Below are 57671 nucleotides of genomic sequence, written 5' to 3'. Positions count from 1 at the left end.
GCGAGCACCACAATCACGCGATCCTCGGCGCCTCCGAGCACTGTGTCGCCACTCACCCCTCGGACATGGCGGTCGCGCTCGCCGCGTTCGACGCCGTCGTCTCGTACGAAACGGCGGACGGTACGGGCGAGTTGCCGATCGCCGAGCTCTATCCGCCCGTGGGCGACACCCCGCACATCGAGGCCGCTCTTCCGCCCGGTGCGCTGATCACCGGCGTCACACTGCCGCCGTCCCCGGTCGCCGCCCACTCGCGGTACCGGAAGGTGCGAGAGCGCGCCTCGTACGCGTTCGCGATCGGCTCGATCGCCGCCGCGCTGGACGTCCAGGACGATGCCGTACGTGATGTGCGCCTCGCCTTCGGGGCGGTCGCGTCCCGGCCCTGGCGGGCCCGTGCGGCCGAGCGGGCGTTGCTGGGCGGCCCGGTGGGCGCGGAGGCGTTCGCCGCCGCCGCGGATGCCGAACTGGCGGCCGCCGAGGCGCTTCCCGAGAACGGGTACAAGGTGACCCTGATGCGCAATCTCGTCGTGGCCGTACTGACCGAACTCGCCGAGGAGGCCGCCCGATGACCACGACGACCCCCAACGCCGCCGTGACGGGAGCCGTGGGCTCCGCCCGCGCCCGCGTGGAGGGCCGCGACAAGGTCACCGGAGCGGCCCGGTACGCCGGAGAGATTCCCTTCGCCGACCTCGCCCACGGGTGGCTGGTGCTGTCGACCGTGGCCCGTGGCCGTATCCGATCGGTGGAGGACGCACCCGTCCTGGCCATGCCCGGTGTCCTCACCGTGCTGCACCACGGGAACGCCCCGCGCGTCGAAACCGACTACGTGGGGATGCTGGGCCGGCCGAGCCCGGTCCTCGGGATCTTCCAGCACGATCGTGTGCCCTTCGTGGGGTGGCCGGTGGCGCTGGTCGTGGCCGAGACGTCCGAGCAGGCCAGGGAGGCCGCCGAGGCGCTGGTCGTCCGGTACGACGAGGAACCGCACGATGTCGCGTTCTTCGCCGGACGCCCGGGTACGTACACACCGCAGGACACCCCGATGGTCCAGGCGGAGACGGAGAAGGGTGACCTGGAGGCCCAGCTCGACGCCGCCGACGTCGTTGTGGACGAGGAGTACACCACTCCGGAGGAGCATCACCACCCGATGGAGCCGCACGCGGCGACGGCCCGCTGGGACGGCGGCCGGCTCGACGTCGTCGACTCCAACCAGGGCAGCACCTGGGTGGCGAGCGAACTCGCGCAGCTCTTCTCCCTCGACCCGGCCTCCGTACGGGTGCGGTCCGAACATGTCGGCGGCGGGTTCGGATCGAAGGGGGTGAGCCCCCATCAAGTGGCCGCCGCGATGGCCGCCACCGTGCTCCGGCGACCGGTTCGCGTCGTACTGACTCGTCGTCAGATGCCGTCTCTCGTCGGCTACCGCAGTCCTACGGCGCAGCGGATCCGGCTCGGCGCCGACGCGGACGGACGGCTGCGCGCGTTCGATCACCAGGCGCAGAGTCTCACGTCGACCGTGCACGAATTCATCGAGTCGAGCGCCGTGCTGGGACGCGTGATGTACGACGCCGACGCGCATCACACGCTGCACCGGCTGGTGCGGCTCGACGTGCCGGCCCCGTCCTGGATGCGCGCGCCGGGCGAGGCGCCGGGTTCCTTCGCCCTCGAATCGGCCCTCGACGAACTGGCCGAGAAGTGCGGCGTGGATCCGATCGCACTGCGCGCACGCAATGAACCCGGGACGGGCCCCGTGTCGGGGTTGCCGTTCAGCAGCCGCAACGTGCTCGCCTGCTTCGAGGAGGGTGCCCGCAGGTTCGGCTGGGCGGACCGCGACCCGCGTCCCGGCCTTCGCCGTGAGGGGCGTTGGCTGCTCGGGACCGGGACGGCGGCGGCCACCTATCCTTCCGGAGCCGGACCGTCCACGGCGGCGGTGACCGCGGAGACTGACGGTACCTTCACCGTACGGATCAACGCGGCGGACATCGGGACCGGGGCACGGACCGCGATGACCCTGGTTGCCGCGGACGCGCTGGAGGTGGATCCGGACCGGGTCCGTGTGCGCCTCGCGGACAGCGACCTCGGCCCGGCGATGTTCGCCGGGGGTTCGATGGGCACGCGCTCCTGGGCGTGGGCGGTGACGCTCGCCGCGGGCGACCTGCGCGAGCGGCTGGCCCTCGGCGGCGGAATTCCGCCGGAGGGGATCACTGCCCGGTCGAACACGGCCGAGGCCATCGGCGCCCTCGCGAAGCAGGAACGGCACTCCTTCGGCGCACAGTTCGCCGAAGTCGCGGTCGATGTCACCACCGGTGAGATACGTGTGCGCCGGCTGCTCGGCATCTTCGCCGCGGGCACCATCGTCAACCCCCTCACCGCCCGCAGCCAGTTCATCGGCGGGATGACCTGGGGGCTGTCCATGGCCCTTCACGAGGAGGCGATCAGGGACGAGGCCTCCGGTGGTCTCGTCGGCGCCGACCTCGCCGGATATCACCTCGCCTCGCACGCCGATGTGCCGCTCATCGAGGCGGATTGGGTGGACGACCCCGTTCCGGGCGACCCGGTCGGGATCAAGGGCATCGGCGAGATCGGCATCGTGGGCGTCGCCGCGGCCGTGGCCAACGCGGTGTGGCACGCGACCGGTGTACGCCACCGGAGCCTGCCGATCCGTCCGGACCGCGTCCTGCGCGCGGCGGACGCGGCCCGGATCCCGGCGGCGGACGACGCCAGGGGTCGCACGGCGGACGAAGCCCGGAGCCGGGCGGAGGGCGGAACCCGGAGTGCTTGACATCGCCGAGGAGCTGAACCGTTGGTTCGAGGAGGGCCGGGAATTCGCCGTCGCCACCGTCGTGGCCGTCGACGGCAGCGCGCCGCGCGGTCCCGGTGCGGCCCTGGCCGTGGACGGTCACGGCTCCGCCATCGGATCGGTCTCCGGCGGTTGCGTGGAAGGGGCGGTGTACGACCTGTGCGTCCAGGCGCTCCAGGACGGCCGGACGGTACGCGAACGGTTCGGCTACGGTGACGAGGACGCCTTCGCCGTGGGGCTCACCTGCGGGGGCGTCCTCGATGTCCTGGTCACGCCGGTGCGCGGGGACGCGCCGGTGTTCCGGGCAGGGGTCCAGGCCGCGGCCCGAGGGGAGACGTCGGCCCTCGCCCGGGTGGCCCGGGGACCGGGCCGACTGCTCGGCAGGGCGCTGCTCGTCCACCCCGACGGATCGTACGAGGGCAGTCTCGACGGACATCCGGAACTGGACCGGACCGCGGCGGCGGAGGCCCGCGCGATGCTGGACACTGGCCGCACCGGTTCCGTCGAGATAGCGGAGGACGGATCACGTTGCCCGGACGGTGTGACGGTGTTCGTGGAGTCGAAGGTGCCGCAGCCCCGGATGATCGTCTTCGGCGCCGTGGACTTCGCGACGGCGCTCGTACGCGTGGGCAAGTTCCTCGGCTACCACGTGACCGTGTGCGACGCCCGGCCGGTCTTCACCACCCGCGTCCGCTTCCCGGAGGCCGACGACCTCGTGGTCGACTGGCCGCATCGCTACCTCCGGCGCACCGTGACCGACGAGCGAACCGTCCTGTGTGTGCTCACCCATGATGCCAAGTTCGACGTTCCTCTGCTGGAGACGGCGCTGCGGTTACCGGTCGCGTACGTCGGCGCGATGGGCTCACGGCGCACTCACGAGGACCGCGAGCGACGTCTGCGCGAAGCCGGCCTCACCAACCGGGAGTTGACCCGCCTGCGCTCCCCGATCGGCCTCGATCTCGGCGCCCGCACCCCCGAGGAGACGGCCCTGTCCATCGCGGCGGAGATCGTGGCGGCGCGCCGGGCCGGGACAGGCGTTCCGCTGACCGGCTCGGGAACGCCGATCCACCCTGACGCGGAGGGGAGGAAGGAGCACGACGACCGCTCCCGTGCGGCGGCATGACCCGGCTCGGTTCTTTGCGCCGGTAAACGGCCTCGAACGGTGAGGTGTGCAGGCGCAGGGTGCTGACGGTGAATCCGTTGCCGCCGAGACGACCGGGGCGGGCCGGCCGACAAGGCCTGTTCGCCGCGTCGTGCTCCCGCAGCCCCGGCGCGGCCCACACCGTCGTCCGACGCCTCCGCCAGGGTCGTGCCGCCCGTACCCCCGTCTCTCCCGAGTCATTCCTTGCCCGCCGAGAAGCAACCGCCGCACTCCATGCTGATCGTCTTGCGAAGCTCGCCGGTGATCAGTCCGAACCGGGTAGTTCGGGTCCTGAGAAGTCGGGTCCTGAGAAGTCGGGGCTCGAAAAATCGGGAGCGCTGAAGCCCGGCCCCCTTCGCGGCTCAGGCACCAACTTCGCGCCGTCCCCCGCGCGTGATGTGGCCGTGCTGTCCGCATGACCCGCGCCCCTGGGAGGCAAGGGCTGGAGCGACTCGGACAAAAAGGGCAGAATCCCGTGTTCCAGCAGTGCCTTCTCCCACGCGTCGCGCGCATGGGCCGGCTCGGGGTTCGTGCCATCGGCCGCCGGGCGGTTTCGCGCCGCGACCACCAGAAGCCAGACGAGACCGGCGAGTACCGTCGCCACCGCCACACCTGCCGCCGCCAGACCGGCGATGAGCATGACGTCGGCGAGGTGTGAGTGCATGCCGACTGCCCGGAAGGCGAAGCCGATCAAGCCGAAGACCGCGGCAGCCGTTGCGGAGAGCCCCGGTACCAGTACTGCCGCCGCGTGCAGAGTGCTGCTTCTGGTGGCTGCCGCGTCGTCGGATTCGCGACGTGTGCGACGACGTGTCATGTCCGACGAGGTCGCGACATCGAGCACCTGACGGTAGGCGCGGTATTCGGAGGCGGCCGAAGCGGCGATGGCGGTGCGCGCGCCGAGCGCTCGGGTGCGCAACTGTTCGTTGTGGAGAGCTCCGGGGGCGCGGCGCCTTTGCTCTTGGATCGTGGGGGAGTTCAGTGCCTGATCCAGGATGCGCTCGAATGCGGGCAGGTCCTCTGCCCGTAGGTGATGCGGACGGTCCACGAGTCTTCCTTGGTCGGTGAAGTGCGCTCGGCGGTTGCTCACGATGATTCCCGGATTGCGCAATCCCTGAATCGTGTTGGCGCAGCCGCCGTGATCGGACGGGCGGCATGGTGATACTTGCTATATTACGCAACTGAGCAACCATGAGTGTCGCAATCCGCCGCACGGAGGAGGAACTGCCCCATGACTGTCGTACGCCGAGCGCTGTCACGAATCGGCCCGGTCCTGGCCCTGGCGGTTCTCGCCCTGACGGCCTGTGCGGTGCTCACGCCCGTCCGGGCCCAGGCTGCCGGGAGTGGCCTCGACGACGTGGCCGAAGCCCTGCGGAAGAGCCCCGTGTACGTTGATCCGCGGGCCCGGGACCAGCTCTCGGAGACCGTCGCCGAGGACCTCGCGAAGAGGATCGAGGGCGCGGACAAGCCCATCTTTGTCGCAGTGCTGCCCGCGTCCGCCGAGTTTCCTCCCGAGACCCTGATGCGCGACCTGCGCACCCGAGTCGGCATCGCCGGCCTGTACGCCGTCCGTCTCGGCGACGGTTTCCGTGCGAACGCGGACTCCTCGGTGATGTCCCGCAACGCGGTCGGTAATCTCACCGGCGCCGTCAAACGCTCGCACTCCGGTGATCCCGAAGGACTCCTCGCCTCCTTCGTCGACCAGGCCACCGAGCAGGCCAAGGGGCAGGCACCGGCCACCTGGAGCGGCTCCGGAAACGGCGACGGGGGTGGCGGCGGGGGAGTGCTGCTCGTCCTCGGAGCGGTCGCGGTGGCCGGCGGCGGAGGGTACGCCCTCTACCGGCGCTCCGAGAAGAAGCGCCGGCGCGCCGAACTGGAAGCCCTTCGGGTCGTCGTCGACGAGGACATCACCGCCTTCGGTGAGGAGCTGGAACGACTCGACTTCCATCCGTCGGAGCCCGGCGCCGACGACGCGATGCGGCAGGACTACTCCCACGCGCTGGACATGTACGACAAGGCCAAGGAACTGATGACCGTGGCCGCCGGACCGCAGGACGTCCAACCGGTGACCGCCGCACTCGAAGAGGGCAGGTTCGTGCTCGCCACCCTCGCGGCCCGCCGTGCCGGAACCCCGGTACCCGAACGGCGCGCCCCCTGCTTCTTCGACCCCCGCCACGGTCCGTCGGTCGTCGACGCCCGCTGGGCCCCGCCGGGCGGCACGCGGCGCGATGTACCCGTCTGTGAGGCCGACGCCGCACTCCTCGCGGCCGGTCATGAGCCGATGACCCGTCAGGTGCAGACGGCGCAAGGTCCCCAGCCCTACTGGAACGCCGGACCCGCCTACGCGCCCTGGGCGGGCGGCTACTTCGGCGGCGTCGGCGGCATCTTCGGTGGGCTGCTCGCCGGCACGATGCTGGGCTCGATGCTCAACGCACCGTCTGCCTTCGCCGACACACCGCCCGCCGAAAACGCCCTTGGCGGTGGGGAGTTCACCGGAGCGGACTTCGACCCGGGCGACTTCGGTGGTGGTTTCGCAGGTGGCGGCTTCGAAGGCGGAGGCGACTTCGGCGGCGGAGACTGGTGACTCCCGCAGCCGCGCGGCCACGCGAGCGGGCAGGCGCGGCCTTCGGTGGGGCGGCGGTGCCATCGCCGTGATCGATTGGCTCAGGATGCGCAATCGTTCAGCCGGGGCGCGGCTCGACATGGCTCCACGCAGTCTGCCCGCGACCGGCGACGTGCGCGCGTTTGCGGGTCGACAGGTCTTATGTCGTGCGGCGTGCGGGCCGCCGGGTGTCGATTTCGGCAATGGACCGATGCCGACGACCGCAGCGTTCCGCAACTTTCCATCTGTAGAAATGCGACCAGCCTGCCGATCAGCGCCCGGAGCGTCCGGGTGGCGGCGGCTCAAGGAGCGGCACAGTGTTCTCTGACGTGGGTCCGCTGGAACTGATCACACTCGTTTGTCTTGCCACCCTTCTCTTCGGCCCGGACAAGCTGCCGGAGCTCATCCAGAACGTGACGGGCTTCATCCGTAAGTTCCGGCAGTTCTCCGAGAACGCGAAGCAGGAGATCCGTTCCGAACTCGGTCCAGAATTCCAGGACTTCGAGTTCGAGGATCTCCACCCGAAGACGTTCGTGCGCAAGCACGTCCTGAGCGGTGACGGCGACGGCCTCGGAATCGACGAACTCCGCAGCGCTCTCGACCCCAGGCAGGAACTGACGGATGTCGCCGACGCTATCCGCGGCGCAGCCGATGGTGAGGCCGCGGAGAGTTCGCTGTCGGGCTCTGCCGCGCCGGCAAGAGCGCCGGGCGCCGTGTCCTTCAACAAGGACGGGGGCACGACGGCGCCCGCACGGACACCGTTCGACGCCGATGCGACCTGAGGCCCGCTCGCGCGGATCACGCCGGGCTCGCGTACCCCGGCACCGCCGCACCGCGTTGCCGTCGGTCGCCATGACCCCTTCCCCGAGCTCTCGGCTCCGTTTGAGCAGGGGAGACCCCATCCGACTCCCTCCTCCGCCTCGCGCTTCCGAGCCAGTCCACACCACCCCGAGGTCAGTTCGTACGCGGGGCGATGCCATTGATCGACGCGACCGGGCTTCGTACCATCTTCCGATGGGACATGACGACCTTCCGAGCCTTGAACTCGCCTTTCCCGGACCGGAACGTGACCGTGGAGTGGCAGCGATCCTGAGCGGTCGGAAGACCGCGCTCACGGGCCTCTTGGCGATCTTCGAGCACGCCGGGGAGGCGGTGCCGCAGACCGGTCAGTGGTACTCGGTGCTCGATTCCGAGGGTCGTCCGGCGGTCACGATCGAGCTCGTCGACGTACGCGTCCTTCCCATGAAGGAGATCGACGACGAATTCGCGCGAGCCGAGGGGCGCGGCTACTCCGACGTCGCGCAATGGCGGGCAGCCCACGAAGAGTTCTTCCAGAGCGAGGGCGTGAGCGAGTTCCTGGGCCGTACCCCCGTCATCGACGATGGCACTCTCGTCGTTGCCGAACGTTTCCGAGTGGTCGAGTCCGCCTGAGGGCTGTGCCGTAATCCCTGGCGGGCGCGCGACGACAGCTACGGCACCTCTGCGCGTTGTCGGAACGTCCGCGTACATCCAGTATGCGGACGTCCCTCCGCCTCGCGATGCACCGCATCCGACGCGATCCGTCAGAACCGCGCCGCCCAGGAAATTCACGAATGGCGTGACCGCAATCAGCGGCGCAACAGTATCGAGGCCACTGTCTCCCAAGGAGTTCGCGCCTACGGCCTGCGCCGGTCTCGCCACCGAAGCCGGCCCGAACTCATCTTCAGAAGTTCACCGCTGCGGTGATGAACCTCGCTCGGCTCGAAGCCTGGACCAGCGGAACACCGCGCATCGGCACCCGCAGCTCCCGCTTCGAAACACTGAGGCCCGCCGCCTGACGGTGACCGGCCTCACGAAGGGTCCGACCTTGACCAACAGAGTCGACGGCCCGGCCCCTTGCGCGCGGAGGCCGCTTACTTCGTCACAGCGTTCAACGCGTTCACGATCCCCCGCCCGCAGAATCCGTTGTGGTTCTTCGGCCCCTTGCACACGGCGTCGATCTTGCCGTCGGAGTCGATGTCGTACGGATCCGTGCACGGCGTGGCGTCGGCCTCGGAGTACAGCAGGGTCTTCACCTGGCCGGCGGTGCCGTGCGGGTGCGTCGACTTGATGAGGGCGGCCACCCCCGCGACGTGCGGGGACGCCATCGACGTGCCCGCCTTGTAGGCCCACGTGCCGCCTGGCATCGTGCCGAGGATCAGACCACTGGTGGCCGGCGCGGCCGGGGGCTGGTAGAGGGGGGAGTCGCCTCCGGTGTGATGGCGTCACCCGGGAGCATCGGGGGCGGCAGTGAGCCGAACGCGAGGGCAGGCACAAGGACCCGACCGTGAAACCCCGTCGCGGGGGCGGCGGGGTTGCAGTGATCGCTACGGCTGCGCGCGGTATTCGTTCGCCGCCCCCGACCGGGCATGGACGGGTACGGCCACGTTCGAGCCGGTCAGGCCGACCCGGGTATGACCGGGGCATGCGGCGGCCCCTGGTGTCGGCACGGTCCCGCTCGCCGGCTGAACGCCCCGTCCACACGGCGAGCAGGGCAGTTCTCGCGCGATGGCTACAACGTCACGATGCGTTCGACCGCAGCCTCGACGAGTTGTTCGCGCTCGGCCTCCGAGAACACCCCCGGCAGTGTCCCCGCTGCCGTGCGATCGTCGCCTCATCCGGCTGGAGGCGCTCGTAGACCCGGGCGCCCGCCTGCGGCGCCGGATCAGGAATCCCGGTCTTCAACGGGGAGTTCGACCCCACTCTCTTCAAGGTCACCGACCGCACCTCGTTCGACAACGACGTGACGATCACGTGGTTCGACCGGCGTTGACATGTCCAGGGCTTCGGCCCTCCCGCGTCCCTCCATGAGCCGACCGGGTTCGCGCTGCTGCTGAAGCCCATCGAGGTGGAGGCCCGAATATGAGGACTCCCGGCCGGGGTGGACCGGTGCGATGACGCGGCGGCACGGGCGCGAGGCGCTCGGACAGGCTGTACATGCCGACGGGGCCGGCGGCTCCGTGCAGGACGAGTACCTCGGGGCCCTCGCGCTTTCCTGCACGGTCTGTTCGGAGCCTGGGTGGCCGCTCGGCGGGAGTTCGATGATGGCGGTGTCCATGGTGGGCCCTTCCGTTACGGCGCGCAGGCGGTCAGAGGGCGGTGAACTGTGCGACGAGGTCCGCGGGGGCGTCGTGGGCGAAGCAGGTGACGAGGCTCGCCGCGGAGTCGGCGGCGGGCGGCCTCGGCGCGGGGGAACATGGCTTCCTCGTAGCGGGCGAGGGCCCCTTCTGCGTCGCCGGGGTGGTCCAGGAGGGCGCGGGCGAGCTCGTGGGCGTCCTGCATGGCGTTGTTGGCGCCTTCGCCGGCGAAGGGCGACATCAGGTGCGCGGCGTCGCCCAGCAGGGTCACGCCGGGCACGCGCTCCCAGCGGTGGCCTCCGGGCAGGGCGACGATCGGCCGGGGCGCGAGCGGGCCGTCGGCGTCGGCGAGAGAGCGGCCTGACGGAGAACGGCCGTCGGCAGGCCGTCCTGCTCGGCCAGCGCCTCCGGGGTATTCCCCTCGCGGCTGTCCATCACGGCCCGCTGCCCCGGGCGGAGCAGACCGCATGTCTGATCGGGGAGCAACTGAAGAACGCTCCTCTGCACGTCTCGGAAGTCGCCGGTGACTACGTCCCCTACCTGCCGACAAGGCAAGAGCTTCCGGCGGAGTCCGCAGACTACTTTCTCCGCTTTCTCGACGGTGCGACAGTCGAGGAGCGGAAGCGCGGACCAGCGCTGGCCCGCCAGGCACTGGACTTGTTCACCCGGCCGGTGGACGGTGAACTGGACCGGCACGAACTGGTTGTCACCCACAACTTCCTAGTCGCCTGGCTCGTCCGGGATGTCATGTACGCGCCGAAGTGGCGCTGGCTCGGACTCAACCACGGCAACGCGGCGCTGACGGTCATCCGCTACGCGCCCGGCCGCCCCGCTTCCGTGCTCTAACGACATGCGGCATCTGCCCGCCGAGCTGCGCTGGACCGGCTTCCCTCCCGAGTTGCACATCTGAGTCGATTGGTTGCGTCGTCCGGTCGTCGGTTCGGTGTGCCGTCCGCCGACGCGCGGTGGACGTGGATCGAGCCGTCGCTTTCCGGCAGAGGGCCGCAGTGGGGAGGCCGGCGGCGGGGCCGGAGGGACGTCGGCACCGGCGCCATCAACCTGCCGCTCGACCCGTTGTCCACCGCTGCGGTCAGCGGGCATTCGTACGCACAGGTGCTGTTGGCCCGTTCTGATTTCCCGTCACCCGCAACAGCGGCACCTGGGTGAAGGTCCTTGGCTTTCCTAGAGTTCCTAGGTTATAACTAGGATCCCTAGGAAAGCGGGGAGGGTGCATGGCACGGGCCGGGCTGACGGCGGAGCGGGTGACAATCGCGGGCGCCGACTTGGCGGATGAGGTCGGGCTCGACCAGGTGACCATGTCGCAGGTGGCGCGGCAGCTCGGCGTGAAGGACGCGAGCCTCTACACGCACGTCCGCAGCCTGGAGGACCTGCGCGGACGGATCGCACTGCTGGCGGCGGACGAGAAGACCATTCTTATCGCGGAGGCGACCGCCGGACGGGCGGGCAAGGACGCGCTGGTCGCGTTCGCGAACGCCTGGCGGGAGTACGCCCACCAGCATCCCGGCCGCTACATGGCGACGCAGACCCCGGTTCGGATCGACCCCGAGCTGGCCGCAGAGGCACCCGGCCCACGGCGTGCGATCGAGCTGACCTACGGCATGCTGCGCGGCTACAGACTGGCCGAGCCCGACCTGACCGACGCGGTCCGGTTGCTGCGCAGCACGTTCCACGGGTTCGTCGCCCTGGAGGCCGCGGGCGGGTTCGCGCACGAGCGTTCACCGCAGCACTCCTGGGTCCGCGCCCTCGACGCCCTGCACACCCTCCTGGAGCACTGGCCCCCATCCCGAGAAGGAGACTCCCCATGACCGCCCCGACCATCGGCAGCCTGCGCGTGAACGGCGCGACCCTGCACTACGAAGTGCGCGGCCAGGGCCCGCTCCTGCTGCTGATCCCCGGCGGGACGGGTGGCGCGGCCTCTTTCGACGGCGTCGCCGACGACCTGGCCGCCGAATACACCGTCGCGACCTACGACCCACGCGGCATGTCCCGCAGCACCCTGGACGACCCCGAGGCCGAGCAGAGAGTGGCCGAGCACGCCGACGACGCGTTCCGCTTGCTCGAACTGTTGTCACACGGTGAGCCCGCCCGGGTATTCGGCGCCAGCTCGGGGGCGATCGTCGCCCTGCACCTGCTCACCACTTATCCCCGACGCCTCGAACGCGTCGTGGCGCACGAACCGCCGGCAGTGGAGGTCCTGCCGGACGCCGCCGAACATCGCGCGCTCATCGCGCGCGTGCAGGAAACGTTCCGTACTCAGGGGCTCGTCCCGGCGATGGCCGCGTTCGCCGAGGGCCTGAAGAAGGCCGGTGACACCACCGAGCCGAAGGCCGACATCAAGCTTCCGCCACTAGCAGCCGCGCGGGCGGAGCGGACGATGGCCAACCTGCCGTACTTCGTCGAGCGCATCGTGCCCAGTTTCATGTCCTACGCCCCCGACATCCACCGGCTGCAGGCGCTGTCGGACCAGCTCGTGCTCGCCTGCGGCCAGGACTCACGAGGTGAGCTGCCCTACCGTACTGCCGCATTCCTGGCCGAGCGTCTCGGCGCAGAACTCCAGCACTTCCCTGGCGGGCACATCGGCCTGACCACGCATCCCGTCCAGTTCGGCGAACTTCTTCGGAAGGTCTTCCGGGCCTAGCGTTTCGCGTTCGGATCAGGCCTGGCCCGCCTGCCTCGATGCCGTGCCGTGCCGATTTCGCTACGGCCGAGCGGATACGGATTTCCCGGCCCTGGCCCAGTTGGCGTGCAGCCGGTCCAGGTAGGACTGCGCCTGACTGCCCGGGTGTGCGCCGCGGGCGAATGCCAGCATGTTGCGCGACCCGGTGTTGTAGCCCAGAGCCAGCAGTTCGTCCTTCGTGTACGTCCCCGGCCAGTGGGTCGGCAATTGCGCGGCCAGGTCGTGCAGATGCCAGGCAGCCGCCTCGATTGCCAGGTTCCGGTCGTCGGGCAGTTCCTCCCACCGGCGATTCGCGAATCCATGTCGCCGCTTGGTCTCGTCGAAGGCGGCACGGTGCATGTTCGCGATACCGAAGGAGGCGTCCGGCTTGTAACGCTGCCAGGCACGTTCCAACTCCGGGTCGTGCGGCTTGTACGACTCGTTGTAGAGGATCGCCATCAACAACTTCGGATCGACTCCCGCTCGGGTTGCGTGGGTGCGTACCTGCGGTGCGTAGAACGCCGGATCGTAGGCCCCGGGCAGGGGCGCGTCCGGGCTGCTCCCGACGGGTGCCGGAGTGCCCGGAGTGCTCGGTGAGGCAGCGGCGGTCGCGCCCGGTGGCCCGCCGGCCGGGGTGGTTCGCGGACTGTCCGCGGGCTGGGAGGCATGACCGCAGCGCACCAGGAACCACGCCGCGAGCACCAGCACCAGCACCCCGAGCCATCGTCGACGCGCCCCGGAGTCTGTCACCGTTTGCTGCCTCTCCCGTGCGCCACCTGTGTTCCCCACAGCCTACGGAGTTCAACCGGTTTCGGCGCACGGCAGCGCCACGGCGGCGGTTCGGCGCAGTGCCGCCCACCCGGGGGAGCGCGGTGGTTCTCCGGTGTCGCTCCGCCCTGCGCAAGCCATTCATGCAATACGCAAGCGCGCCGCCCGGCGAGGGCGGGAGCCCGCGCCACGGTCCGCCCGGCGGGCCGCGCGTACGCGACGAACGCGATCGGGCGCGCACCGGATCACACGCCCGCGAGCGGGCGCCGGCCGTTGTCCGGCATACCACAAGCACCTGAAGCGGAGTCGGGTCCTACGGCCCCCGCCGACCGACGCGCCGCCGCGGATCGGGGCGGTCGGTGGCGGGGTCGGTACCGGACAGGTGGGCCCTCGACCTCGGAGATCTCAGGCGCCGATCCCGCGACGCCCGCGTACCGGCTCGGTTGTGACATCGGCACGCGCCGCCAATTGACGGACCATCAGCCGCACCACGGTCACGACGTCCGGGTCGTCCACGAAATAGACCATCCGTCGGCCCTCGCGACGCGAGCGTACGAGTCCCGCGAGCTTCAGCTTCGTCAGGTGCTGGCTGACGGCGGGCAGCGCACCACCCACCCGCTCCGCGAGCCCGGTCACGTCGCACTCGCCCTGGGCCAGTGCCCACATGATGTGCAGCCGCGCCGAGGAGGCCAGCAGCCCGAACGCCGCGGCCGCCTCCGCGAGTACCTCGGCGGACGGGTCCTCGAAGCTGTCGACGCCTGTCGCCACCGCCAGTCACTCCCATCTCCGCAGGATCGCTTGTGAACCTCCCCAGTCTAGGCCGCCCTCGGGAGCCCCGGGCGAAGCCGGCCGCCGACGCCGATGGCCCGGTTCGCCGTCCCGCACCGCCGACGGCCCGTGGTGCGCGCGGCCCGAGGGAACTCCGGTACTCCGGCCGCGCCTTGAGAGTCCTGACGCAGGGATGTCCGTTGCGCAACCGGCACAGCCCGCTCCGCGTCCTCATCTGTACAGTTGCGCAACCAAGCAACACATTGCCGGCCCGGGACCGCCTCTCCTGGGTACGGCCCGACGACAGGAACGACGAACATGGGCATCATCGGCTGGATCATCCTCGGGCTTGTCGCCGGAGTCATCGCCAAGGTCCTGCTCCCCGGGCGCGATCCCGGCGGTCTGATCGGGACCACCCTCATCGGCATCGCGGGCGCCTTCGTCGGCGGCTGGCTCTCGGCGCGCTTTCTCGACCGGCCCGTGGAGAACCACTTCTTCGACCTGACCACGTGGGGTGCGGCGATCGGCGGCTCCCTCGTCCTGCTCGTCGGCTACCGCATCCTCTTCGGCAACTCACGGGACTGACGAGGCCGGGACCGTCGGAACTCCTTCGCCCCTTGCCGCTCTCCGTTCATTGCCGTGGAAAGCCGGAGGGGCTCAAGGGAGCGTGGGGCCGGGTCACGCGTGACGCGCCGAGGTCGGCGCGTCCGGGCCCTGCGAGCACGACGGAAACCCGGTTGCCCGATACGAAAGCCGCTGGCAGGCTCCTCGCCATGCCTACCCTCGCCGCCCATGACGGAACCACACTTGCGTACCACGTGTATGGAAACGGCGCTCCTGTGGTCTGCCTGCCCGGAGGGCCCATGCAGGCGTCCCAGTACCTCGGGGAACTCGGCGGCCTTTCGGCCCACCGGCAGCTGGTCATGCTGGACCTCCGGGGCACCGGCGAGTCCGCGATTCCGGAGGACTCCGCCTCCTGCCGTTGCGACCGACTCGTCGATGACGTGGACGCCCTGCGCGAGCACCTCGGCCTCGAAACGATGGATCTGATCGGACACTCCGCGGGTGCGAATCTGGCGGCGTTGTACGTGGGCCGCCACCCGGAGCGCGTCGGCAAGCTCGCATTGATCACACCGAGTACCCGGGCCGTCGGCGTCGCGATCACCGGAGACATCCGGCGCGAGACCGCGCGGCTCAGGCAGGACCAGCCGTGGTTCGGGCCGGCGTTCGAGGCCCTGGAGGCGATCGTCGCAGGCCAGGCGACGGACGACCGCTGGCGGGCCGTCGCGCCGTTCTTCTACGGGCGATGGGACGAGGCGTCCCGAGCCCATCAGGCCGCAGAGGACGAACAGAAGAACGCGGAAGCCGCGGCCGTCTTCGGCGCCGAAGGGGCTTTCGACCCGGATGCCACACGCGCGGCTCTCGCACGGTTCGCGGCGCCGGTGCTGCTGCTCGCCGGGGAAGTGGACCTGGGCGCCCCGCCGCGTGTGATGGCCGAATTCGCCGGGCTCTTCCCGGACGCGGAGTTCGTCGTTCAGCCCGGAGCCGGCCACTTTCCGTGGCTCGACGATCCCGATTGGTTCGTGGCCACCGCCGCGGCGTTCCTTGGATAGGTGACTGCCGCATCTTCGGTTCCGGGGGCCGGAGTTGTGCGACTTCGGGCCACTTCCGGATCGGAGTGGGTGACCGGATGTGTCCGTGTCGCCGGCCCCGCTCGCAGCGGACAGTCCGTCGATCGGTCCACGGGCACGGGCGGTGGGTCCGAGTGCCCTGCGAGGCCGAGTTGTCAATGGGACGGCGGGTGCGGTGGCGGCACGTCGGGCCAGACCAGCAGGACGGGACAGGAGGCGTGGTCGACGACGAAGCGTGTCGCGGGTCCCAGGCTGCGAGGCCCCGGACGGCGGTCGCCGTCGCGGGCGCAGACGAGCAACTCGGCACCCTCGGCGGCGCGGACGACTTCCCTTTCGATACGGCCGTGGGCCCGGAGCCGTGTCGCGGGCCGGCCGAGACGCTCGGCAGCCGCGTCCAGGAGCGCGGCGGCGGCGCTCGCGGACAGGGCCGCCACCCGGTCGCCGGGGTCGCGCTCGGCGTGGCCTCGGCCGAGCAGACCGACGAATGCGCCGTGGGCCGCTTCGGCGACGTCGTCGCCGGTGACGTGCAGCAGGGTGATCGCGTCTCCGGTCAGGACGTGGGTGCGGGCGGCGTCCACCGTGGCCCGCCAGGTGCCCTCGTCGATCCAGATGAGCACGGTCACGTCGGCCTCCGATGGTCGGCAGCGTCATTCACCGTGCCACAGAGGTGGCCATCCGGACAGCAGGCGCGGTCGGCGGGCACGGCATCCACCTGCTTGTTGTACGAGCCCAGCCGGGCCGTACGTGTACAGCCGCCCGTGCACCTGCCCGCGCACCCGGTGGTCGGCTCAGCGCGGTCTCCGGTACCGGCGCGAGCCGTGATCGTGGAACCGCCGAGCCGCTCAGCCCGGAAGGCACGCGGTGATGCCGAACCCACGGGGCGGGCTTGCCGGGGCCGGAGCTCTCGGCCGAACGGACGGACCGGGGGATCATCGGTCCGGCCCGGAGACCCATCGGTCAGCGCCGTGCACGGGGACCTGTCGAGACGTCCCGGGCTTCGCGGCCGGCCGGGGCCGCTCCGTCACGAGGACGCACCGCGCACCCGGACACTTCGTCGAAGCGTTTCAGGACCAGCCGCGCCACATCGGGGTGTTCGCCGAGCGGGCCGGAGGTGAGACAGGCGCCGGCTCCCCGTGCCCGACGGGCGAAGTGGCCGGGAGCCATCAGATAGCGGGCGACCGCCACCCGCCGGTGGCCCGCAGCGCGCAGGGCTCCCACCGCGTAGGCCGGCGTCGGCGAATTCCCGGACAGGTAAGCGGGGATGACCCGGTATCCGAGCCGCTGCCTGAGCAGGTCGGCCATCAGCACGGTGTCCGCGACGGCGTCCGGATCGGTGGACCCGGCGGCCGTGAGCACGACGGCATCCGAGCCCGATCGTGCCGGGGACCAGCCCGCTTCGGCGAGTCGGTCGCCGAGCGCCGCGGCGAGCAGCGGGTCGGGACCGAGCGCCGCGGCCACCCGGATGTCCAGGTGCGGGGAGGCAGCCCGTACGGCGGGGAGGTCGCCCCGGATGTGATGGCCCGTGCTGAGCAGCAGCGGAACCAGAACCACCGGGCCGCGCAGGTCGGCCAGCACCTGGGCAGGCGTCGGCGGGGCGAGGCCGAGGAAGGCGAGGCGGGCCGTCAGGTCGGGCCGCTGGGCGCGGATCTCGTCGAGCAGGGCGCGGTAGGTGGCGATGCCTGCCGAGTCCTGGGTGCCGTGGGCGACGGCCAGCAGGGTGGGGGCTGTGGGCCCGTCCGTCATATCGCCGCCTCCAGACCGTATCCGCGCTTGGGCACCGTACGCACCAGCGGGGCGTGCCCGCCCAGCGCCGCGCGCAACCGGGCGACGGCCGCCTCCACCGCGTGCTGGTCGGCCTGGCCGGTGAGCCAGACACGGCTCAGCAGTTCGGTCCGGCTGAGTACGCGCCCCGGCCGCTCGGCCGGCGCGCGCAACACCGCCGCGAGCAGCGGAGGGAGCTGAACGGCCGACTCGCCGTCGATCAGCACGGCGTTTCCCTGAAGCACCAATGTGCTTGCGCCGGAGCGGACTTCACGTCTGCCACGGGCGGGCAGAGCCGTCTCGACGGTCCGCACCATGGCGCCGAGCCGGCCCCGCTCGGGGCAGAGCACGCAGATTCCGGCTTCCTCCAGTGGCCGGGCACAGACCGGACCGACGCAGACCGGGAGCACATCCTCCCGAAGCGCGCCCAACACCTCGTCATGGAGACCGAGTTCGTCCGCACTGGCGAGGAATGCGGTGATCGCGGGCGCACGGGTGAAGGTGAGCGCGTGCCGTTCGCGGCGGACCGTCTGCTCGACCGGGCGGCGCAACGCCGACGGATCGTCGGGCGGACCCCAGCGGTAGACCGGAATCGGGATCACCTCGGCTCCTCGCTCGCTCAGCGCGGCGGTGAACGCGTCCAGCGGGACCCCGTGCTCCTGTACGGCGATCCGCCTGCCGGGCAGATCGCGCGCGAGCAGCCAGGTCAGCAGCTCGTCGGTGGCCTCGGTGACGGGGGAGAAGGTCTCGCTCAGGCCTCCGGCGCGCACCGCGCCGGTCGCCTTCGGGCCACGGGTGAGCACCACCGCGTCCCGGCAGACCTCGGCCAGCCACCCGCCGAACCCTCAGCCGTCGGCCGCACTCAGCCAGCCGCGCCAGCCGACCCCGGTGGTCGCCACCACGTAGTCGAGCGGCGCGTTCAGGCACCGCGCGGTGGCCCGGCGCAGCGCCGCGTCGTCCTCCAGAGGGAGGATCCGCAGAGCCGGTGCCTCGACCACCCTGGCACCGCGTCGACGCAGCAGCGCGACGAGCTCTTCCCGGCGGCGCGCGGCGGTGCCGACGGTGCAGCTGCTCGCCCTGCTGGTGCTGGCCGTCGCCGGCGCCGGACACCCGCGGCTGCTGGTGCTGGTCTATGTGCCGCTGATCGTGCTGGCGGCACTCGGCGCGGCGTTGCGGATGGACAACCTCGCCGACGCGCGCAACGAACGCGGCGCGATGACACGGAACGGCCAGGCCGCGTATCTGGCGTTCCTCGGGTACTACGGCCTCTGCCTGGCGGCGACCCGGGCCGTCTATCTGTGGCGGTCCGCACACCGCCTGCCGGGGGTGTGACTGGACGGTGCTCAGGGCCGGTGTCGTCGCGCCCAGCCGTCCGCCGCGCACCGAGGAACGCGGCCGCGCCGCCGCTGTGAGCAGCCGCGACCGGACGGCCCGTTCCCGGACGCCGCCGTCCAAGGGGCCTTGGCGGACCGCCTCGGCCGTGTCCTCTCTTCCCAGGGGCACGGCCGTGACCTGTGCCCTCCGTCCGCTGGAACGGACGCCGGAAAAGCCGCTGCCGCGGCCCTGCCGGGATGAGTATCGGGGCGCATGGTCCTAGGGTGCGAGCCATGGCAGAGAGCGCAGGTCACTGGGGTGCTGCGGGGTGGGACGACCCTCCCGCCTCGGGCCCTCGTACTCCGGACCCACGCCGCTGGCAGGCGCTCGCGGTGTGTCTGATCGCCGGGTTCATGACCCTGCTCGACGTATCCATCGTCAATGTCGCCCTGCCGTCGATCCGGGAGGGGCTCCACACGCCGGAGTCCGACCTGCAATGGGTGCTCTCCGGCTACTCCCTCGCCTTCGGCCTGTTCCTCATCCCCGCAGGACGGCTCGGTGACGCGCGCGGACGCCGCGAGGTGTTCATGATCGGGCTGGCGCTGTTCACCCTGGCGTCGGCGGCCTGCGGAGTCGCGCAGTCCAGCCTGTGGCTGGTGGTCGCCCGGCTCGTCCAGGGCCTCGCCGGGGGCTTGATCTCACCCCAGATCTCGGCATTGATCCAGCAGATGTTCTCCGGTGACGAGCGCGGCCGGGCCTTCGGCATGTTCGGCACGGTGGTCGGTGTCTCCACCGCCGTCGGCCCGCTGTCGGGAGGGCTGCTGATCCAGGCGGCCGGTGCCGGGGAGGGGTGGCGCTGGGTGTTCTACGTCAACCTGCCGCTCGGCGCCACCTGCCTGCTGCTGGCCCGGCGCCTGCTCCCGGACACCCCCGCGGCCGGACGGGTACGCCTGCGCGACCTCGACCCGCTCGGAGTGCTCCTGCTCGGCACGGGTGTGCTCGCTCTGCTGCTGCCCTTCGTCCAGTCGCAGCAGTGGCCCGGAGACCGGAAGTGGCTGCTGCTCGTGGGCGCCGTTGTGCTGCTCGCCGCCTTCGTCGGGTGGGAGTCCTGGTGCGGCAGGCGCGGCACGCAGCCCGTCGTGGACCTGTCGCTGTTCCGGGTCCGCTCCTACTGGCTGGGCTGTCTGCTGATCCTGCTGTACTTCGCCGGATTCACCTCGATCTTCTTCATCACCACGCTCTACCTGCAGAGCGGCCTGCACTACTCCGCCCTGCAGGCGGGACTCGCCATCACCCCCTTCGCCGTGGGCGCGGCGGTCGCGGCAAGCCCCGGCGGCCGGCTCGTCGGCCGGTTCGGGCGGCCTCTCGTCGTCGCGGGGCTCGCGACGGTGGCCTTCGGGCTGGCGGTCACCGCGCTCGCCGCGCACCTCGTGCCCGGCCGGGGCGTGGGGTGGGCGATGGCGGCCCCGCTGCTGCTGGCGGGTCTCGGCAGCGGCCTGGTCATCGCCCCGAACCAGACACTGACCCTGTCCGAAGTTCCGGTGGCGGGTGCGGGCAGCGCCGGCGGAGCCCTCCAGACCGCCCAGCGCGTCGGTTCGGCGATCGGGATCGCCGCGGTCGGTTCGATGTTCTTCGCGCAAGTGGGCGGGGACGGGTGGGCCATCGCGTACGACCACGGACTCGTTATCGCGGTCGCCTTCGTCGTCGTCGCCCTGATCATCGGGCTGGCGGATGTGCACGGAGAGCGCCGCAGCCGGATGCGTGTCCACAGGTCCGCCCGCAGACCGTCCGCGGGGAGAACGCCAACGTAGGGAGAACACCATGAAGCGGAGCGAGACCAGTACGGCCACCGGTTCGGGCGCCGACGGCAACGCGGCCTACGGGCACAAGGCATTCAAGCGGTCCAGGAGCCACTTCGCCGACCGCATCACCGCCGACGGCCGGGACGGCTGGCCCGTCGAGGCCGGGCGCTACCGGCTGGTCGTCAGCCGCGCCTGCCCGTGGGCGAGCCGTGCCCTGGTGTCGCGTCGGCTCCTCGGGCTGGAGGGAGCCGTCTCCCTGGCCATCGCCGATCCGATCCAGGACGACCGCAGCTGGCGCTTCACCCTGGACGAGGGCGGCCGGGATCCGGTGCTCGGCATCACATACCTGAGCGAGGCGTACGACGCCCGGGAGCCGGACTACCCCGGCGGGGTCAGCGTTCCCGCGATCGTCGACGTACCCAGCGGCAGGCTCGTGACCAACGACTACCAGCAGATCACGCTGGACTTCGCGACCGAATGGACCGCGCTGCACCGGCAGGGCGCGCCCGACCTGTATCCCGAACGCCTGCGTGACGAGATCGACGAGGTCATGGAGGGCATCTACCGCGATGTGAACAACGGCGTGTACCGCGCGGGGTTCGCGGCGGAACAGTCCGAGTACGAGGCCGCGTACCAGGACGTGTTCCGCCGCCTGGACCAGGTGTCCGAACGCCTCGCGGACCGGCGCTACCTCCTCGGCGAATCCCTCACCGAGGCGGACATCAGGCTGTTCACCACCCTGGTGCGCTTCGACGCCGTCTACCACGGACACTTCAAGTGCAACCGCTCGAAGCTGGCCGAGGACCGCGTTCTGTGGGCGTACGCCAGGGACCTCTACCAGACGCCCGGTTTCGGTGACACGGCCGACTTCCATCACATCAAGCAGCACTACTACCGGGTCCACACCGGCATCAACCCCACCGGCATCGTGCCCGTCGGCCCCGATCTGTCGGGCTGGCTCACCCCGCACCACCGGGAGGAGCTGGGCGGACGCCCGTTCGGCGACGGCACCCCGCCGGGTCCGGTGTCGCCCGGGGAGCAGGTCCCGCCGTCGGGGCGTCCCTGAACCCGGAGCCCGTGCGGTCGCGGCCGGGCAAGGGGGCAGGGCCCTGTCGAGTCGCCGGCGATCACGAGATATCTTGATGTCAAGCAATGTTGCAGACGTGGAGCGGAGCACAGGGTGACTGACTCGACCATCATCTACACACACACCGACGAGGCTCCGGCCCTGGCGACCTATTCGTTCTTGCCCGTGGTCCAGGCGTACGCCTCGACGGCCGGGGTCAATGTCGAGAGCCGCGACATCTCGCTGGCCGGGCGCATCATCGCCGTCTTCCCCGAGTACCTCCAGGAGAGCCAGCGCATCGACGACGCGCTCGCCGAGCTCGGTGCCCTGGCCAAGACGCCCGAGGCCAACATCATCAAGCTGCCGAACATCTCGGCTTCGATCCCGCAGCTGAAGGCTGCCGTCGCGGAGTTGCAGGCACAGGGTTACGCACTGCCGGACTACCCGGACGATCCGCAGACGGATGAGGACAAGGACGTCCGCGCGCGCTACGACAAGGTCAAGGGCAGCGCCGTGAACCCGGTGCTGCGCGAGGGCAACTCCGACCGCCGCGCCCCCGCCTCGGTCAAGAACTACGCCAAGACGCACCCGCACCGTATGGGCGCCTGGACGGCCGATTCGAAGACCGACGTCGCCACCATGGGCGTCGACGACTTCCGCTCCACCGAGAAGTCCACGGTCATCGCCGAGGCCGGTTCGCTGCGCATCGAGCTCGCGGGGGACGACGGCACCACCACCGTTCTGCGCGAGTCGGTTCCGGTGCTCGCCGGCGAGGTCGTCGACGCGGCGGTGATGCGCGTCGCGGCCCTGCGTGAGTTCTTCACCGCGCAGATCGCCCGTGCCAAGGCCGAGGGTGTGCTGTTCTCGGTGCACCTCAAGGCGACGATGATGAAGGTCTCCGACCCGATCATCTTCGGGCACGTGGTGCGTGCCTTCTTCCCGAAGACCTTCGCCGAGTACGGCGACACGCTCGCCGCGGCCGGCCTGACCCCGAACGACGGGCTCGGCGGCATCCTCAAGGGCGTCCAGGCGCTGCCCGACGGTGCCGCGATCAAGGCGTCCTTCGAGGCCGAGCTCGCCGACGGCCCGGCGCTGGCGATGGTCGACTCCGACAAGGGCATCACGAACCTGCACGTTCCCAGTGACGTCATCGTCGACGCGTCCATGCCGGCCATGATCCGCACCTCCGGCCACATGTGGGGCCCGGACGGCAAGGAGGCCGACACGATTGCCGTCCTGCCGGACAGCAGCTACGCGGGCGTCTACCAGGTCGTGATCGACGACTGCAAGGCCAACGGCGCCTTCGACCCGTCGACCATGGGCTCGGTGCCGAACGTCGGCCTGATGGCGCAGAAGGCCGAGGAGTACGGCAGCCACGACAAGACCTTCGAGATCCCCACCACGGGCACGGTGCGGGTCCTCGACGGCAACGGTGACGTCGTGCTGGAGCAGGTCGTCGGTGCGGGCGACATCTTCCGCATGTGCCAGACCAAGGACCTGCCGATCCGGGACTGGGTCAAGCTCGCCGTCACCCGTGCCCGCGCCACCGGCGCCCCGGCCGTCTTCTGGCTCGACGAGGACCGCGCCCACGACACGCAGCTCGTCGCCAAGGTCAAGACCTACCTCGCCGAGCACGACACCGACGGTCTGCAGATCGAGATCATGTCGCCGCAGAAGGCGACCGCGTTCTCGCTGGAGCGCATCCGCCGGGGCGAGGACACCATCTCGGTGACCGGCAACGTGCTGCGTGACTACCTGACCGACCTGTTCCCGATCCTCGAACTGGGCACGAGCGCGAAGATGCTCTCCGTCGTTCCGCTGATGAACGGCGGCGGACTGTTCGAGACCGGTGCCGGTGGCTCCGCACCCAAGCACGTCCAGCAGCTTGTCAAGGAGAACTACCTCCGCTGGGACAGCCTCGGTGAGTTCTTCGCGCTCGCGGCCAGCTTCGAGCACCTGGCCACGACCACGGGCAACGCGCGTGCCCAGGTCCTCGCGGACACCCTCGACCGCGCGACCGGCACCTTCCTCAACGAGGACAGGTCGCCGAGCCGCAAGCTGGGTGGCATCGACAACCGCGGCAGCCACTTCTACCTGTCCCTCTACTGGGCCCAGGAGCTGGCGCGGCAGACCGACGACGCGCAGCTCGCGCAGGCGTTCGCCGCGCTCGCGAAGACACTGGAGGAGCAGGAGCAGACCATCGTCGACGAGCTGATCGCGGTCCAGGGCTCGCCGGCCGACATCGGCGGCTACTACCAGCCCGACCCGGCCAAGGCCGCGGCCGTCATGCGTCCGTCGGCGACGTTCACGCAGGCCATCGCCGCCATCGGCTGACGCGACAGCCGCGGAAGGGGCGCGTCCAGGCCCGCCCCCTCAGCTCTCCCGCCCCGGTCGGCACCATGCCCGGCCGGGGCGGTTCCTCGATGCCGGGCCGCCGCCGCGAGCGCTCGGCGGTGCCGGAAGTTCTCCGCGCAATCCCGTACGAGCAGCCGTTCCGCCGGTAGGTTCGATTGACCCGGATCAACTGCTTTCGAAGGGGGCGGACTGTGCTGACAGGCAGGAAGGCCGTGGTGACCGGAGGATCTCGGGGCATCGGCCGCGCGATCGTCGAGCGCCTGTGCCGCGACGAGGCGCACGTCGTCTTCAACTACGCCACCAGCGACGTAGCGGCCGCGGAGGTCGTCCGCGCCGTGCGGGACAAGGGCGGCGAAGCATCGGCCGTCCGTATCGATCTCGCCGATCCGGACGGGCCGCAACAGCTGATGGAGGCCGCCGAGGCGAGGCTGGGCGGTCTGGACATCCTGGTGAACAACGCCGCGCTGTGCCTCCCCCCGTCCCTCATCGCGGACACCGGACCGGACGTGTTCGACAAGGTGATGGCGGTCAACACCCGAGCGGTCTTCATGACGATCCGCCACGCGGCCCGGCGGATGCGTGACGGCGGCCGCATCGTGAACATCTCCACGGCCAACACCGTGCGGCAGGGCCCCGGCATCTCCGCGTATGCCGCCAGCAAGGGCGCGGTCGAGCAGCTCACCGCCGTCGCGGCCCACGAACTCGGAGCCCGGGGGATCACGGTCAACACCGTCTCACCCGGTGCGACCGACACCGACATGCTGCGCGGCGCCAACGAGCCGGAGGCGCTCGAAGCAGTCGCCGGAATGACACCTCTCGGCCGACTGGGCGAACCCGAGGACGTCGCCGACGTGGTCGCCTTCCTGGTCGGCCACGACGGCCGGTGGATGACAGGTCAGAACGTACGCGCCACAGGCGGGCTGGCCTGAGCGGCGCAGCAGCGATGCCCGGAGCCGGTCACCGATCCGGGCGTTCGCCGTCTCCTGCGGCAACGGTGCCTTCCGGTGGGGGAGTTGGAGGCGCACCGCAGGGATTCGGCGACTCGATGACATGAACCGCTTTGCGGCCATTGCCGGTTGAGTGGATGAGGGCGCCGCGCCCGAACCCCGGGTCACGGCGTCGCCCGTCGCTCGTACGGAAGTCCGCACCGGCGTCGACGGTGTGCGGGCGGGTCGGGCCGTCGGCCGAGGACGCCCTGACGAGTGAAAGTCATGCGACGGCGGGCGCCGGGCCGCACATAGTGGCCCCGCGGCTGATTTGCTGCACCTGGAATCTGGCGTGACGCGCGCGGGACCGGCCTGTCGGCCGTCCTGGTGGAGTCGGCGCCCCTGCCGGGTGTCCAGTCCACCCGCGAATGAGATCGAAGGAGCGTCCCAGTGACGACGACGGGCACATCAGGGGCAGCGGAGGAAGACGAGGCGTACGCGAACGAGCTTCCGGTACGCGCCAAGGAACCGGGCAACGTCGTCATCAAGTGGCTGACCACCACCGATCACAAGACGATCGGCACGCTCTACCTGGTCACGTCGTTCGCCTTCTTCATCGTCGGTGGTGTGCTGGCTCTGGTCATGCGAGCCGAGCTGGCCCGTCCCGGGATCCAGATCGTTTCGCCCGAGCAGTTCAACCAGGCGTTCACGATTCACGGCACGATCATGCTGCTGATGTTCGCGACACCGCTGTTCGCCGGCTTCACGAACTGGATCATGCCGCTGCAGATCGGTGCGCCCGACGTGGCGTTCCCGCGGCTGAACATGTTGGCGTACTGGCTGTACCTCTTCGGCTCGCTCATCGTGGTGGCCGGGTTCCTCACCCCGCAGGGCGCGGCCGACTTCGGCTGGTTCGCCTATTCCCCACTGACCGACGCGGTCCGCTCACCGGGCATCGGCAGCGATATGTGGATCATGGGTCTGGCCTTCTCCGGCTTCGGCACGATCCTGGGTTCGGTCAACTTCATCACCACGATCATCGGCATGCGCGCTCCCGGCATGACGATGTTCCGCATGCCGATCTTCGTCTGGACCGTCCTGCTGACCGCCGTACTCGTCCTGCTGGCCTTCCCCGTCCTCGCGGCAGCCCTGCTGGTGCTGGAGGCGGACCGCAAGTTCGGTGCGCATGTGTTCGATGCGGCCAATGGCGGCGCATTGCTCTGGCAACACCTCTTCTGGTTCTTCGGCCATCCGGAGGTGTACATCATCGCTCTGCCGTTCTTCGGGATCGTCAGTGAGATCATCCCGGTCTTCAGCCGCAAACCGATCTTCGGCTACATCGGTCTGATCAGTGCGACGATCGCCATCGCGGGTCTCTCGGCGACCGTGTGGGCACACCACATGTTCGTCACCGGCGGTGTGCTGTTGCCGTTCTTCTCGTTCATGACATTCCTCATCGCGGTACCGACCGGTGTGAAGTTCTTCAACTGGATCGGCACGATGTGGAAGGGGTCGTTGTCCTTCGAGACACCGATGCTCTGGGCCGTCGGCTTCCTGGTCACGTTCCTCTTCGGTGGTCTGACCGGTGTGATCCTGGCGTCGCCCCCGTTGGACTTCCACGTCTCGGACTCGTACTTCGTCGTCGCGCACTTCCACTACGTCGTCTTCGGGACCGTGGTCTTCGCGATGTTCGCCGGATTCCATTTCTGGTGGCCGAAGTTCACCGGCAAGATGCTGGACGAGCGGCTCGGCAAGATCACGTTCTGGACGCTGTTCGTGGGCTTCCACGGCACATTCCTGGTGCAGCACTGGCTGGGTGCCGAGGGCATGCCGCGTCGTTACGCGGACTACCTCGCCTCGGACGGCTTCACCGCGCTGAACACGGTCTCGACGATCTCCGCGTTCCTGCTCGGTCTGTCGATGCTGCCGTTCTTCTACAACGTGTGGAAGACCGCCAAGTACGGCAAGAACGTCGGGGTCGACGACCCGTGGGGCTACGGCCGTTCGCTGGAGTGGGCGACCTCCTGCCCGCCGCCGCGGCACAACTTCCTCACCCTGCCGCGGATCCGTTCCGAATCCCCGGCGTTCGACCTGCACCACCCCTCGGTCCGCGCCCTCGACGAAGCGATCAACCGTCCCGGCACCGGCACGACCGCGGCCCCGGGGGACAGCGGGGCATGAGCAGGGCGGTCCCGGGAGAGGAGGAGCGAGTGGACCCGGACAAGGACTGTGCGCGCGGTCTGGCACAGCTGGAGGGCTATCTGCTGTGGAACGCCGAGGTCGAGGAGGCCCGACGGCAGGCGGACCGCTTCGCCGACGAGCTGCCCTGGCTCACCACGGCACAGCGCGAGGAGGTGGAGCGGGTCTATATCGCGGACCGTGTCACCACATCGCGGGCCATGCTCTGGCGGATCTCCGTCCGCGCCGTCCAACTGCGCGGCGAATATGACGCGCGCTACCGCGAGCTCAGGGCCCGCTGTGTCGCGGTCGGCGTCGTGCTCGTCTGCGTGGTGGGCGGCACCTGCACGGCGGTCGCCCTGCTCGCCCGCTGACCCGGGGGTGTCGTCCGTCCGTCGTCCCCAGCAGGCGAAGTCGGCCGCGGCTCGTGAAGATGAGAGATGACGGGCGCGTGCGACGGGGCAGGCGAACGGACGACCGCGCATGCCCGAGAAGGGACGAACACCGTGGCACGACCCAGGATCCTCGTTGTCGGCGCCGGATTCGCCGGGGTGGAGTGCGTGCGCCGTCTGGAGCGCGGGCTCGCCCCGGGCGAGGCGCACATCACGCTCGTCGCCCCGTTCTCGTACCAGCTCTATCTGCCTCTGCTGCCCCAGGTGGCGGCAGGAGTGCTCACCCCGCAGTCGGTCGCGGTGTCGCTGCGACGGAGCCGCAAGCACCGCACCCGGATCATCCCGGGCGGTGCCGTCGGAGTGGACCCCAAGGCGAAGGTCTGCGTCATCCGCAAGATCACCGACGAGGTCGTCTACGAGCCCTACGACTACATCGTGCTCAGCCCCGGCAGTGTCACCCGTACCTTCGACATCCCCGGCCTGCTCGACAACGCCCGGGGCATGAAGACGCTCGCCGAGGCCGCGTACGTACGGGACCACGTGATCGCCCAGCTCGATCTCGCGGATGCCAGTCACGACGAGCACGAGCGGGCTTCACGGCTCCAGTTCGTGGTGGTCGGCGGCGGATACGCGGGCACCGAGACGGCTGCCTGTCTGCAGCGCCTCACCACCAACGCGGTCAGGCACTACCCGAGGCTCGACCCCAGGCTGATCAAGTGGCACCTCATCGACATCGCCCCGAAACTCATGCCCGAGCTGGGCGACAGACTCGGCTGGAGCGCCCTGGAGGTGCTGCGCGCACGCGGCATCGAGGTGTCGCTCGGGGTCTCCGTCGCCGAGGCCGGGCCGGAGCAGGTGACCTTCACCGACGGCCGGGTGGTGCCCTGCCGCACGCTGATCTGGACGGCGGGCGTCACCGCGAGTCCACTGGTCTCCACCTTCGACGCGGAGACGGTACGCGGACGGCTCGCGGTCACGCCCGAGATGAGCCTGCCGGGCTACGACGGCATGTTCGCGCTCGGCGACGTCGCGGCCGTACCGGACCTGAGCAAGGACCCCGGGGCGGTCTGCCCGCCCACCGCGCAGCACGCCATGCGCCAGGGTCGCACGCTCGCCGACAACCTCATCGCCACGCTCCGTCACCAGCCGCTGAAGCCGTATGTGCACAGGGACCTCGGCCTGGTCGTGGACCTCGGAGGCAAGGACGCGGTATCCAAGCCGGTCGGCCTCGAAATGCACGGAGTCCTGGCACAGGCCGTCGCCCGTGGCTACCACTGGACGGCGCTGCGGACCAATGTGGCCAAGGCGCGGGTCATGACCAACTGGATGCTCAACGCCATCGCAGGTGACGACTTCGTGCGCACCGGCTTCCAGGCCCGCAAGCCGGCCAAGCTGCGTGACTTCGAGTACACGGACTCCTATCTCACACCGGCACAGGTCCGCGAGCACACCGCATCGCTGCACACCGGTGTCTGACCCCGTCCACGGCTCGGAGCAGTGATCCGCGCACGGCCCGGAAAGAGTGACGAGAAGGGGCAGGGCCCGCTGTCCGGAGGGCCCTGCCCCTGGTCGCGGACGGTCGAGTCAGCTGTTGCTCTCGTGACCGGCCGTCAGACCGGAGTCCCGTTCCGCCACCGGGGACAGGATGTCGTCCATGCTCTTCAGCAGCTCCGCGTCGAGTGTCACACCCGCCGCCGCGGCGTTCTCCGTCACCTGCTCGGGCCGGGAGGCGCCGATGATGGCGGCGGAGACATTCGGATTCTGCAGCACCCACGCGACCGCGAGCTGGGCCAGGCTCAGACCGGCCTGGTCGGCGAGCGGCCGCAGCTGCTGGACGCGCTCCAGCACCTCGTCGCGCAGCCAGCCGGCGACCATGTTCGCCCCGCCCTTCTCATCCGTCGCCCGAGAGCCGGCCGGGAGCGGTGCGCCGGGCTTGTACTTGCCCGTGAGGGCGCCCTGAGCGATCGGTGACCAGACGATCTGCCCGATGCCCAGTTCCTCCGAAGCGGGTACCACCTCACTCTCGATGACCCGCCACAGTGCCGAGTACTGCGGCTGGTTGGAGATCAGCGGCACCTGCAGCTCACGGGCCAGACCGTGTCCGGCACGGAGCTGGTCGGCCGTCCACTCGGAGACGCCGATGTAGAGGGCCTTGCCGGAGCGGACGACGTCGGCGAACGCCTCCATGGTCTCTTCCAGCGGGGTCGAGTGGTCGTAGCGGTGTGCCTGGTAGAGGTCCACGTAATCCGTCTGCAGGCGGCGCAGCGAGTTGTTGATGGACTCCATGATGTGCTTGCGTCCGAGCCCCCGGTCGTTGTGGCCGGGACCGGTCGGGAAGTACACCTTGGTGAACACCTCAAGTCCCGCGCGGCGCTCGCTCTTGAGCGCTCGGCCCAGCACGGCCTCGGCCCGCGTCTCGGCGTATACGTCCGCGGTGTCGAAGGTGGTGATCCCGGCGTCGAGGGCCGCGCGGATACAGGCGACCGCCGCGTCCTCCTCCACCTGGGAGCCATGGGTGAGCCAATTGCCGTAGGCGATCTCGCTGATGGTCAGACCGCTGCGGCCGAGTCGGCGGAATTCCATGTGCCTGCTCTTCCTGTGCTCGTTGGGGGCGGATCGTGCAGGAGCGGTCCATGCTATTGCGCCGTCCCGCCGCGATCGGACAGGCTCAGGCATCGGGAACGGTGAGGTGGACCGTACGGAGGAAGGCCGCGTTGTCAGGGGTGCGCCGGATCCGGTCCAGCAGCGTTTCGAGCGCGGTCTGCGGATCCCTGGAGTGCAGTGCGCGCCGCAGTCCGCGCACCGTCCGCAACTCGGCCTCCGTTACCAGGAGTTCATCACGTCGAGTGCCGGACGCCGGAATGTTGACGGCCGGGTGGATCCGTCTGTCGGCCAGCGAACGGTCGAGCCGGAGCTCCATGTTGCCGGTGCTCTTCAGCTCTTCGAAGAAGTAGTCGTCGGCGCGGGAGCCGGTCTCCACCAGAGCGGTGGCCAGGATGGTGAGGGAGCCGCCCTCCTCGGCAAGGCGCGCGGCCCCGAAGAGCCGCTTGGGACCGAGCAGCGCGGCAGCGTCGACGCCGCCGCTGAGGGTGCGTCCGCCCGCGCCGGACGCGTTGTTGTGGGCGCGGCACAGCCGGGTGAGGGAGTCGAGCAGGACGACGACGTCCCGGCCCTGTTCGACCAGACGCTTGGCGCGCTCGACCGCGAGTTCGGCGAGCAGGATGTGTTCCTTCGCCGGCCGGTCGAACGTCGAGGCGAGCACCTCGCCCCGTACGGACCGGCGCATGTCCGTGACCTCCTCGGGGCGTTCGTCGAGCAGTACCACCATCAGATGGCACTCGGGGTGGTTGGCGGCGACGGCTGCCGCGATCTGTTGCAGCAGCACCGTCTTGCCGGTTCTGGGTGGCGCGACGACGAGTCCGCGCTGCCCCTTGCCGATCGGGGACACCAGATCGACCAGGCGCGTCGCCGGACCGCCGGACGGCGTTTCCAGGCGCAGCCGCTGCCGGGGGTGGAGCGGGGTCAGATCGCGGAAATGGGGCCGGCCGCGCAGCGCCTGCGGGGAGAGGCCGTTGACCCGTACGATCCCGGACAGGGCGCGGGGTCGCTCGCAGAGGCCCTCGACGACATCGCCCTTGCGCAGGCCGTGGCGGCGGATCAGAGCGGCGGGGACCTGCACGTCGCTGGGGGAGGAGCGGTCGCCCTGGATGCGCAGTGTGCCGTGCCCCTGTTGGGTGAGGTCGAGGAGGCCGAGAGCCTTGGTGGGCAATTCCTTTTGGTCGATGGGGAGTTCGAGGGTGCTGGTCATGCGGGTGGTCCTTTCGCGGACATGGCGAATGAAAGGGGCCCGGACGGCACGGGGGCGGAAGGCGGCACGCCCCGGACGACGGGCGGGAAAGCCCGGACGGAGAGGATCCGTACCGAACTGGAAGAAGTGGTGCGGGAAAGCCGGATCGCCGGTCGGAGAAGGACGGGCGCAGCTCCACGAGAAGATATCGGCACCGGTGTCTCGAACCGAGACGTACACATGTACCAACTGCACCGTACCACGGTGTGCGCGCCAGGTCGGCGGCGACGGCCGCGGTACCCGGTTGCCGTGGCCCGCGCAGGGCGATGTGGTCCTCCGGGCCGCGCGCCCGCTCACCCGTCCTGCCCGGCGCCCTCGGCGCGGAGAAGATTCCTCCGGTGATCATTTTCTGCGGGCCGGGGGCTGCGCAAGGTCCTCACCCTGACCTGCGCCCGCCTTCCGTCGGCTGAGACCGGCACCGCGGCTCCCGCAGGATCGTCGGACGGCCGCATCCGGGCTGTCGCCTGGTGTCCTGGGACGGCGCCGTCCCCGACGACCTCGCGCCGACGTTCGCCGCATCGCGCCGCGCCATGGACGACATGCCCATGGACGACACCGAGTACGGCTCGGTCGGTCTGGGACGTGGCGCGGGTCCGGGCCGCGGCGGCCGCCGTCGCGGCAGGTGGCGAGCTGCTCCACGCCGTTGCCGCCGTCGACGAGTCCGGCTTCACGGTCGTGGGCTTCACCGAACTGGTCGTCCCCGGCGACGGACAGGGCGACGATCAGCACTACGGCACCGGAGTCCTCGCTGAACACCGGGGGCACGGCCTCGCGCGATGGACGAAGGCGCAGTCCGTTTTGCAGGCCCGCGAACACCACCCGGCTCTCCACGGGCCGCCGGCGCACACCGCGGGCAGCGACACGCGCATGCGCGGAGCGTCAACGACGCACTCGGCCAGGCGCCGACGCGCAAGTCGGTCGAGGACCAGCTCGGTCTGTAGGCCGTGTCTGACCAATGCCGTCGTCCTGCGGATCATGCCCGGGACAGGTGAGCCTCGGGGCATGATCCGCCGGACATGACTGGGGCGTCAGGCCGTCGCGAACTTGGCAACGTACTCGTCGAAGGGCTCGATACCGACTTCCGCGCGGAGGTCGTCCATGCGATCGGGCTCTTCGCAGGGCCACGGAACCGGCGAGCCGTCCTTCACACCGGCGATCTGGGTGCCATAGATCTGCTTGCGGCCTTCGTTGACCAGCGTGCGGTCGTGCAGAAAGGCCAGCTCGCGCGGGCCGGCCGAGCCTGCCGAAACCGCCTGCTGCATCAGCTGGAGCGCGCGTCGCTGAACGTCGAGCTGTCGGTCGGCGTGCTGGGCGATCAGCCACACCGCGCGGGCGGCCTCCTCGCCGATCAGTTCTGCCGTCGGCCAGCCGTACTCCTCCATGATCTCACTGAGTCGGTCACCGTGCCGCGCGGTCAGCCGGCGCCACGCCAGCTGCTCGGCGGGGTCCTCGCTGTGCGCCTGGACTGAGGACCGGTGATCGGCCGCAGCCATGGCCGTGAGCTCATCCGCCAGCGCGGTAACGTCGTGTGCCACTCTCAACTCCTGGGTCGAATCAGTGCGTTGTGCTCTTCTCGCGCAACCCTAAGGGCGCATTTCGGATGCAAAGATCATTCCGGAGAACGGTGACAGGCACCTCAGCGGACCGCGATAATGGATTTACCCCCGGAGCCGAAGCCGGATCGCCGTGCCGGTCGCGGTGCCCTGGACGACATGAGCACGTTCGTCGTACCGCGTGGCCACCGCCCGAAAGTCCTTGAGAGCATTGACGGCATCGACGGCCCGCCGGACGGACCCTGGTGCCTACGGTCTCTCGTTCGGATCGGGCCGGATCGACGACCGCGGCTCGCCAACCCCGCGTGATCCGAGCGAGAGGCCCTGATCCGCCGGACCACCGGCCTCCGCCGCCGGGATCGAGCCATGGAACGCGGCCAGGATCTGCTCGGCCGCCAGCGTGGCTGTCAACTCCCCGTCCCGTACCCGCTGTTCCAGATCCGGAGCGAGGGAACGCACCCCTGGGTGGCCGCGCAGGCTCTCCAGCAGCTCGTCCCGCACCATCGTCCAGGTCCAGTCGACCTGCTGGTCACGCCGTTTGACGGCGAGCCGGCCGGTCGATTCGAGCAGCCCGCGATGCTGCTCCAGCCGCTCCCACAGCGTGTCGAGACCGGTCGACTCGCGGGCGCTGCAGGTGAGCACCGGGGGCGTCCAGGCCGCGTCCGCCGGGTGCATCAGCCGTAGCGCGCCCGCCAGTTCACGCGCGGCCGCGCGCGCGTCGCGCTCGTGCGGGCCGTCCGCCTTGTTGACCGCGATCGCGTCCGCCAGCTCCAGAACCCCCTTCTTGATGCCCTGGAGCTGATCGCCGGTACGGGCCAGCGTCAGCAGCAGGAACGTGTCGACCATATGGGCCACCGCCGTCTCCGACTGGCCGACGCCGACCGTCTCGACCAGCACCACGTCGTATCCCGCCGCCTCCATCACCACGATGGACTCCCGGGTCGCCCTGGCCACCCCGCCGAGCGTTCCGGCGGTGGGGGAGGGACGGACGAATGCGGCAGGGTCCACCGCGAGGCGCTCCATCCTGGTCTTGTCGCCCAGGATGGAGCCGCCGGTACGGCTGGAGGAGGGATCGACGGCCAGCACCGCGACGCGGTGGCCGAGCCCGGTGAGCATCGTGCCGAGGGCGTCGATGAACGTGGACTTACCGACTCCCGGGACGCCACTGATGCCGATGCGCCGGGCGTTGCCGGCGTGCGGGAGCAAGGCACGAAGCAACCGCTGGGCCAGCGCCCGGTGATCGGGGCGGGTGGACTCGACGAGCGTGATGGCGCGGGCGATGTACGCCCGCTTCCCGTCGAGGACCTCTTTCGCATAGCTGTCGATGTCGATCTTCACTGGCATCGGATCAGCTGCTCACAACTCGTGGCCGAGCGCGGCACCGAGCCGCGTCACCAGGTCGTGCGCGGCATCCGGAATCACCGTGCCGGGCGGGAACACGGCCGTCGCCCCAGCCTCGTGCAGTGCCTCGACGTCCTGCGGCGGAATCACCCCGCCCACTACGATCATGATGTCGTCGCGGCCCTCGGCGGCCAGTTCCTCGCGGAGCGCCGGTACGAGGGTGAGGTGTCCGGCGGCCAGTGAGGAGACGCCCACGATGTGCACGTCCGCCTCCACCGCCTGCCGTGCCACCTCGGCCGGCGTCTGGAACAGCGGGCCGACGTCGACGTCGAAGCCCAGGTCGGCGAAGGCCGTCGAGATGACCTTCTGGCCGCGGTCGTGGCCGTCCTGCCCCATCTTGGCGACGAGAATACGCGGACGCCGCCCCTCGGCCTCCTCGAACCGGTCCACCAGTGCCCGGGTGCGGTCCACGGAGGGGGACTCGCCTGCCTCGTTGCGATACACACCGGAGATCGTACGGATCTGGCCCGCATGCCTCCCGTACACCTTCTCCAGGGCGTCCGAGATCTCGCCCACGGTCGCCATCGCACGTGCCGCTTCGACGGCGAGTGCCAGCAGATTGCCTTCGAGGCCGGGGCCGGGGGCCCGCTCGGCCGCAGCCGTCAGCGCCCGCAGGGCCGCCCGGCAGGCCTGCTCGTCGCGCTCCTCGCGCAGCCGGCGCAGTTTCTCGATCTGCCGGGTGCGCACCGAGGAGTTGTCGACCTTGAGCACATCGATCTGCTCGTCGGTCTCCACCCGGTACTTGTTGACCCCGATCACCGGCTGGCGGCCGGAGTCGATCCGCGCCTGGGTACGGGCCGCGGCCTCCTCGACCCGGAGCTTCGGGATGCCCGCGTCGATGGCCTGAGCCATGCCGCCCGCCGCCTCGACCTCCCGGATGTGCTGCCAGGCCCGGCGCGCCAGGTCGTACGTCAGCCGCTCCACGTAGGCGCTGCCGCCCCACGGGTCGATCACCCTGCCGGTCCCCGATTCCTGCTGGAGCAGCAGCTGGGTGTTCCGGGCGATCCGGGCGGAGAAATCCGTCGGCAGGGCGAGTGCCTCGTCGAGCGCGTTGGTGTGCAGTGACTGGGTGTGTCCTTGAGTGGCGGCCATCGCCTCCACACAGGTCCGGGTGACGTTGTTGAACACGTCCTGCGCGGTCAGCGACCATCCCGACGTCTGCGAATGCGTGCGCAGGGAGAGCGACTTGGCGTTCTTCGGTTCGAACTCCCCGACCAGCTTGGCCCACAGCAGCCGGGCCGCCCGCAACTTCGCGATCTCCATGAAGAAGTTCATGCCGATCGCCCAGAAGAACGACAGACGCGGCGCGAAGGCGTCCACGTCCAGCCCGGCATCCCGCCCGGCGCGCAGATACTCCACCCCGTCCGCGAGGGTGTACGCCAGCTCCAGGTCGGCGGTCGCACCCGCCTCCTGGATGTGATAGCCGGAGATGGAGATCGAGTTGTAGCGCGGCATCTTCTGCGAGGTGTAGGCGAAGATGTCGGAAATGATCCGCATCGAGGGCTTCGGTGGATAGATGTACGTGTTGCGGACCATGAACTCCTTCAGAATGTCGTTCTGAATGGTCCCGGCCAGCTTCTCGGGCCCGACGCCCTGCTCCTCGGCGGCCACGATGTACAGCGCGAGGACGGGGAGCACCGCGCCGTTCATCGTCATCGACACCGACATCCGGTCCAGCGGGATGCCGTCGAAGAGCTGACGCATGTCGTAGATCGAGTCGATGGCCACGCCCGCCATGCCGACGTCGCCGGTCACCCGCGGGTGGTCGCTGTCGTAGCCGCGGTGGGTCGGCAGGTCGAAGGCGACCGAGAGACCCTTCTGCCCGGCAGCGAGGTTGCGGCGGTAGAAGGCGTTGGACTCCTCGGCCGTGGAGAACCCGGCGTACTGCCGGATCGTCCAGGGCTGGTTGACGTACATCGTCGGATACGGGCCCCGCAGATACGGGGCGATACCCGGATAGGTACCGAGGAAGTCGAGCCCCTCCAGGTCGCGCCCGGTGTACAGCGGCTTGACCATGATGCCTTCCGGGGTCTCCCACAGCAGGTCGTCGTCGGAACGGCCGGAGGACTCCTTCACGGCGGCGCGCCACTGGTCCTCGGACACTTCGGCGGCGTCGCCCGGTCCGAGTTCGATGTCGGAGAAGTCAGGGATACGCATCACGCCACACCCATACGGTCGAGGACGGAAGAGAGCACGGCCACCACATCGGAGCCCGCGAAGACGTACTCGTCGACACCGGCGTACTCCCCGGGCCGGCCGGCGAGGAACACCCGGTGGGCACCGGCCGAGCGCAGTGCCTCGGCGACCGCCCCGGCCTGCTCGGCGTAGAGCGCGTCGCCGGAGCACAGGCACGCCACGGCGGCCCCGCTCGCCCGGAACGCGTCGGCCGCCGTGGCCGCGTCGACGGAGACCGGGTCGTGGACCGGTTCGATCCCGCCCGCCTGGAACAGGTTCGAGGCGAAGGACGCCCGCGCGGTGTGGGCCGCGGCCGGGCCGAGCGCGGCCAGGAACACCCTGGGTCGCTGCCCGGTCGCCGCGAGATGCGCGTCCGACCGGGCGCGCAGCGCCTCGAACGCCTCGTCGCGGCGGACCCTGGGCAGACCGCCCGATGCCGTGGCGGACATCTCGACGGGGGCGGCCTCGCGCTCCAGCGGGCGCTCCGCCGGCTGCGGGAACTCACTGACCCCGGTGACCGGCTCCTTGCGCCGCGCCAGATCCTTGGCCCGCGCCGCCCAGGTCGCCGCGAGACGCTCGCCGATCATCCCTGAACCCAGGGCGGCCGCCTGGCCGCCCGACCGCTCGATCTCCTGGAAGAACGCCCAGGCGGCGTCGGCGAGTTCGGCGGTGAGCCGTTCCACGTACCAGGAACCGCCCGCCGGGTCGATCACCCGGGCCAGATGCGACTCCTCCAGCAGGATGGCCGATGTGTTGCGGGCGATGCGCCGGGCGAACGCGTCCGGCAGACCCAGGGCGTGATCGAAGGGCAGCACCGTGACGGAGTCGGCCCCGCCGACACCCGCTCCCAGACATGCCAGTGTCGTCCGCAGCATGTTCACCCAGGGGTCGCGCCGCGTCATCATCACCGAGGACGTCACCGCGTGCTGGCGCTGCGCCCCCGCGGCGGCGGCCCCGCACACCTCGGCCACCCGGGCCCACAACCGCCGCGCGGCCCGCAGCTTGGCGACGCTCAGGAACTGATCGGTGGTCGCCGCGTACCGGAACTCCAGCTGGGCACAGGCCTCTTCGACCGTGAGACCGGCCTGTGTGAGCGCCCGCAGATAGGCGACACCGGTCGCCAGCGAAGCGCCCAGCTCCTCGGCGGCCGATCCGCCGGCCTCGTGGTACGGCAGCGCGTCGACGGTCAGGGCCCGCATTCCGGGGCACTCCCGTGCGCACCGCCGCGCCCAGTGGACGGCGGCCGTCAGATCCGCTGCGGCACCGTTGCGGGCGGCCAGCCCGAGCGGGTCGGCGCCGAGGTTGCCGCGGGCGTCCCGTGCATCGACGCCCCGCTCGGCATGCAGCCGCAGCAACTCCGTCGCCGCCGCGTCGACATGAGCGCCGGCGTCGAGCACCACGGGAGCCAGATCGAGGTGGACGCCGTCCAGCGCCCTCGCCAGAGCGGACACCGGCACGCCTCCGGTACCGCCCACGGTCAGCCACAGCGAGGTGACACCGTTCTCCAGATCCTTGAGCACCGCCTCATTGAGACGCGCAGGATCCGCCAGGGCGTGCCGCTGTCGTACGTCCCAGCCGCCCGCCGCGTTGCCCTCGGCCGTGCCGCCGCGGGTGAAGGGGGCGAAGCCCGGATGTCCGGCATCGGGAGCGCTGTCGCGCGAGGTGTACAGAGGGCGGGTGATGAGCCCGTCCTCCACCGTGGTGGACAGCGCTTCCTCGGCGGCCGAACCCGCAACATCCTTGCCCGACTTGCGCAGCACGCCTTCGACGAGGCTCTGCCACTGCTCATGGGTGGGTTGAGGGAAATCGGCGGCCAACGAAAGCCCGTCGGCAGGCTGGACCGTCATGCCCAGATGCTAGGGCAGGTCACAGACGAGCAGCAGGGGCTCCGTCTGTGACCTTGCCCTCTCCGAGAGCACTCGACTCTTCACACACGGTCGTGCAGTCGACGTCGATCCGAGGCTTGGCGCTTCCTCCAAGCGGACTGGCATTTGCTCCACATATCACCAGAATGGATTGCAGGTGCGAGAGCAATCCGAATATCTTGTCGCACATGCAGTCCTACACAATCGGGCAGGCGGCGCGTCTCCTGGGGGTCAGCCCCGACACGGCCCGCCGCTGGGCGGACGCCGGAAGGGTCGCGACCCATCGCGACGAAGGCGGCCGCAGGCTCATCGACGGCCGCGATCTGGCCGCGTTCTCCATCGAGATCGGCCAAGGCGGCGGGGGCGAGGAGGATGCCTCGTACACCTCGGCCCGTAACTCCTTTCCGGGCATCGTCACCGGACTGAAGCTCGGCGATGTCGCGGCCCAGGTCGAGATCCAGGCAGGCCCGCACCGGTTGGTGTCGCTGCTCACCCGGGAGGCCGTCGAGGAGCTCGGACTGGAGGTCGGCATGCGGGCCACCGCTCGTGTGAAGTCCACCAGCGTGTACATCGACCGCACCTGATCGCGCATCACCTGCGACGTGCATCACCCTCAAGGAGCCTTCGGCAACATGACGACCACCTTCACCAGACGCCGCGCCGCCGCCGCGATCGTGACCGCAGCGCTGCTCGTCCCGCTCGCCGCCTGCGGCGGCGGTGACGACAACAAGAAGGACTCCGGCGGCAAGTCCGCTTCGTCCTCCGGCGCCCCCGAGGCCCGGCTCACGGTGCTGGCCGCGGCCTCGCTCACCGATGTGTTCAAGACCGCGGGCGCCGCGTACGAGAAGGAGCACCCGGGTACGAAGGTGACGCTCTCCTTCGCCGGGTCCCAGGAACTCGCCGCGCAGGTGAAGCAGGGCGCCCCCGCCGATGCCCTGGTCACCGCCGACACCAAGACGATGGACGGGCTGAAGTCCGACACCGGCACCCCCACCGTCATTGCCAAGAACCGTCTCGTCATCGCCACCGGGGAGGGCAACCCGGAGAAGATCGCGAACCTGAAGGACCTGACGAACCCCAAGCTGAAGGTCGTCCTGGCCGCCCCCGAGGTGCCCGTCGGCCGCTACAGCCAGCAGGTCCTCGACGCCCAGAAGCTCACCGTCAAGCCGGTCTCCCAGGAACCCAACGTCCGCGCCGTCCTCAGCAAGGTCGAGCTCGGCGAGGCCGATGCGGGCATCGTCTACAAGACGGACGCGGCCACGGCCACCGACAAGGTCGACGCCGTCGACATCCCCGACACGCAGAACGCGGTGGCCTCCTACCCGGCCGCCACGCTGCGGCAGTCCAAGAACTCCGAGGCCGCCACGGCGTTCGTGAAGTGGCTCAGCTCTCCCGAGGCGCAGAAGATCCTGCAGGCCGCGGGCTTCCAGCAGCCGTAGCCGGAGCACCGTACGCACCGCACGAGCGCTGCCCGGGACGGGGGGGACCGGGCAGCCCTCGTGCGGTCGAGCCAGTCCCGCACCCACCGACCGATCCCGGGAACCTCCGATGAGAGCACTCCGCAGCCGTGTGCCCGGCGCGCGTACCCCTGTCGCCCTGGCGCTCCCCGCGCTGCTCGCCGTCGCGTTCCTGCTGATGCCGTTGATCGGCATCCTCGCGCGTACCTCCTGGACGGACCTGGGCACCCACCTCACCAGTCCGGGCGTCACACAGGCGCTCAGGCTGTCCCTGCTCGTCTCGTTCTGGGCCCTGGGCCTCTCACTCCTGCTCGGGGTGCCCCTGGCCTGGCTGCTGGCCCGGGTCGACTTCCCCGGCAAGGCGCTCGTGCGCTCGCTGGTCCTCCTGCCGATGGTGCTGCCGCCCACAGTCGGAGGCGTGGCGCTCCTCCTCGGCTTCGGCCGCCGGGGCCTGCTCGGCCCCTGGCTGGAGGAGACCTTCGGGATCACGCTGCCGTTCCATACCTCGGGCGCGGTGGTCGCGGCGACCTTCGTCGCGATGCCGTTCCTCGTGATCAGCCTCGAAGGGGCGCTGGCCGGGCTGCGGCCCTCGTACGAGGAGACCGCCGCCTCCCTGGGGGCCTCACCGGCCCGGGTGTTCTTCACCGTGACCCTCCCGATGGTCGCCCCCGGCCTCGCAGCCGGGGCCGCACTCACCTGGGCGCGGGCACTCGGCGAGTTCGGCGCGACCATCACCTTCGCGGGCAACCTGCCCGGTACCACCCAGACGCTGCCCCTCCAGGTCTACCTGCTGCTCCAGGACTCCCCGGAGGCCGCCACCTCCGTCTCCCTCCTGCTGCTCGCCATCGCCATGGCCGTACTCGTCGGGCTGCGCGGACGCTGGACCGGCGCCCCGCGCGACCGCTCGCGCGACGCCGAACCCGCCCCGGACGGCGCGGACGACACGGACGGAGCCGGCACGCCGGCCGCCCGCACGGGCCACGCAACGCCCCCGGTCCCGCAGGAACGCCGCTCGCTGCACGCCGAGGTCACCGGCTTCAACCGGCTGACCCTCGACGCGGCACCCGGCACCACGATCGCCGTCGTCGGACCCAATGGTGCGGGCAAGACGACCCTGCTGCGCGCGCTCCTCGGCCTCACCCCGCGTGCCCGGGCCCGGCTGCGCCTCGGCGACACCGACGTCACCGTATTGCCCCCGCACCGTCGTCAGGTCGCCTGGGTGCCGCAGAACGGCGCGCTCTTTCCGCATCTGAGCGCACTGACGAACACGGCGTACGGGCTGCGGGCCCATGGCGTCCCCCGGGCCGAGGCCCGCCGCGAGGCGCGGCAGTGGCTGGACCGGCTGGGCGTCGGGCATCTCGCCCACCGCAGGCCGGCCCAGCTCTCGGGCGGCCAGGCCCAGCGCGTGGCCCTGGCCCGTGCGCTCGCCGCCCGCCCCTGGCTGCTGCTGCTCGACGAGCCGCTCGCCGCCCTCGACCAGACCAGCCGGGCCCATGTCCGGCACACCCTGCGCACCCATCTCGCCGGGTTCGGCGGGGTCTGCCTGATCGTCACCCACGACCCCGTCGAAGCGGTGTCCCTGGCCGACCGGGTCCTCGTGCTCGACGAAGGCCGCACCCTTCAGGACGCCGCGCCGGCCGAGGTGACCCGGCATCCGCGCTCGCCCTGGGTCGCCCGGATGCTCGGCCGCAACGCCTGGCCCGGCACCGCCGCCCCCGACGGCACCCTCGCCCTCGCCGACGGCGGCCGGCTGGTCGTCGCGGACTCTCTCGGCGAAGGGGCGGCCGCCCTCGCGATCATTGCGCCGGAAGCGGTCTCCGTGCACCACGACAGGCCCGTCGGAAGCCCCCGCAACGTGTGGCCCGGCACGGTCCGTGAGCTCACCGCCGTGGGCAGCCGCCTCCGGATGGTGATCGTGTCGGACGAGGTTCCGGACCTGGTCGCCGAGATCACCCCCGAGGCGGCGACCGAACTGGGGCTCAGTGAGGGGACGGCCGTGTGGACCAGCGTCAAGGCGACCGAGGTCACCGTCGTCGCTCTGTGATTCGATCGACCGTGCGTCCGCCGGTGTTCACCACCGGGGCGGCGCCGAACGGCCGATGTCATGCCTCTGGCAGTCCATCCGCCCGGGGAGGACGCGCCCGTGGCCCGGGAGTGCGGACGGTGGCGCCGGCACCTTGGTAGGCGCGGTCTGCGAGAACGAGGATCTGCCGGGTGAGACAGGCTTGGACGATGCCGTGGGCCCGGGCCGCGGTCAGATCATGGGTTCGGCCCGGCGTCGCGCGGGAGAACCACAGCGGGGTGCCGTCGGGCCTGGCGATGACCTGCACGTTCATGCCGTGCTTGCGGTGCTTTTGCGAGTAGTAGGGCTCGTCCGCGCGGATCCGGTCGCTGGGGATCAGGGTCCCGTCGACGATGACATGATCGCCCTCACCGAGGCCGGTGAGAGCTTCGTGGAGGCCGGGTGCCCAGGAAGCCAGGACGTCCAAGGTCTCATCGACGTAGCGCCAGGCGGTGGTCTGGGATATCCCGAACCCGGCACCGAGCTGCGCGAACGTCTCGTTCTTCCGCAGGTGGACGAGCGTGAGCAGCGCCTGCTTGAAGCAACCGAGCTTCCGCCAGCGGGTGTTGCAGAGCCGGCGTCGCTCGTAGAGCAACCAGGAGACATGCTCTACGAGCCCATGCGGGACGTCGAGCATGGCAGGATACGCAACCAACAGGGCCTCTTCGATCGCCGGTGTGCTGAGTGAGATCACCACGCCAACGACGAGAGGCCCTGACCCGTCACCACGCGCTCCGAGCAGCCCGTTTCACCCGCCAGCACAGGATGAAAGAGGCTCACTGACGCCCTCGCGCGGGCGTACGCCGAAGCGCTCGCCTGCAAGGCGATCTGGATCCGCGCGAAGGATTCCGGTGGACCGTCGCGATCGGACCGCGGTGAGGAATCGGTCGACTGGAAATTCAATGGCCGTCGGAGCTGTCGCGCACACACCACCGGTCCTCGTCGAACGGGATGTCCGCGAACACGGCCCATCGAATGCGTCGTGTTCCTGACCTGGGGGTTCCTGACCTGGGGTTCCTGTCCTGGCGTTCCTGATCTGGAGGGGAGTGGTGGCGATTTCGTATTCCCCCGTCCGCCGCGAGGTCCCCGATCGGCGCCCGTGCGGCGTTTTACTTTGTCGAATTCCTGACCGCGTGCGACGTTTGAGCGGGTTGGATCGAATCAATTCGCCCTCGTGTCGGGAAAAGGGGAAGTTCATCGTGCAGACCGCCAGGGCAGTCGCGGCATCCACCGTCATCAATCTGCGCGATCTGGGCGGTATCGCCCTGGGAACGGGGCATCGGTTCCGGCCGGGCGTGGTGCTGCGCTCCGGTCAGCTCAGCGGGCTGGACGCGGCGCAGGACAGGGTGGTGGCCGCGCTCGGCATCCGCACCGTCGTCGATCTGCGCACCGCCGACGAGCGTGCGGCGGCTCCCGACCGGCTGCCTCCCGGTGCCCGGCTCTTCGTCGCCGATGTGCTCGGCGACAACCCGGGTGTGGCCCCTGCCCGGCTGCGCGCGCTGCTCGCCGACCCGGTGGCGGCGGCGCAGTTGCTGGGGAGCGGGAAGGCGGAGGAGATGTTCGCCGAGACCTACCGGCAGATGGTGCTCTCACCGGGGGCCGCCGCAGCGTACCGGGCCTTCATCGAGACGGCCGCCGACGACCGCGCTCGCCCGGTGCTCTTCCACTGCACTGCGGGCAAGGACCGGACCGGTTGGGCCACCGCGCTGCTGCTGATGCTGCTCGGTGCGTCACGGGACGTGGTGAGGTCCGAGTTCCTCGCCGTGAATCCGGTCGTACGGGTCGCCTACGCGCCGTACGTACAGGGTTTTCTCGACGCGGGCGGTGATCCGGAGATCGCGTCCGCGATCACCGAGGTCCGTCCCCGTTATCTCGACATGGCGCTCGATGCCATGGACGAGAGGTGGGGCGGCCTCGACGGGTATGTGCGTGACGGTCTGAGGATCCCGCAGGCCGTGGTGGAGCGCCTGCGGGGCGGCCTCGTCGTGTCGGCCTGAGCCGAACGCCGGGACTCCCGTCCCTGGCCGATGTGCTCGGCCGGTTCCTCGCGAGAGCGGTGGACGATGGCGTACTCCCGGGTTGACTTGATACCCCTAGGGGGTATGTTGGAGTCTATCGGGGGGCGCTGCCTCCTGACGGACCCGATGGAGGACACCGTCATGAACGACGCACTGAGGATCGCCGCCTTCGCCGCCGCGCTCGCCGCGACCTTCGGGACCGCGTACGGCGCGGGTCGGGGCCTGGACCCGCTGGTGGCGGCGGAGGACCGCCCGGCGCAGCGGCACGCCGGGCACGGTGAGGGGGAGGCGGGCGGAGGGAAAGGGGCCTCGGGCCATGCGGCCGGCGGGCTGCAGATCACCGACGGCGGCTACACTCTGGCCCTCGAAACGCCCACGATACGAGCCGGGGCCCGGACCGAGATCCGGTTCGCGGTCAAGGACGACCACGGTCGCAAGGTCACCGACTACCGCCGCGAGCACGGCAAGGAACTGCACTTCATTCTCGCTTCGAGCGACCTCACCGAATTCCGGCACCTTCATCCGGTCCGGTCGGCCGACGGTACCTGGGCGACCCCTGTCGACCTGCCCAAGGCCGGCGGATACCGGGCGTTCGCCGACTTCACCCCCGCCGCCGAAGGCGCCGAGAACCTCACGCTCGGAGCGGACTTGGCCGTCTCCGGCACCTACCGCCCCGCGGCGCTGCCGGCCCCGCGCGCCACAGCCGAGGTGGACGGCTACCGCGTCGCTCTCGACGGCGCACTCCGCGCCGGCCGGGGTGGTGAACTGAAGCTGACCGTCAGCCGCAACGGCCGGCCCGTCACCGATCTGCAGCCCTACCTCGGGGCGTACGGGCACCTGGTCGCCCTGCGCTCGGGTGATCTGGCTTATCTGCACGTCCACCCGAACGAGGGCGGCCCCGGCCCCGCGGTGTCCTTCACGGCGACGGCACCCAGCGCGGGTACGTACCGGCTCTTCCTCGACTTCCGGCACGAAGGGAAGGTCCGTGCCGCGGCGTTCACCGTGCGGGTGTCGGCACCGGAGAAGGGCGCCATCGGCCCCCAGGGGAGCTGAACCGGAAAGTCCGGAGCGCACGCGCACTGAAACGGTGCGGGGGAGTGCCCCGGACCTCCGAAGAGCCGCCGCGCCGCCGCCCGTTGTGGCACGACGGCCGCAGTGCGGCGGGCGCTCCTGTGGCCCTGGGTATGGTGAAGGTGACGGATCACGCATCTCCGAGAGGGGCGTACGTTGACCGAACGCAAGCCTGCGGGCGTCAGCTTCGAATCATGGGTGGACAAGCAGATCCGCGAGGCCGAGCAGCGCGGCGAATTCTCGCAGTTGCCGGGTTTCGGCAAGCCGCTCGACGGTCTCGACGCTCCCTATGACGAGACCTGGTGGATCAAGCGGAAGATGCAGCGGGAGGGAGTCTCCGTGCTCCCGCCGGCCCTGGCGCTGCGCAAAGAGGCGGAGGACGTGGCCGAAGCGGTGTCCGGGGCACGGACGGAGGCCGAGGTGCGGCGCATGCTGACCGAGGTCAACGAGAAGATCCGGGCGGCCGTCAGACGGCCGCCGCCGGGGCCGCTGCTGAACCTCCGGTCGTTCGACATCGACGCGGTCGTCGAGGAGTGGCGCGCGGCGCACCGCCCGTCGTAGCCCCAGGGTCGCGGATCGGGAGGTGGCCGCCGGAGCCGCGGATCGGGACGCGGACGTCCCGCAACCGGATACGTAATACTCCTTGCATGACAGCGAGCATTACGCATGGCGGGACACGCCGCGAGGCCGTGACGATCAGACGGGCGACGGCGCGGGACGCCAAGCGGCTCACCCGGCTGGTCCGGAGCTCCCGCGCCTATGAGGGGCCCTACGCCGCCATGGTCGCCGGATATCGGGTGGGACCCGACTACATCGAGACCCACCGGGTCTTCGCGGCCGTGGAGGACCGCACGGACCGGCTCCTCGGGTTCTACTCGTTGATCCTTGCCCCGCCGGAGCTCGACCTCATGTTCGTCGCCGACGCCGCGCAGGGACTCGGCATCGGGCGGCTGCTGATCGGGCACCTGCGTGACGAGGCGCGGCGAACCGGTCTGACCGGCGTCCGCATCGTCTCGCACCCGCCCGCCGAGGGCTTCTACCGGAGCGTCGGTGCCCGGCGCACCGGCACCCTTGCGGCCAACCCTCCGGCCGTGATGTGGGACCGGCCCGAACTGGTGCTGCCGATCGCCTGATCCGACCCGCAGGGGACCGGCCGGGACCGCGTGGATCCCGGCCGGCCCTCGTTTCCCTGATGTCGTACTGCGGGGTCAGCTTCCGTACGGACGCGTGATGATCTCCATGGCGTGACCGACGGGATCGAGGAAGTAGATGCCTCGGCCGCCGTGGTTGTGGTTGATCTCGCCCGGATGCTTCTGATGCGGATCCGCGTAGTACGTGATCCCGAGCTTCTTGATGCGGGCGTACGCCGTGTCGAACTCCGGCTCCGAGACGAGGAAGGCGTAGTGCTGCATGACGATCGACGCTTCGGGGATGGCCGCGAAGTCCAGGGTGACCCCGTTCGCGGTGGCGACCGGTATGAACGGGCCCCATTCCGCGCCGACTTGCAGGCCCAGTATGTCCGCCAGGAACTCGGCGGACTCCCGGTTGTCCCGGGCGTGGATGATGGTGTGATTCAACTCGACTGACACTGTGGAATGCCTCCAACGGGCATCTCACGGGCACCTCCACGCCTCACCCGGTCGGTGACCGACGCGCGATGCCGTACTCAAAATTCTAGGCGGGGCAGTGCCGGTCGTCGAGACCCCGCGGTGCCCGCCGCGAGGTTTACGGTGGGGAGGGGGAAGGCGAGGCGCTTTGCGTATCGGGACGGAGGCATACGGTGACCTCGACAGCTCGCTTCCCCGGCGGCGGGCCCCGCGACACGGGCCGCCACGAGACGCCCGAGGGGCGGGCGGACCGGCAGTGGACCGAACTGCTCCAGGAACTGCGGGTTGCCCAGACCGGCGTCCAGATCCTGTTCGGCTTCCTGCTCGCAGTCGTCTTCCAGCCGCGCTTCGCCGAGCTGTCGGACACCGACCGGACCATCTACGTGGTGACCGTGATGCTGGGTACCGCCACCGCCGCCGCCCTGATCGGGCCCGTGTCCTACCACCGTCTGCTCTCCGGACGACGGCTCAAGCCGCAGACGGTCACCTGGGCCTCACGGCTGACGCTGCTCGGACTGGTCCTGCTGTTCTGCACCATGTGTTCCGCGCTGCTGCTCATCCTGCGGGTGGCCCTGCACGGCTCCCTCGCCCTGTGGCTGGTCGGCGGCATGGCGCTGTGGTTCCTGGTCTGCTGGTTGGTGTTCCCGGCGTGGGCGATGGCCCGCTCCTCGCACGAACGCCGAAAATGACCGCCGCACACGTCGGTCCGTTCACTCGGACCCGCTCACGACGGGGCCCCGGACGTCGGTGACCGTGAACAGCCCGCCGTCCGGGTCCAGCAGGGTCGCCTCGCCGCCCTGCTCCAGCGCACCCTGCTCGACCAGGCAGCCGCCGTTGCGCCGCGCCGCCTCGACCGTGGCCGCCAGGTCCGTGACGGGGAAATAGACCTGCCAGTGCGGGCGGACCAGCGGATCCGGCGCGGCCTCCACCGCGCCGGAGCTGATCCGGGCGAGCTGCCGACCGTCGCAGTCGACGATGACCTCGTCCGTCTCGTACGACACCTCGCAGCAACCGGGGCGCCCGCTCGCCCAGTCGAGCACCCCGCCGTAGAAGATCGCGGCGTCGAAGGCGTTCCTGGTGTGCAGCCGCAGCCAGGCGTGCGAATGATCGTCCGGCGCGCGTGGCGAGGTCGCGGGCTCGGTCCGCTCCCAGATGCCGAACACCGCACCGTCACGGTCCGCGGCCAGCGCGCCGCGCCCCTTGCCGAGCGCCAGCGGCCCCACCGCGACCGTCCCGCTGCGCTCACGGATGCGCGAGGCGGCCGCGTCCGCGTCGGCAACCGCGAAATAGGGGGTCCAGGCAACGGCCACCCGGTACGCGGTCGCCACCGCCCCGATGCCGGCGACCGGCACGTCGTCGCGGCGGGCTACGGAGAACTCCTGCCCCAGCTTGCCGGGCCGGAAGGACCAGCCCAGCACGGCGGCGTAGAACGCCTGCGCCGATTCCAGGTCGCGGGTCATGAGATTGACCCAGCAGGGCGCTGCGGATCCGGTCAGCGGAGCCGGCATCGACACCGCTCCAGGATGGCTTCCGGTCATGGTCCTACTGCCTTCATCCGTTCTGCGGCCCGCGTGTGCCGACGGCCGTCGGCCCTCACCAGCCTCACCGCGGGCGGTCGCTCCCGCAACACGCGGCAGACGGCCGGGCCCCCCGGCAGGTCAGTCAACGCTGCTCGTCGCTGTCGCGACGGATGGTCTCGCTTCCGTGGTCGCCGAGCTCATAGGGGGACAGGCCGCTTCTGTCGGGCGGGAAGCTGTCGTCGCCGTGCACATCGCGCTGCTCGATGTGGCTGCGGTGGTCCGGCCGCGGCGGCTGCTCCTCGGGCCGGGGCGGAGGCAGTTCCTGGGCGCGCCGCCGCCTGCCCAGCCAGACGGCACCGATCAGCATGGCCACCAGCAGTACTCCGACAACGCCCATCACCGCCCCGGTCGCGCCCCGCCCTTCGGCGAGGTCGAGGGCCAGTGAACCGAGGTCTCCGTTCGATACGTCCATGCCTCCCGGATACCCCGAGGCAGAGGCATCACTCGATAATGGTCATGAATTCATATTTTAAGTGGATATATAGCTGAAAGAGTTTTGGTCGCACGAGAGCGACCGGTGTTGCCATCCGGCTGCTCCCGGCTCCTCGGCCGGTCGACGGCTTCGTGTCGCCGTCGACCGGCCGCGGGGTGAGCCTGGAGATGATCCCCGCAACGCCGGCGGGGCTGCGGATGATCCTCGGATTGCCGGAGGGAGGCGATGGGAGTGCCGACTCCGCTCGCTCGATGGCCGGTCCACCGGTACTCGGCCTGCTGTGTCCGCGCGCCGCATCTGCGGTCCCCGGCGCGGGGACCGTCACACCACGCCGAGCGGAAGGAGCCGCGGTGAACAGCGCCAAGGAGAGGCACTCGGAGGAGACCCTGCACGGTCAGGAGGTCACGGTCGTCATCAGCGGGTGCGACACGGGCGACGCGCGGATGGTCTTCGACGCGTTGAGGGCCGCTTTCACCACCGATCGTGCTTCGGTCGACGTACCGAGAAAACTCGCGGAGAGGCGTCCCACCGCGTGGGTGGCGACCGTCGATGTCACCGAGGAGAGGGTGGTCTCGGGACCGCTCTCGCTCGGTGCGCCCGTATCGATCGATGTGCAGGGCGGCTACTGGGCGGTCGAACGGCTCCGCAGGAGCCTGGCCCACGCCTTCGACGTACGGGTCGTCGGGACGGTCTCCGGGGACCAGGAGGAGGAAGTGCGCCTGCGACTGCGGAGCCGATAGGCCGAGGGCCACGGCCCGGCGACGGAGCAATGAGGCGGGAAGCGACTGCCTGTCTGGTAGAAAACGGACAAAAGGCCACCTCTGAAAGGTGCGAGTGAGTGGACCCCTCACACGGGCGGGACGACGGCGCGCGACAGCCGGGAGCGACCGCCGACCGTTCCACCCTGACGCTGCACATCAATGGAACCGAGCGGACCCTGACGCTCGATCACCGCACCACGGTCCTGGACGCCCTGCGCGAGCACCTGGACCTCACGGGTGCGAAGAAGGGCTGCGACCACGGACAGTGCGGGGCGTGCACCGTCATCGTCGACGGGCGGCGCGCCAACAGCTGCCTGCTGCTCGCCGTCGCCCACGACGGCGCCCGCATCACCACCGTCGAGGGCCTCGCCGACGGCGAGCGCCTCCACCCCGTCCAGGAAGCCTTCCTGGACCGCGACGCCCTGCAGTGCGGCTACTGCACACCCGGCCAGATCTGCTCGGCCGTCGGCCTGCTCGGCGAGGTGGCGGACGGCTTCCCGTCCCACGTCACCGCACGCACCGCCCCCGTATCCACCCCGGCGCCGCTCGACGCCCCCGAGATCCGCGAGCGGATGAGCGGCAACCTCTGCCGCTGCGGCGCCTACCCCCGCATCGTCGAGGCGATCGAGGACGTGGCGCCGTGAAACCCTTCGCCTATCTCAGTGCCCGGTCCGCCGCCGAAGCGGTCCGTGAGGGCTCCGCCCACCCCGCCGCCGCGTTCCTCGGCGGCGGCACCAACCTCGTCGACCTGATGAAGCTCGGCGTGGAGACCCCCACGCTGCTCGTCGACATCAGCCGACTGCCCCTGGACCGGGTGACCGACACCGACGACGGCGGCCTGCGCATCGGCGCCACCGTACGCAACAGCGACCTGGCCGCCCATCCCGCGGTGCGCACCCGCTACCCCGCCCTGTCGCAGGCACTGCTGTCGGGCGCCTCCGGGCAGCTCCGCAACACCGCCACGACCGGCGGCAATCTGCTGCAGCGCACCCGCTGCCCCTACTTCCAGGACACCGCCAAACCGTGCAACAAGCGGGAGCCCGGCAGCGGGTGCCCCGCCCGCGAAGGCGCCCACCGGGATCTCGCCGTGCTCGGCCACTCCGAGCACTGCGTCGCCACCCACCCGTCCGACATGGCCGTCGCCCTGTCCGCCCTCGACGCCACCTTCCAGCTGCACGGACCGGACGGCGAACGGACCGTACCCGCCACCGAATTCCACCGGCTGCCGGGCGACACCCCCCAGCAGGACACCGAGATCCGGGCAGGCGAGCTCATCACCGAGGTGGTCCTGCCGCCGCGCCCGGACGGCGCCGGCTCCCTCTACCGCAAGGCCCGCGACCGCGCCTCGTTCGCCTTCGCCCTCGCCTCCGTCGCAGCGGTGCTCGGCGTCCGCGACGGCCGGATCGAACACGCTGCGCTGGCCTTCGGCGGACTCGCCCACCGACCCTGGCGCGCACACGCCGCGGAGGACGTACTGCGGGGCGCACCGGCCACCGACGAGACCTTCGCACGGGCCGTTGACGCCGAACTCGCCGCGGCCCGGCCGCTGCGCGACAACGCCTTCAAGGTGGGACTCGCCCGCAATCTGGCCGTCGGCGCACTGGCCGAACTCGCCGCCGACAGCTGAGCAACCACAGACACGACCCGCAGACGTGAGGACCCCGTCATGAGCCAGGCACCTTCACCACTGGGCACCCCCGTCCCACGCCGCGAGGGCCGGGACAAGGTCACGGGCACCGCCCGCTACGCCGCCGAGCACACCCCTGAGGGCTGTCTGTACGGCTGGCCCGTCCCCGCCACGATCGCCCGCGGCCGCGTCGGCGCCATCCACACCGACGCGGCACTGGCCCTGCCAGGGGTGCGCGCCGTCCTCAGCCACGACAACGCCCCGGCGCTGAAACAGCCCGACGACCCGATCCTCGCCCTCCTCCAGGACGACCGGGTCCCGCACCGGGGCTGGCACATCGCGCTCGTGGTGGCCGACACGCTCGAACACGCCCGCGCCGGGGCCGCGGCGCTGCGCATCGACTACGAGCCCACGGGGCACGATGTCGTGCTGTCCGAGGACCACCCCGGCCTGTACACGCCGGAGATCGTCAACGGGGACTATCCCGCAGTCCGTGAACGCGGCGACGCCGACCGGGGCTTCGTCACGGCTCCCGTGCAGGTCGATGCCACCTACACCGTCGGCGCCCTGCACAACCACCCCATGGAGCCGCACGCCGCGACCGCCCGGTGGACCGAGGACGGGCAACTGACCGTCCACGACTCCAGTCAGGGCTCCACCAAGGTCCGCGACAGCCTCGCCGCCGCGTTCGGACTCCGGCCGCAGCAGGTCACCGTGGTCTCCGAGCACGTCGGCGGCGGCTTCGGCTCCAAGGGCACCCCACGCCCGCAGACCGTCCTCGCCGCCATGGCCGCACGACACACCGGACACCCCGTCAAGATCGCCCTGCCCCGTCGTCAGTTGGCCGCAGTGGTCGGCCACCGTGCCCCCACCCTGCAGCGCGTCCGGCTGGGCGCGGAACTCGACGGCACCCTCACCTCGGTCATCCACGAGGTCATCACTCACACCTCCACCCTCAAGGAGTTCGTGGAGCAGGCGGCCGTACCGACCCGCGTCATGTACGGATCGGGCCACAGCCGCACCGCCCACCGGGTGACCGCCCTGGACGTGCCGAGCCCTTCCTGGATGCGCGCACCGGGCGAGGCCCCGGGCCTCTACGCGCTGGAATCCGCCATGGACGAACTCGCCGCGGCTCTCGGCATGGACCCCGTCGAGCTGCGCCTGCGCAACGATCCGGTGCACGAACCCGACTCCGGCCGCGTGTTCAGCAGCCGCGGCCTGGCGGCCTGCCTGGAGGAGGGGGCCGCGCGCTTCGGCTGGTACGACCGCGATCCGCGCCCCGCGGTCCGCGAGGAGGGGCCGCTGCTGCTCGGCACGGGGGTCGCCTCCGCCACCTACCCCGTGTACATCGGGGCCTCCAGCGCCTCGGCGCACGCGGCACCCGACGGCTCGTACCGCGTCCGGGTGAACGCCACCGACATCGGCACCGGCGCCCGTACCGTGCTCGCGCAGATCGCGGCCTCCGTGCTGGACACCCCGGTGGAGAACGTCCGGATCGACATCGGCAGCAGCGAACTGCCCGACGCCCCACTGGCCGGAGGCTCCTCGGGCACGGCCTCCTGGGGCTGGGCCGTGCACAAGGCGGCCACCGCCCTCCTGCGGCAGCTGAGCGAGCGTCCCGGCCCCCTTCCCGCCGAGGGGCTGACGGTCCTCGCGGACACCGAGCAGGAGACCTCCACGGCTTCCCCGTACGCACGCCACGCGTTCGGAGCACACTTTGCCGAGGTCGCCGTCGACTCCCGCACCGGAGAAGTGCGGGTGCGCCGGATGCTGGGTGTCTTCGCCGCCGGACGCATCCTCAACCCCCGGACCGCGCGCTCCCAGTTCACCGGTGGAATGACCATGGGAATCGGCATGGCCCTGACCGAGGGCAGCACCATGGACCCCGTCTTCGGCGACTTCACCGAGAGCGATCTGGCCTCCTACCACGTGCCGGTCTGCGCCGACGTGCCGCAGATCGAGGTGCACTGGATCGATGAGGAGGACCCGCATCTCAACCCGATGGGCAGCAAGGGCATCGGCGAGATCGGCATCGTCGGTGCCGCGGCGGCCGTCGGCAACGCCGTCCGGCATGCCACCGGCGTCCGGCTGCGCAACCTTCCGCTCACCCCGGACACACTGTTGCCCTACCTCCTGTGACCTGGACCGATTCGCCCGAACGGCCGGACCGTCCTGCCCTGTGTTGCGCAACCGGCTCTGCCGGGTCACTCTGTGGAGTGACCTAACAGTGACATCCGCTCACTCTTCGTGTTCAGGGGGCGTTGGTGCAATGAGGCGAAGTCAGTGGGCCTCGATGTGAGGAGCCTCGACGATGACCGTTCAACTCGACCGGCACTATCTGGTCGAACTCCAGGTTTCGGCAGAGCGTGTTTCCCAGCTGCGGCGAATAATCGCCGCACACCTCCGCCACTGGAGTCTCGAACTTCACATCCGGCCGGTGTGCCGGGGTGTGGAGGAGCTGCTGACCAATGTCCACCGGCATGTCGGTGACGACAACAACTGCGTCGTCGAACTCCGCTGGTCCGGGCGGCATCTCACGGTCTCCGTCGCTGACGACGGCTCCGAGATGCCGCGACTGCTCAGCACCGGCGGCGGTGGTCTCAGCCGCGTGATGGCGCTGAGCGACAGCTGGGGTACCTGCCGCACCGCCGAGGGCAAAGTGGTCTGGTTCACCCGGTACGCGAAGGAGCCGCGCACCGTCGACCTGGTGCCGTCGGCGCCGCTGCCCGGTGTGCGCGAGTCCCGCCGTCCGCCCGTCGCGGTCCCGGACGCCGTCCCGGAGACCACCACGGCGTCCGGCGCGGTGCCCGCTCTCGCCTGAAGCGGGCCACCGGGAGAGGCACCGCCTGCTTCCGTACCCGCTGAACGCTTCGCCCTCCCGGCGCGGACGGCGTGCAGATCGCACGCATGGTCCGCGCCGGTCGGGTATCCGCCCGACAGGGCCCGCGTTGCGGCACGGCGCAGAGCGCGGCACGGTCGAAGTACCGAGGCAAGGAGACCACTGTCATGCCCATCGCGACGGTCAACCCCGCGAACGGCGAGACCCTCAGAACGTTCGACGCGCTGGGAGCGGCGGAGATCGAGCGGAAGCTCGACGCCGCCGTCACCGCGTTCCGGCAGTACCGCACCACCGGATTCGACGAACGGGCCCGGCTGCTGAACCTGGCCGCCGGACTGCTCGACGACGACCAGCAGGACATCGCGCGCACCATGACCACCGAAATGGGCAAACCCGTCAAGGCGGCCCGTGCGGAGGCCCACAAGTGCGCGAGGGCGATGCGCTGGTACGCGGACCACGCCGAGGAACTCCTCGCGGACGAGCATCCCTCGGACGCCGATGTGAAGGACTCCGGTGCCTCCCGGGCCTATGTCCACTACCGCCCACTGGGCGCCGTCCTCGCCGTGATGCCGTGGAACTTCCCGCTCTGGCAGGTCGTGCGGTTCGCCGCCCCCGCGCTGATGGCCGGGAACGTCGGGCTGCTCAAGCACGCGTCCAACGTCCCGCAGACGGCGATGTACCTGGAGTTCCTGTTCCGCCGGGCGGGGTTCCCGGAGGGATGCTTCCAGACCCTGCTGGTCGGATCCGGGGCGGTCGAGTCGATCCTGCGCGACCCCAGGGTCGCCGCCGCCACCCTCACCGGCAGTGAGCCGGCCGGCCGCTCGGTCGCGGCGATCGCGGGCGACGAGGTGAAGCACACGGTCCTGGAACTGGGCGGCAGCGACCCGTATCTCGTCCTGCCGTCGGCGGACGTCGCCAGGGCCGCCCGCACGGCCGTGACCGCCCGGGTGCAGAACAACGGCCAGTCCTGCATCGCCGCCAAACGGTTCATCGTGCACGCGGAGGTGTACGACGAGTTCGCAGAGCGGTTCACCGTGGGCATGCGTGATCTGACGGTCGGCGATCCGCTGCGGGAATCCACCGACGTCGGCCCCCTCTCCAGCGAGCAGGGGCGCGCCGACCTGGAGGAACTGGTCGACGACGCGGTACGGCAGGGCGCGCAGGTGCTGTGCGGGGGCGGCCGGCCCGACGGCCTGGGGCCGGAGCTGGAGCGCGGCTGGTTCTACGCCCCCACCGTCCTCACCGGGATCACGCCCGCGATGCGCATCCACCGAGAGGAGACGTTCGGCCCCGTCGCCACGCTCTACCGCGTCGAAGGACTCGACGAAGCCGTGGCGCTCGCCAACGACAGTCCCTTCGGCCTCAGCTCCAACGTATGGACCCGCGACGCCGACGAGGCCCACCGCTGCGTACGCGATCTGCAGGCGGGCGGAGTCTTCTTCAACGGCATGACCGCGTCCCATCCCGCGCTGCCCTTCGGCGGTGTCAAGCGCTCCGGCTACGGACGTGAGCTCGCCGGGCACGGCATCCGTGAATTCTGCAACGCGACCACCGTCTGGTACGGCCCCGAGCCCGTCGGCGCCTCGTCCTAGGAGACGTACATGAGCCACGCCGCCCACCCGTCGGCGACGCCCGGCCCCTCCGACGAAGAGATCGCCGCGCTCGACGCGTACTGGCGGGCCGCGAACTACCTGACCGTCGGACAGATCTACCTCATGGCCAACCCGCTCCTGAGCCGGCCGCTCGCCCGGGAGCACATCAAACCCCGCCTGCTCGGCCACTGGGGTACCTCGCCCGGACTCAATCTGGTCCACACCCATCTCAACCGCGTCATCAAGGTCCGCGGCATCGACGCGCTGTGCGTCTGGGGCCCCGGACACGGCGGACCCGCAGTCCTCGCCAACTCGTGGCTGGAGGGCAGCTATTCGGAGACGTACCCCGATGTCAGCCGCGACGCCCACGGGATGGGGCTGCTGTTCAAGCAGTTCTCCTTCCCCGGCGGGGTACCCAGCCATGTGGCGCCGGAGACCCCGGGCTCCATCCACGAGGGCGGCGAACTCGGCCACGCCCTCACTCATGCCTACGGTGCCGCCCTCGACCACCCGGACCTGCTCGTCACCTGCGTCATCGGCGACGGCGAGGCCGAGACCGGGCCGCTCGCCGCCTCCTGGCACTCCAACAAGTTCCTCGACCCCGTGCACGACGGAGCCGTCCTCCCGATCCTCCATCTCAACGGCTACAAGATCGCCAACCCGACGGTGCTCGCCCGCCTCCCGGAGCCGGAACTCGACGCCCTGCTGCGCGGCTACGGGCACGACCCCCTGTACGTCGGCGGCGACGCCCCCCTCACCGTCCACCGGGCGATGGCCGCCGCGATGGACCGCGCCGTCGACCGCATCCGGGAACTCCAGGCCGCGGCCCGGACCGGCGGCACCATCGAGCGCCCGCACTGGCCGGTGATCGTGCTGCGCACCCCCAAGGGCTGGACCGGCCCGGCCGAGGTCGACGGCGTGCCGGTCGAAGGAACCTGGCGCGCCCACCAGGTACCGCTGCCCGGTGTCCGGGACAGCCCCGGCCATCTGCGGCAGCTGGAGGCGTGGATGCGCTCGTACCGGCCGGAGGAACTCTTCGACACGGCGGGCCGTCCCGGTCCGCAGGTGCTCGACTGCGTGCCCGCGGGCACGGCCCGGCTCGGCGCGAGCCCGTATGCCAACGGCGGTCTGCTCCTGCGGGATCTGCCCATCCCGCCGCTGGAGGACCACGCGGTCGAGGTCGCCAAGCCCGGCACCGTGCTGCATGAGCCGACCCGGGTGCTGGGCGGCCTGCTGGAGGCCGTCATGGCCGCCACCGCCGAGCGCCGTGACTTCCGGGTTGTGGGTCCCGACGAAACCGCCTCGAACCGGCTCGACGCCCTCTACGCGGCCACCGGCAAGGCGTGGCAGGAGCGGACCCTGCCGACCGACGAACACCTCTCCCGCGACGGACGCGTCATGGAAGTCCTCTCCGAGCATCTGTGCCAGGGCTGGCTGGAGGGCTATCTCCTCACCGGCCGGCACGGACTCTTCTCCTGCTACGAGGCGTTCGCCCATATCGTCGACTCGATGGTCAACCAGCACATCAAGTGGCTCAGGACCTCCCGCCGGCTGGCCTGGCGCCGCCCCATCGCCTCGCTCAACTACCTGCTCACCTCGCACGTCTGGCGCCAGGACCACAACGGCTTCTCCCATCAGGACCCCGGCTTCGTCGACCACGTCCTCGACAAGAGCCCCGAAGTCGTCCGCGTCTATCTGCCACCGGACGCCAACACCCTGCTCTCCGTCGCCGACCACGTGCTGCGCAGCCGTGACTACGTCAACGTGATCGTGGCCGGCAAACAGCCGAGCTTCGACTGGCTGACCCTCGACGAGGCCCGCGTGCACTGCGCCCGCGGCGCCGGTGTGTGGGAGTGGGCGGGCACGGAGGACGGCAGCCGGGAACCCGACGTGGTGCTCGCCTGCGCCGGTGACGTACCCACGCTGGAGACACTGGCGGCGGCCGATCTGCTCCGTCGGCACCTGCCGGAACTGGCGGTACGGGTGGTCAACGTGGTCGACATGGCGCGGCTGCTGCCCCGTGAGGCGCACCCGCACGGAATGCCGGACTCGGAGTACGACGCGGTGTTCACCCGGAACTCTCCGGTGATCTTCGCCTACCACGGCTACCCGTGGCTCGTCCACCGGCTGGCCTACCGGCGCGCGGGCCATGAGCAGCTGCATGTGCGGGGTTACAAGGAGGAGGGGACCACCACCACACCCTTCGACATGGTGGTCCGCAACGACCTGGACCGCTACCGGCTGGTCATGGATGTCATCGACCGGGTGCCCGGCCTCGACGTCCGTGCCGTGGCGGTACGCCAGGCGATGGCGGACGCCCGTACCCGTCACCACGCCTGGATCCGCGAGTACGGCACGGACCTGCCCGAGGTGGCCGACTGGACCTGGAGCGGCTGACGCCGCCCCGGGTCCCTGGCGGTGTGGGCTCAGAGCCTGTCGGGCGGCCTCTGATCGGGCGGCCACGCCCTGGCACGCACTCCCCCAAGGCCTCAAGGGCCAGGGGGGACCCCCTCCCGCGT

General features: G+C 70.6%; 47 protein-coding genes and 7 pseudogenes (1 of these 54 running past the window's edge). 35 read left to right on the top strand and 19 right to left on the bottom strand.

Translation table 11 applies throughout. The annotated features are described in order from the left end of the window. The 3 genes in view from ABZ826_RS27700 to ABZ826_RS27690 are tightly spaced (each overlapping or abutting the next) and all read left to right on the top strand, a layout consistent with a single transcriptional unit that may run on beyond the window. Positions 1 to 566 carry the 3' portion of a xanthine dehydrogenase family protein subunit M gene (locus tag ABZ826_RS27700; protein ID WP_361453828.1) on the top strand. The gene continues 427 nt to the left of window position 1, outside the view, so the window shows 566 of its 993 coding nt (coding positions 428-993); the start codon falls outside the window, past its left edge; the stop codon is at positions 564 to 566. Beyond that, complete coding sequence (locus ABZ826_RS27695) at positions 563 to 2773, top strand: xanthine dehydrogenase family protein molybdopterin-binding subunit (RefSeq protein WP_361453825.1); 2211 nt, start codon at positions 563 to 565, stop codon at positions 2771 to 2773. Before ABZ826_RS27700 ends, ABZ826_RS27695 begins: the two co-directional genes overlap by 4 nt. Then, positions 2766 to 3914 (top strand): XdhC/CoxI family protein, encoded by a 1149-nt coding sequence (locus ABZ826_RS27690; protein ID WP_361453822.1) that lies wholly within the window; start codon positions 2766 to 2768, stop codon positions 3912 to 3914. Before ABZ826_RS27695 ends, ABZ826_RS27690 begins: the two co-directional genes overlap by 8 nt. 283 nt (positions 3915 to 4197) lie before the next feature. Here ABZ826_RS27690 and ABZ826_RS27685 read toward each other — a convergent pair whose 3' ends face one another. Further along, on the bottom strand, positions 4198 to 4977 hold the full coding sequence (locus tag ABZ826_RS27685) for a hypothetical protein (protein WP_361453819.1): 780 nt from the start codon (positions 4975 to 4977) through the stop codon (positions 4198 to 4200). A 183-nt stretch (positions 4978 to 5160) separates the two neighbouring features. Between ABZ826_RS27685 and ABZ826_RS27680 the strand changes: the two genes are divergently transcribed. The 3 genes from ABZ826_RS27680 (at position 5161) to ABZ826_RS27670 (ending at position 7962) form a co-directional block, all read left to right on the top strand. After that, on the top strand, positions 5161 to 6513 hold the full coding sequence (locus ABZ826_RS27680; protein ID WP_361453816.1) for a hypothetical protein: 1353 nt from the start codon (positions 5161 to 5163) through the stop codon (positions 6511 to 6513). Between the two features lie 335 nt (positions 6514 to 6848). Beyond that, positions 6849 to 7313, top strand: coding sequence for a sec-independent translocase (locus ABZ826_RS27675; protein WP_361453813.1), 465 nt, complete (start codon positions 6849 to 6851; stop codon positions 7311 to 7313). Between the two features lie 232 nt (positions 7314 to 7545). Continuing rightward, the gene (locus ABZ826_RS27670; protein WP_361453810.1) at positions 7546 to 7962 is read left to right on the top strand and encodes an ASCH domain-containing protein; all 417 of its coding nucleotides are present in this window, start codon (positions 7546 to 7548) and stop codon (positions 7960 to 7962) included. 461 nt (positions 7963 to 8423) lie between these two features. Here the strand turns inward: ABZ826_RS27670 and ABZ826_RS27665 are convergent. Beyond that, a pseudogene (locus ABZ826_RS27665) lies at positions 8424 to 8762 on the bottom strand (S8 family serine peptidase); the annotation flags it as partial. An 876-nt stretch (positions 8763 to 9638) separates the two neighbouring features. After that, a pseudogene (locus ABZ826_RS27660) lies at positions 9639 to 9978 on the bottom strand (FAD-dependent monooxygenase); the annotation flags it as partial. Between ABZ826_RS27660 and ABZ826_RS27655 the strand changes: the two are divergent. The 3 genes and pseudogenes from ABZ826_RS27655 to ABZ826_RS27645 all read left to right on the top strand — a co-directional run. Further along, positions 9978 to 10536: pseudogene (locus tag ABZ826_RS27655) on the top strand (histidine phosphatase family protein); the annotation flags it as partial. The pseudogenes ABZ826_RS27660 and ABZ826_RS27655 overlap by 1 nt on opposite strands. Before the next feature lie 322 nt (positions 10537 to 10858). Next, positions 10859 to 11452, top strand: a complete 594-nt coding sequence (locus ABZ826_RS27650) for a WHG domain-containing protein (protein WP_361453807.1) — start codon at positions 10859 to 10861, stop codon at positions 11450 to 11452. Next, a complete protein-coding gene (locus ABZ826_RS27645; RefSeq protein ID WP_361453804.1) occupies positions 11449 to 12285 on the top strand; it encodes an alpha/beta fold hydrolase in 837 nt (278 codons plus the stop codon). Before ABZ826_RS27650 ends, ABZ826_RS27645 begins: the two co-directional genes overlap by 4 nt. 60 nt (positions 12286 to 12345) lie before the next feature. On the opposite strand, the gene ABZ826_RS27640 is transcribed toward ABZ826_RS27645, so the two are convergent. Together ABZ826_RS27640 and ABZ826_RS27635 are read right to left on the bottom strand one after the other, a co-directional pair. After that, positions 12346 to 13053: a transglycosylase SLT domain-containing protein gene (locus ABZ826_RS27640; RefSeq protein ID WP_361453801.1), complete on the bottom strand. Its 708-nt coding sequence runs from the start codon at positions 13051 to 13053 to the stop codon at positions 12346 to 12348. A gap of 423 nt (positions 13054 to 13476) precedes the next feature. Further along, entirely contained in the window at positions 13477 to 13839 is a 363-nt protein-coding gene (locus tag ABZ826_RS27635; protein ID WP_361453798.1) for a metalloregulator ArsR/SmtB family transcription factor, read from the bottom strand. A 318-nt stretch (positions 13840 to 14157) separates the two neighbouring features. On the opposite strand from ABZ826_RS27635, the gene ABZ826_RS27630 reads away from it, so the two are divergent. After that, complete coding sequence (locus ABZ826_RS27630; RefSeq protein ID WP_361453795.1) at positions 14158 to 14424, top strand: GlsB/YeaQ/YmgE family stress response membrane protein; 267 nt, start codon at positions 14158 to 14160, stop codon at positions 14422 to 14424. 188 nt (positions 14425 to 14612) lie between these two features. Then, positions 14613 to 15452 (top strand): alpha/beta hydrolase, encoded by an 840-nt coding sequence (locus ABZ826_RS27625; RefSeq protein WP_361453792.1) that lies wholly within the window; start codon positions 14613 to 14615, stop codon positions 15450 to 15452. 173 nt (positions 15453 to 15625) lie between these two features. On the opposite strand, the gene ABZ826_RS27620 is transcribed toward ABZ826_RS27625, so the two are convergent. From ABZ826_RS27620 to ABZ826_RS27610, 3 genes and pseudogenes are all read right to left on the bottom strand, one after another. Next, on the bottom strand, positions 15626 to 16093 hold the full coding sequence (locus tag ABZ826_RS27620) for a universal stress protein (RefSeq protein WP_361453789.1): 468 nt from the start codon (positions 16091 to 16093) through the stop codon (positions 15626 to 15628). A gap of 334 nt (positions 16094 to 16427) precedes the next feature. Then, entirely contained in the window at positions 16428 to 17213 is a 786-nt protein-coding gene (locus ABZ826_RS27615) for a CbiX/SirB N-terminal domain-containing protein (RefSeq protein ID WP_361453786.1), read from the bottom strand. Further along, a pseudogene (locus ABZ826_RS27610) lies at positions 17210 to 18256 on the bottom strand (uroporphyrinogen-III synthase); the annotation flags it as partial. The gene ABZ826_RS27615 and the pseudogene ABZ826_RS27610, both read right to left, overlap by 4 nt. A 28-nt stretch (positions 18257 to 18284) precedes the next feature. Here ABZ826_RS27610 and ABZ826_RS27605 point away from each other — a divergent pair. The 8 genes and pseudogenes from ABZ826_RS27605 to ABZ826_RS27570 all read left to right on the top strand — a co-directional run. After that, positions 18285 to 18446 (top strand): annotated as a pseudogene (locus ABZ826_RS27605) (MFS transporter); the annotation flags it as partial. Positions 18447 to 18838: 392 nt separating this feature from the next. Next, on the top strand, positions 18839 to 20356 hold the full coding sequence (locus ABZ826_RS27600; RefSeq protein WP_361453783.1) for an MFS transporter: 1518 nt from the start codon (positions 18839 to 18841) through the stop codon (positions 20354 to 20356). Positions 20357 to 20366: 10 nt separating this feature from the next. Then, positions 20367 to 21413, top strand: a complete 1047-nt coding sequence (locus ABZ826_RS27595) for a glutathione S-transferase C-terminal domain-containing protein (RefSeq protein WP_361453780.1) — start codon at positions 20367 to 20369, stop codon at positions 21411 to 21413. Between the two features lie 114 nt (positions 21414 to 21527). After that, complete coding sequence (locus ABZ826_RS27590; RefSeq protein ID WP_361453777.1) at positions 21528 to 23747, top strand: NADP-dependent isocitrate dehydrogenase; 2220 nt, start codon at positions 21528 to 21530, stop codon at positions 23745 to 23747. A gap of 236 nt (positions 23748 to 23983) precedes the next feature. Beyond that, positions 23984 to 24697, top strand: a complete 714-nt coding sequence (locus ABZ826_RS27585; protein WP_361453774.1) for an SDR family oxidoreductase — start codon at positions 23984 to 23986, stop codon at positions 24695 to 24697. Between the two features lie 447 nt (positions 24698 to 25144). Continuing rightward, on the top strand, positions 25145 to 26875 hold the full coding sequence (ctaD, locus tag ABZ826_RS27580) for a cytochrome c oxidase subunit I (RefSeq protein WP_361453771.1): 1731 nt from the start codon (positions 25145 to 25147) through the stop codon (positions 26873 to 26875). Between the two features lie 29 nt (positions 26876 to 26904). Next, positions 26905 to 27246: a hypothetical protein gene (locus tag ABZ826_RS27575; RefSeq protein ID WP_361453875.1), complete on the top strand. Its 342-nt coding sequence runs from the start codon at positions 26905 to 26907 to the stop codon at positions 27244 to 27246. A gap of 132 nt (positions 27247 to 27378) precedes the next feature. Next, positions 27379 to 28740, top strand: a complete 1362-nt coding sequence (locus ABZ826_RS27570; RefSeq protein WP_361453768.1) for an NAD(P)/FAD-dependent oxidoreductase — start codon at positions 27379 to 27381, stop codon at positions 28738 to 28740. Positions 28741 to 28848: 108 nt separating this feature from the next. Here ABZ826_RS27570 and ABZ826_RS27565 read toward each other — a convergent pair whose 3' ends face one another. After that, a complete protein-coding gene (locus ABZ826_RS27565; protein ID WP_361453765.1) occupies positions 28849 to 29847 on the bottom strand; it encodes an aldo/keto reductase family protein in 999 nt (332 codons plus the stop codon). 85 nt (positions 29848 to 29932) lie between these two features. Continuing rightward, positions 29933 to 31072: a transcription termination factor Rho gene (gene rho, locus ABZ826_RS27560; protein ID WP_361453762.1), complete on the bottom strand. Its 1140-nt coding sequence runs from the start codon at positions 31070 to 31072 to the stop codon at positions 29933 to 29935. A 621-nt stretch (positions 31073 to 31693) separates the two neighbouring features. Between rho and ABZ826_RS27555 the strand changes: the two genes are divergently transcribed. Continuing rightward, positions 31694 to 32131, top strand: coding sequence for a hypothetical protein (locus ABZ826_RS27555; RefSeq protein ID WP_361453759.1), 438 nt, complete (start codon positions 31694 to 31696; stop codon positions 32129 to 32131). A gap of 8 nt (positions 32132 to 32139) precedes the next feature. Here ABZ826_RS27555 and ABZ826_RS27550 read toward each other — a convergent pair whose 3' ends face one another. The 5 genes and pseudogenes from ABZ826_RS27550 to mutA form a co-directional block, all read right to left on the bottom strand. Continuing rightward, positions 32140 to 32646 carry a DUF6624 domain-containing protein gene (locus ABZ826_RS27550; protein ID WP_361453756.1) on the bottom strand — a complete coding sequence of 169 codons (507 nt, stop codon included), beginning with the start codon at positions 32644 to 32646 and terminating at the stop codon, positions 32140 to 32142. A gap of 123 nt (positions 32647 to 32769) precedes the next feature. Further along, positions 32770 to 32880: pseudogene (locus ABZ826_RS27545) on the bottom strand (IS5/IS1182 family transposase); the annotation flags it as partial. Positions 32881 to 32913: 33 nt separating this feature from the next. Then, positions 32914 to 34008 (bottom strand): methylmalonyl Co-A mutase-associated GTPase MeaB, encoded by a 1095-nt coding sequence (gene meaB / locus ABZ826_RS27540; protein WP_361453753.1) that lies wholly within the window; start codon positions 34006 to 34008, stop codon positions 32914 to 32916. Positions 34009 to 34020: 12 nt separating this feature from the next. Beyond that, complete coding sequence (gene scpA / locus ABZ826_RS27535; protein ID WP_361453750.1) at positions 34021 to 36222, bottom strand: methylmalonyl-CoA mutase; 2202 nt, start codon at positions 36220 to 36222, stop codon at positions 34021 to 34023. After that, a complete protein-coding gene (gene mutA, locus ABZ826_RS27530; RefSeq protein ID WP_361453747.1) occupies positions 36222 to 38087 on the bottom strand; it encodes a methylmalonyl-CoA mutase small subunit in 1866 nt (621 codons plus the stop codon). The genes scpA and mutA overlap by 1 nt, the downstream gene beginning before the upstream one ends. 206 nt (positions 38088 to 38293) lie before the next feature. Between mutA and ABZ826_RS27525 the strand changes: the two genes are divergently transcribed. From ABZ826_RS27525 to ABZ826_RS27515, 3 genes are all read left to right on the top strand, one after another. Then, on the top strand, positions 38294 to 38689 hold the full coding sequence (locus ABZ826_RS27525) for a helix-turn-helix transcriptional regulator (protein WP_361453744.1): 396 nt from the start codon (positions 38294 to 38296) through the stop codon (positions 38687 to 38689). A 48-nt stretch (positions 38690 to 38737) separates the two neighbouring features. After that, on the top strand, positions 38738 to 39544 hold the full coding sequence (gene modA / locus ABZ826_RS27520; RefSeq protein WP_361453741.1) for a molybdate ABC transporter substrate-binding protein: 807 nt from the start codon (positions 38738 to 38740) through the stop codon (positions 39542 to 39544). A gap of 109 nt (positions 39545 to 39653) precedes the next feature. After that, positions 39654 to 41606 (top strand): ABC transporter permease, encoded by a 1953-nt coding sequence (locus ABZ826_RS27515; protein ID WP_361453738.1) that lies wholly within the window; start codon positions 39654 to 39656, stop codon positions 41604 to 41606. A gap of 106 nt (positions 41607 to 41712) precedes the next feature. On the opposite strand, the pseudogene ABZ826_RS27510 reads toward ABZ826_RS27515, so the two are convergent. Further along, positions 41713 to 42321: pseudogene (locus ABZ826_RS27510) on the bottom strand (transposase family protein); the annotation flags it as partial. A 502-nt stretch (positions 42322 to 42823) separates the two neighbouring features. On the opposite strand from ABZ826_RS27510, the gene ABZ826_RS27505 reads away from it, so the two are divergent. From ABZ826_RS27505 to ABZ826_RS27490, 4 genes are all read left to right on the top strand, one after another. Next, on the top strand, positions 42824 to 43621 hold the full coding sequence (locus tag ABZ826_RS27505; protein WP_361453735.1) for a tyrosine-protein phosphatase: 798 nt from the start codon (positions 42824 to 42826) through the stop codon (positions 43619 to 43621). Positions 43622 to 43783: 162 nt separating this feature from the next. Beyond that, positions 43784 to 44695, top strand: a complete 912-nt coding sequence (locus ABZ826_RS27500; protein WP_361453732.1) for a hypothetical protein — start codon at positions 43784 to 43786, stop codon at positions 44693 to 44695. Between the two features lie 174 nt (positions 44696 to 44869). After that, positions 44870 to 45274, top strand: coding sequence for a DUF1992 domain-containing protein (locus tag ABZ826_RS27495; RefSeq protein WP_361453730.1), 405 nt, complete (start codon positions 44870 to 44872; stop codon positions 45272 to 45274). A gap of 86 nt (positions 45275 to 45360) precedes the next feature. Beyond that, positions 45361 to 45846: a GNAT family N-acetyltransferase gene (locus ABZ826_RS27490; RefSeq protein WP_361453727.1), complete on the top strand. Its 486-nt coding sequence runs from the start codon at positions 45361 to 45363 to the stop codon at positions 45844 to 45846. A gap of 75 nt (positions 45847 to 45921) precedes the next feature. On the opposite strand, the gene ABZ826_RS27485 is transcribed toward ABZ826_RS27490, so the two are convergent. Then, complete coding sequence (locus ABZ826_RS27485; protein WP_361453724.1) at positions 45922 to 46302, bottom strand: VOC family protein; 381 nt, start codon at positions 46300 to 46302, stop codon at positions 45922 to 45924. 191 nt (positions 46303 to 46493) lie between these two features. On the opposite strand from ABZ826_RS27485, the gene ABZ826_RS27480 reads away from it, so the two are divergent. Continuing rightward, positions 46494 to 47009 (top strand): DUF6328 family protein, encoded by a 516-nt coding sequence (locus ABZ826_RS27480; RefSeq protein WP_361453721.1) that lies wholly within the window; start codon positions 46494 to 46496, stop codon positions 47007 to 47009. A gap of 21 nt (positions 47010 to 47030) precedes the next feature. On the opposite strand, the gene ABZ826_RS27475 is transcribed toward ABZ826_RS27480, so the two are convergent. Together ABZ826_RS27475 and ABZ826_RS27470 are read right to left on the bottom strand one after the other, a co-directional pair. Next, entirely contained in the window at positions 47031 to 47858 is an 828-nt protein-coding gene (locus ABZ826_RS27475; protein ID WP_361453718.1) for a VOC family protein, read from the bottom strand. A gap of 124 nt (positions 47859 to 47982) precedes the next feature. Next, on the bottom strand, positions 47983 to 48312 hold the full coding sequence (locus tag ABZ826_RS27470; RefSeq protein WP_361453715.1) for a DUF6479 family protein: 330 nt from the start codon (positions 48310 to 48312) through the stop codon (positions 47983 to 47985). A gap of 371 nt (positions 48313 to 48683) precedes the next feature. On the opposite strand from ABZ826_RS27470, the gene ABZ826_RS27465 reads away from it, so the two are divergent. The 7 genes from ABZ826_RS27465 to ABZ826_RS27435 all read left to right on the top strand — a co-directional run bounded on the left by ABZ826_RS27465 (position 48684) and on the right by ABZ826_RS27435 (position 57549). Further along, entirely contained in the window at positions 48684 to 49073 is a 390-nt protein-coding gene (locus ABZ826_RS27465; protein ID WP_361453712.1) for a hypothetical protein, read from the top strand. Positions 49074 to 49171: 98 nt separating this feature from the next. Further along, entirely contained in the window at positions 49172 to 49738 is a 567-nt protein-coding gene (locus ABZ826_RS27460; protein ID WP_361453709.1) for a 2Fe-2S iron-sulfur cluster-binding protein, read from the top strand. After that, positions 49735 to 50721, top strand: a complete 987-nt coding sequence (locus tag ABZ826_RS27455) for a xanthine dehydrogenase family protein subunit M (RefSeq protein ID WP_361453706.1) — start codon at positions 49735 to 49737, stop codon at positions 50719 to 50721. Before ABZ826_RS27460 ends, ABZ826_RS27455 begins: the two co-directional genes overlap by 4 nt. Before the next feature lie 39 nt (positions 50722 to 50760). Then, entirely contained in the window at positions 50761 to 52860 is a 2100-nt protein-coding gene (locus ABZ826_RS27450) for a xanthine dehydrogenase family protein molybdopterin-binding subunit (RefSeq protein ID WP_361453703.1), read from the top strand. Positions 52861 to 53032: 172 nt separating this feature from the next. Further along, complete coding sequence (locus ABZ826_RS27445) at positions 53033 to 53542, top strand: ATP-binding protein (RefSeq protein ID WP_361453700.1); 510 nt, start codon at positions 53033 to 53035, stop codon at positions 53540 to 53542. Positions 53543 to 53727: 185 nt separating this feature from the next. Beyond that, positions 53728 to 55152 carry an NADP-dependent succinic semialdehyde dehydrogenase gene (locus ABZ826_RS27440; RefSeq protein WP_361453698.1) on the top strand — a complete coding sequence of 475 codons (1425 nt, stop codon included), beginning with the start codon at positions 53728 to 53730 and terminating at the stop codon, positions 55150 to 55152. Positions 55153 to 55161: 9 nt separating this feature from the next. Then, a complete protein-coding gene (locus ABZ826_RS27435; protein WP_361453695.1) occupies positions 55162 to 57549 on the top strand; it encodes a phosphoketolase family protein in 2388 nt (795 codons plus the stop codon). Positions 57550 to 57671 lie beyond the last annotated feature (122 nt).

Origin of the sequence: Streptomyces sp. NPDC047515, assembly GCF_040643055.1 — a bacterium.
Classification (GTDB): Bacteria; Actinomycetota; Actinomycetes; order Streptomycetales; family Streptomycetaceae; genus Streptomyces.
The sequence above is the reverse complement of the archived record's forward strand: the minus strand, read 5'-3'. Positions and strand labels throughout refer to the sequence as shown.

What these genes read in the sequence shown, in the direction of transcription:
- modA (WP_361453741.1), top strand. Translation starts at nt 38,738, where the DNA reads ATGACGACCACCTTCACCAGACGCCGCGCCGCCGCCGCGATCGTGACC.
- ABZ826_RS27450 (WP_361453703.1), top strand. Translation starts at nt 50,761, where the DNA reads ATGAGCCAGGCACCTTCACCACTGGGCACCCCCGTCCCACGCCGCGAG.
- ABZ826_RS27630 (WP_361453795.1), top strand. Translation starts at nt 14,158, where the DNA reads ATGGGCATCATCGGCTGGATCATCCTCGGGCTTGTCGCCGGAGTCATC.
- meaB (WP_361453753.1), bottom strand. Translation starts at nt 34,008, where the DNA reads ATGCCAGTGAAGATCGACATCGACAGCTATGCGAAAGAGGTCCTCGAC.
- ABZ826_RS27595 (WP_361453780.1), top strand. Translation starts at nt 20,367, where the DNA reads ATGAAGCGGAGCGAGACCAGTACGGCCACCGGTTCGGGCGCCGACGGC.
- scpA (WP_361453750.1), bottom strand. Translation starts at nt 36,222, where the DNA reads ATGCGTATCCCTGACTTCTCCGACATCGAACTCGGACCGGGCGACGCC.
- ABZ826_RS27475 (WP_361453718.1), bottom strand. Translation starts at nt 47,858, where the DNA reads ATGACCGGAAGCCATCCTGGAGCGGTGTCGATGCCGGCTCCGCTGACC.
- ABZ826_RS27680 (WP_361453816.1), top strand. Translation starts at nt 5,161, where the DNA reads ATGACTGTCGTACGCCGAGCGCTGTCACGAATCGGCCCGGTCCTGGCC.
- ABZ826_RS27470 (WP_361453715.1), bottom strand. Translation starts at nt 48,312, where the DNA reads ATGGACGTATCGAACGGAGACCTCGGTTCACTGGCCCTCGACCTCGCC.
- ABZ826_RS27615 (WP_361453786.1), bottom strand. Translation starts at nt 17,213, where the DNA reads ATGACGGACGGGCCCACAGCCCCCACCCTGCTGGCCGTCGCCCACGGC.
- ABZ826_RS27435 (WP_361453695.1), top strand. Translation starts at nt 55,162, where the DNA reads ATGAGCCACGCCGCCCACCCGTCGGCGACGCCCGGCCCCTCCGACGAA.
- ABZ826_RS27650 (WP_361453807.1), top strand. Translation starts at nt 10,859, where the DNA reads ATGGCACGGGCCGGGCTGACGGCGGAGCGGGTGACAATCGCGGGCGCC.
- ABZ826_RS27490 (WP_361453727.1), top strand. Translation starts at nt 45,361, where the DNA reads ATGACAGCGAGCATTACGCATGGCGGGACACGCCGCGAGGCCGTGACG.
- ABZ826_RS27445 (WP_361453700.1), top strand. Translation starts at nt 53,033, where the DNA reads ATGACCGTTCAACTCGACCGGCACTATCTGGTCGAACTCCAGGTTTCG.
- mutA (WP_361453747.1), bottom strand. Translation starts at nt 38,087, where the DNA reads ATGACGGTCCAGCCTGCCGACGGGCTTTCGTTGGCCGCCGATTTCCCT.
- ABZ826_RS27695 (WP_361453825.1), top strand. Translation starts at nt 563, where the DNA reads ATGACCACGACGACCCCCAACGCCGCCGTGACGGGAGCCGTGGGCTCC.
- ABZ826_RS27670 (WP_361453810.1), top strand. Translation starts at nt 7,546, where the DNA reads ATGGGACATGACGACCTTCCGAGCCTTGAACTCGCCTTTCCCGGACCG.
- ABZ826_RS27525 (WP_361453744.1), top strand. Translation starts at nt 38,294, where the DNA reads ATGCAGTCCTACACAATCGGGCAGGCGGCGCGTCTCCTGGGGGTCAGC.
- ABZ826_RS27645 (WP_361453804.1), top strand. Translation starts at nt 11,449, where the DNA reads ATGACCGCCCCGACCATCGGCAGCCTGCGCGTGAACGGCGCGACCCTG.
- ABZ826_RS27625 (WP_361453792.1), top strand. Translation starts at nt 14,613, where the DNA reads ATGCCTACCCTCGCCGCCCATGACGGAACCACACTTGCGTACCACGTG.
- ABZ826_RS27515 (WP_361453738.1), top strand. Translation starts at nt 39,654, where the DNA reads ATGAGAGCACTCCGCAGCCGTGTGCCCGGCGCGCGTACCCCTGTCGCC.
- ABZ826_RS27500 (WP_361453732.1), top strand. Translation starts at nt 43,784, where the DNA reads ATGAACGACGCACTGAGGATCGCCGCCTTCGCCGCCGCGCTCGCCGCG.
- rho (WP_361453762.1), bottom strand. Translation starts at nt 31,072, where the DNA reads ATGACCAGCACCCTCGAACTCCCCATCGACCAAAAGGAATTGCCCACC.
- ABZ826_RS27440 (WP_361453698.1), top strand. Translation starts at nt 53,728, where the DNA reads ATGCCCATCGCGACGGTCAACCCCGCGAACGGCGAGACCCTCAGAACG.
- ABZ826_RS27565 (WP_361453765.1), bottom strand. Translation starts at nt 29,847, where the DNA reads ATGGAATTCCGCCGACTCGGCCGCAGCGGTCTGACCATCAGCGAGATC.
- ABZ826_RS27600 (WP_361453783.1), top strand. Translation starts at nt 18,839, where the DNA reads ATGGCAGAGAGCGCAGGTCACTGGGGTGCTGCGGGGTGGGACGACCCT.